This window comes from uncultured Gilvimarinus sp. (genome assembly GCF_963972205.1).
Classification (GTDB): domain Bacteria; phylum Pseudomonadota; class Gammaproteobacteria; order Pseudomonadales; family Cellvibrionaceae; genus Gilvimarinus; species Gilvimarinus japonicus.
Genome location: NZ_CAXAUC010000014.1, coordinates 1 through 57,671 on the forward strand (window position 1 = coordinate 1; position 57,671 = coordinate 57,671).

The 57,671-nt window shown below is 52.9% G+C and carries 50 protein-coding genes (1 of these 50 running past the window's edge); 23 read left to right on the forward strand and 27 right to left on the reverse strand.

Features of this window, described 5'->3' with window-relative positions:
* Nucleotides 1–33: 33 nt before the first annotated feature.
* Both AACY82_RS15580 and AACY82_RS15585 read right to left on the reverse strand, forming a co-directional pair.
* Nucleotides 34–1,386: a multiheme c-type cytochrome gene (locus AACY82_RS15580; protein ID WP_339617764.1), complete on the reverse strand. Its 1,353-nt coding sequence runs from the start codon at nt 1,384–1,386 to the stop codon at nt 34–36.
* Nucleotides 1,387–1,720: 334 nt separating this feature from the next.
* Nucleotides 1,721–4,303 (reverse strand): EAL domain-containing protein, encoded by a 2,583-nt coding sequence (locus AACY82_RS15585; protein ID WP_339617765.1) that lies wholly within the window; start codon nt 4,301–4,303, stop codon nt 1,721–1,723.
* Nucleotides 4,304–4,590: 287 nt separating this feature from the next.
* Here AACY82_RS15585 and AACY82_RS15590 point away from each other — a divergent pair, with 287 nt between their 5' ends.
* A complete protein-coding gene (locus tag AACY82_RS15590; protein WP_339617766.1) occupies nt 4,591–7,215 on the forward strand; it encodes a CHASE domain-containing protein in 2,625 nt (874 codons plus the stop codon).
* 9 nt (nt 7,216–7,224) lie between these two features.
* Here the strand turns inward: AACY82_RS15590 and AACY82_RS15595 are convergent, their stop codons facing one another.
* Both AACY82_RS15595 and AACY82_RS15600 read right to left on the reverse strand, forming a co-directional pair.
* Nucleotides 7,225–8,160: a prolyl oligopeptidase family serine peptidase gene (locus tag AACY82_RS15595; protein ID WP_339617767.1), complete on the reverse strand. Its 936-nt coding sequence runs from the start codon at nt 8,158–8,160 to the stop codon at nt 7,225–7,227.
* 33 nt (nt 8,161–8,193) lie between these two features.
* Nucleotides 8,194–8,673 (reverse strand): Lrp/AsnC family transcriptional regulator, encoded by a 480-nt coding sequence (locus AACY82_RS15600; protein WP_339617768.1) that lies wholly within the window; start codon nt 8,671–8,673, stop codon nt 8,194–8,196.
* Nucleotides 8,674–8,941: 268 nt separating this feature from the next.
* Here AACY82_RS15600 and leuA point away from each other — a divergent pair, with 268 nt between their 5' ends.
* The 3 genes from leuA (at nt 8,942) to AACY82_RS15615 (ending at nt 13,323) form a co-directional block, all read left to right on the forward strand.
* A complete protein-coding gene (gene leuA / locus AACY82_RS15605; protein ID WP_339617769.1) occupies nt 8,942–10,636 on the forward strand; it encodes a 2-isopropylmalate synthase in 1,695 nt (564 codons plus the stop codon).
* 156 nt (nt 10,637–10,792) lie between these two features.
* The gene (locus AACY82_RS15610) at nt 10,793–12,112 is read left to right on the forward strand and encodes a GGDEF domain-containing protein (protein WP_339617770.1); all 1,320 of its coding nucleotides are present in this window, start codon (nt 10,793–10,795) and stop codon (nt 12,110–12,112) included.
* Nucleotides 12,113–12,201: 89 nt separating this feature from the next.
* The gene (locus AACY82_RS15615; protein ID WP_339617771.1) at nt 12,202–13,323 is read left to right on the forward strand and encodes a pectate lyase; all 1,122 of its coding nucleotides are present in this window, start codon (nt 12,202–12,204) and stop codon (nt 13,321–13,323) included.
* Here the strand turns inward: AACY82_RS15615 and AACY82_RS15620 are convergent.
* From AACY82_RS15620 to glyQ, 4 genes are read right to left on the reverse strand one after another with little or no spacing between them, the layout of a single operon-like run.
* A complete protein-coding gene (locus tag AACY82_RS15620) occupies nt 13,295–14,083 on the reverse strand; it encodes a lysophospholipid acyltransferase family protein (protein WP_339617772.1) in 789 nt (262 codons plus the stop codon). The two genes, AACY82_RS15615 and AACY82_RS15620, sit on opposite strands and share 29 nt — an antisense overlap.
* Nucleotides 14,083–14,658: a D-glycero-beta-D-manno-heptose 1,7-bisphosphate 7-phosphatase gene (gene gmhB, locus AACY82_RS15625; protein ID WP_339617773.1), complete on the reverse strand. Its 576-nt coding sequence runs from the start codon at nt 14,656–14,658 to the stop codon at nt 14,083–14,085. Before gmhB ends, AACY82_RS15620 begins: the two co-directional genes overlap by 1 nt.
* Before the next feature lie 5 nt (nt 14,659–14,663).
* Nucleotides 14,664–16,742: a glycine--tRNA ligase subunit beta gene (gene glyS / locus AACY82_RS15630; RefSeq protein ID WP_339617774.1), complete on the reverse strand. Its 2,079-nt coding sequence runs from the start codon at nt 16,740–16,742 to the stop codon at nt 14,664–14,666.
* A gap of 1 nt (nt 16,743) precedes the next feature.
* Complete coding sequence (glyQ, locus tag AACY82_RS15635; protein WP_339617775.1) at nt 16,744–17,691, reverse strand: glycine--tRNA ligase subunit alpha; 948 nt, start codon at nt 17,689–17,691, stop codon at nt 16,744–16,746.
* A 278-nt stretch (nt 17,692–17,969) separates the two neighbouring features.
* Here glyQ and AACY82_RS15640 point away from each other — a divergent pair, with 278 nt between their 5' ends.
* The 4 genes from AACY82_RS15640 (at nt 17,970) to AACY82_RS15655 (ending at nt 22,140) form a co-directional block, all read left to right on the forward strand.
* A complete protein-coding gene (locus tag AACY82_RS15640; protein ID WP_339617777.1) occupies nt 17,970–18,839 on the forward strand; it encodes a lysophospholipid acyltransferase family protein in 870 nt (289 codons plus the stop codon).
* Between the two features lie 78 nt (nt 18,840–18,917).
* Complete coding sequence (locus AACY82_RS15645) at nt 18,918–19,664, forward strand: RimK/LysX family protein (protein ID WP_339617778.1); 747 nt, start codon at nt 18,918–18,920, stop codon at nt 19,662–19,664.
* Entirely contained in the window at nt 19,661–21,184 is a 1,524-nt protein-coding gene (locus AACY82_RS15650) for a UUP1 family membrane protein (protein WP_339617779.1), read from the forward strand. The genes AACY82_RS15645 and AACY82_RS15650 overlap by 4 nt, the downstream gene beginning before the upstream one ends.
* The gene (locus AACY82_RS15655; RefSeq protein WP_339617780.1) at nt 21,184–22,140 is read left to right on the forward strand and encodes an alpha-L-glutamate ligase-like protein; all 957 of its coding nucleotides are present in this window, start codon (nt 21,184–21,186) and stop codon (nt 22,138–22,140) included. Before AACY82_RS15650 ends, AACY82_RS15655 begins: the two co-directional genes overlap by 1 nt.
* A 19-nt stretch (nt 22,141–22,159) precedes the next feature.
* Here the strand turns inward: AACY82_RS15655 and AACY82_RS15660 are convergent, their stop codons facing one another.
* From AACY82_RS15660 to def, 12 genes are all read right to left on the reverse strand, one after another.
* Nucleotides 22,160–23,284 (reverse strand): DUF748 domain-containing protein, encoded by a 1,125-nt coding sequence (locus AACY82_RS15660; RefSeq protein ID WP_339617781.1) that lies wholly within the window; start codon nt 23,282–23,284, stop codon nt 22,160–22,162.
* A 105-nt stretch (nt 23,285–23,389) separates the two neighbouring features.
* Nucleotides 23,390–23,776: a DUF3465 domain-containing protein gene (locus AACY82_RS15665; protein ID WP_339617832.1), complete on the reverse strand. Its 387-nt coding sequence runs from the start codon at nt 23,774–23,776 to the stop codon at nt 23,390–23,392.
* A 35-nt stretch (nt 23,777–23,811) separates the two neighbouring features.
* Nucleotides 23,812–24,165 (reverse strand): VOC family protein, encoded by a 354-nt coding sequence (locus AACY82_RS15670; protein WP_339617782.1) that lies wholly within the window; start codon nt 24,163–24,165, stop codon nt 23,812–23,814.
* 112 nt (nt 24,166–24,277) lie between these two features.
* Complete coding sequence (locus AACY82_RS15675; RefSeq protein WP_339617783.1) at nt 24,278–24,838, reverse strand: LPXTG cell wall anchor domain-containing protein; 561 nt, start codon at nt 24,836–24,838, stop codon at nt 24,278–24,280.
* Nucleotides 24,839–24,848: 10 nt separating this feature from the next.
* Nucleotides 24,849–25,586: a class D sortase gene (locus AACY82_RS15680; protein WP_339617784.1), complete on the reverse strand. Its 738-nt coding sequence runs from the start codon at nt 25,584–25,586 to the stop codon at nt 24,849–24,851.
* A 240-nt stretch (nt 25,587–25,826) separates the two neighbouring features.
* Nucleotides 25,827–27,422 (reverse strand): alkyl hydroperoxide reductase subunit F, encoded by a 1,596-nt coding sequence (gene ahpF / locus AACY82_RS15685; protein ID WP_339617785.1) that lies wholly within the window; start codon nt 27,420–27,422, stop codon nt 25,827–25,829.
* An 85-nt stretch (nt 27,423–27,507) separates the two neighbouring features.
* Entirely contained in the window at nt 27,508–28,074 is a 567-nt protein-coding gene (ahpC, locus tag AACY82_RS15690) for an alkyl hydroperoxide reductase subunit C (RefSeq protein ID WP_339617786.1), read from the reverse strand.
* A gap of 224 nt (nt 28,075–28,298) precedes the next feature.
* Nucleotides 28,299–29,744, reverse strand: coding sequence for a TrkH family potassium uptake protein (locus tag AACY82_RS15695; protein ID WP_339617787.1), 1,446 nt, complete (start codon nt 29,742–29,744; stop codon nt 28,299–28,301).
* Between the two features lie 57 nt (nt 29,745–29,801).
* On the reverse strand, nt 29,802–31,187 hold the full coding sequence (gene trkA, locus AACY82_RS15700; protein ID WP_339617788.1) for a Trk system potassium transporter TrkA: 1,386 nt from the start codon (nt 31,185–31,187) through the stop codon (nt 29,802–29,804).
* Between the two features lie 81 nt (nt 31,188–31,268).
* Nucleotides 31,269–32,573, reverse strand: coding sequence for a 16S rRNA (cytosine(967)-C(5))-methyltransferase RsmB (gene rsmB, locus AACY82_RS15705; protein ID WP_339617789.1), 1,305 nt, complete (start codon nt 32,571–32,573; stop codon nt 31,269–31,271).
* Entirely contained in the window at nt 32,570–33,541 is a 972-nt protein-coding gene (gene fmt, locus AACY82_RS15710; protein WP_339617790.1) for a methionyl-tRNA formyltransferase, read from the reverse strand. The genes rsmB and fmt overlap by 4 nt, the downstream gene beginning before the upstream one ends.
* Nucleotides 33,542–33,595: 54 nt before the next feature.
* Nucleotides 33,596–34,102 (reverse strand): peptide deformylase, encoded by a 507-nt coding sequence (gene def / locus AACY82_RS15715; protein ID WP_339617791.1) that lies wholly within the window; start codon nt 34,100–34,102, stop codon nt 33,596–33,598.
* Between the two features lie 168 nt (nt 34,103–34,270).
* Between def and AACY82_RS15720 the strand changes: the two genes are divergently transcribed.
* The 6 genes from AACY82_RS15720 to aroE all read left to right on the forward strand — a co-directional run bounded on the left by AACY82_RS15720 (nt 34,271) and on the right by aroE (nt 39,635).
* Nucleotides 34,271–35,314: a LysM domain-containing protein gene (locus tag AACY82_RS15720; RefSeq protein ID WP_339617792.1), complete on the forward strand. Its 1,044-nt coding sequence runs from the start codon at nt 34,271–34,273 to the stop codon at nt 35,312–35,314.
* A gap of 70 nt (nt 35,315–35,384) precedes the next feature.
* The gene (gene dprA, locus AACY82_RS15725; protein WP_339617793.1) at nt 35,385–36,506 is read left to right on the forward strand and encodes a DNA-processing protein DprA; all 1,122 of its coding nucleotides are present in this window, start codon (nt 35,385–35,387) and stop codon (nt 36,504–36,506) included.
* Between the two features lie 151 nt (nt 36,507–36,657).
* A complete protein-coding gene (purE, locus tag AACY82_RS15730) occupies nt 36,658–37,164 on the forward strand; it encodes a 5-(carboxyamino)imidazole ribonucleotide mutase (RefSeq protein ID WP_339617794.1) in 507 nt (168 codons plus the stop codon).
* Nucleotides 37,165–37,168: 4 nt separating this feature from the next.
* Nucleotides 37,169–37,738 (forward strand): Sua5/YciO/YrdC/YwlC family protein, encoded by a 570-nt coding sequence (locus AACY82_RS15735; RefSeq protein ID WP_339617795.1) that lies wholly within the window; start codon nt 37,169–37,171, stop codon nt 37,736–37,738.
* A 65-nt stretch (nt 37,739–37,803) separates the two neighbouring features.
* On the forward strand, nt 37,804–38,724 hold the full coding sequence (hemF, locus tag AACY82_RS15740) for an oxygen-dependent coproporphyrinogen oxidase (protein ID WP_339617796.1): 921 nt from the start codon (nt 37,804–37,806) through the stop codon (nt 38,722–38,724).
* A 74-nt stretch (nt 38,725–38,798) separates the two neighbouring features.
* A complete protein-coding gene (gene aroE, locus AACY82_RS15745; RefSeq protein ID WP_339617797.1) occupies nt 38,799–39,635 on the forward strand; it encodes a shikimate dehydrogenase in 837 nt (278 codons plus the stop codon).
* A gap of 52 nt (nt 39,636–39,687) precedes the next feature.
* Here aroE and AACY82_RS15750 read toward each other — a convergent pair whose 3' ends face one another.
* The gene (locus AACY82_RS15750; protein WP_339617798.1) at nt 39,688–40,824 is read right to left on the reverse strand and encodes a glycoside hydrolase family 19 protein; all 1,137 of its coding nucleotides are present in this window, start codon (nt 40,822–40,824) and stop codon (nt 39,688–39,690) included.
* Between the two features lie 673 nt (nt 40,825–41,497).
* On the opposite strand from AACY82_RS15750, the gene AACY82_RS15755 reads away from it, so the two are divergent.
* Nucleotides 41,498–42,142, forward strand: coding sequence for a DUF2959 domain-containing protein (locus AACY82_RS15755; RefSeq protein WP_339617799.1), 645 nt, complete (start codon nt 41,498–41,500; stop codon nt 42,140–42,142).
* 71 nt (nt 42,143–42,213) lie between these two features.
* On the opposite strand, the gene AACY82_RS15760 is transcribed toward AACY82_RS15755, so the two are convergent.
* The 3 genes from AACY82_RS15760 to raiA all read right to left on the reverse strand — a co-directional run bounded on the left by AACY82_RS15760 (nt 42,214) and on the right by raiA (nt 46,329).
* A complete protein-coding gene (locus AACY82_RS15760; protein ID WP_339617800.1) occupies nt 42,214–43,836 on the reverse strand; it encodes a hypothetical protein in 1,623 nt (540 codons plus the stop codon).
* 80 nt (nt 43,837–43,916) lie between these two features.
* Nucleotides 43,917–45,821, reverse strand: coding sequence for an alkaline phosphatase PhoX (locus tag AACY82_RS15765; RefSeq protein ID WP_339617801.1), 1,905 nt, complete (start codon nt 45,819–45,821; stop codon nt 43,917–43,919).
* Between the two features lie 169 nt (nt 45,822–45,990).
* A complete protein-coding gene (gene raiA, locus AACY82_RS15770) occupies nt 45,991–46,329 on the reverse strand; it encodes a ribosome-associated translation inhibitor RaiA (RefSeq protein WP_339617802.1) in 339 nt (112 codons plus the stop codon).
* A 175-nt stretch (nt 46,330–46,504) separates the two neighbouring features.
* Between raiA and AACY82_RS15775 the strand changes: the two genes are divergently transcribed.
* The 5 genes from AACY82_RS15775 to AACY82_RS15795 all read left to right on the forward strand — a co-directional run bounded on the left by AACY82_RS15775 (nt 46,505) and on the right by AACY82_RS15795 (nt 52,183).
* Nucleotides 46,505–46,927, forward strand: a complete 423-nt coding sequence (locus AACY82_RS15775) for a secondary thiamine-phosphate synthase enzyme YjbQ (protein WP_339617803.1) — start codon at nt 46,505–46,507, stop codon at nt 46,925–46,927.
* 114 nt (nt 46,928–47,041) lie between these two features.
* On the forward strand, nt 47,042–47,785 hold the full coding sequence (locus AACY82_RS15780) for a FadR/GntR family transcriptional regulator (protein ID WP_339617804.1): 744 nt from the start codon (nt 47,042–47,044) through the stop codon (nt 47,783–47,785).
* Nucleotides 47,786–47,927: 142 nt separating this feature from the next.
* Nucleotides 47,928–48,704, forward strand: a complete 777-nt coding sequence (locus AACY82_RS15785; protein WP_339617805.1) for an SDR family NAD(P)-dependent oxidoreductase — start codon at nt 47,928–47,930, stop codon at nt 48,702–48,704.
* Between the two features lie 91 nt (nt 48,705–48,795).
* Nucleotides 48,796–49,671, forward strand: a complete 876-nt coding sequence (locus tag AACY82_RS15790; RefSeq protein ID WP_339617806.1) for an SMP-30/gluconolactonase/LRE family protein — start codon at nt 48,796–48,798, stop codon at nt 49,669–49,671.
* A 106-nt stretch (nt 49,672–49,777) separates the two neighbouring features.
* Nucleotides 49,778–52,183: an EAL domain-containing protein gene (locus AACY82_RS15795; RefSeq protein ID WP_339617807.1), complete on the forward strand. Its 2,406-nt coding sequence runs from the start codon at nt 49,778–49,780 to the stop codon at nt 52,181–52,183.
* 10 nt (nt 52,184–52,193) lie between these two features.
* On the opposite strand, the gene AACY82_RS15800 is transcribed toward AACY82_RS15795, so the two are convergent.
* Entirely contained in the window at nt 52,194–52,868 is a 675-nt protein-coding gene (locus AACY82_RS15800) for a fumarylacetoacetate hydrolase family protein (RefSeq protein WP_339617808.1), read from the reverse strand.
* Nucleotides 52,861–53,454: a gamma carbonic anhydrase family protein gene (locus AACY82_RS15805; protein ID WP_339617809.1), complete on the reverse strand. Its 594-nt coding sequence runs from the start codon at nt 53,452–53,454 to the stop codon at nt 52,861–52,863. Before AACY82_RS15805 ends, AACY82_RS15800 begins: the two co-directional genes overlap by 8 nt.
* Before the next feature lie 105 nt (nt 53,455–53,559).
* Between AACY82_RS15805 and prlC the strand changes: the two genes are divergently transcribed.
* From prlC to AACY82_RS15820, 3 genes are read left to right on the forward strand one after another with little or no spacing between them, the layout of a single operon-like run.
* Nucleotides 53,560–55,650, forward strand: coding sequence for an oligopeptidase A (prlC, locus tag AACY82_RS15810; RefSeq protein WP_339617810.1), 2,091 nt, complete (start codon nt 53,560–53,562; stop codon nt 55,648–55,650).
* Entirely contained in the window at nt 55,647–55,901 is a 255-nt protein-coding gene (locus tag AACY82_RS15815; RefSeq protein ID WP_339617811.1) for a YheV family putative zinc ribbon protein, read from the forward strand. The genes prlC and AACY82_RS15815 overlap by 4 nt, the downstream gene beginning before the upstream one ends.
* Nucleotides 55,902–56,702 (forward strand): transporter substrate-binding domain-containing protein, encoded by an 801-nt coding sequence (locus AACY82_RS15820; RefSeq protein WP_339617812.1) that lies wholly within the window; start codon nt 55,902–55,904, stop codon nt 56,700–56,702. It begins immediately after the preceding gene.
* Here AACY82_RS15820 and AACY82_RS15825 read toward each other — a convergent pair.
* On the reverse strand, nt 56,675–57,671 hold the 3' portion of the coding sequence (locus tag AACY82_RS15825; protein WP_339617814.1) for a sensor domain-containing phosphodiesterase. Its footprint extends 848 nt past the window's final position; 997 of the gene's 1,845 nt are visible here — the last part of the coding sequence; its start codon lies beyond the right edge, outside the window — the gene reads right to left on this strand; the stop codon is at nt 56,675–56,677. The two genes, AACY82_RS15820 and AACY82_RS15825, sit on opposite strands and share 28 nt — an antisense overlap.

The window sequence follows — 57,671 nt, forward strand, 5'->3', positions numbered from 1 at the left end:
GTTTGAGCAAGAAGCCCTCGCTAAATTGAGTGTCTAGTTTTGATGGTAGGGATCACTTACGATGGTTTCAACTTTTACTGTGAGTTTATTTTTCCCTAATAAGTTGTCGACAAATGCTTGAGAGAAAGGCCAGTAATTGACGCTAGCGTTCACCGCCACGGGCCCTTGTACGTCTGCGGGAATATCAATGGCGTAATCAACCAAAGCGTGTCCTTTGGGCAGAATACGGTTATCTGACATAATGTGAGTAACACGCCAGACTTCCACCTCTACCTTTTTACCGTTCTTATCGCCAAGCTTTACCATAAAATTCTTTGTGTTTGGCTCGGTCTTGCCATTTTTAATTGCGCCCGAGCGATAGAACACCTTGCCGTTAGCATCGCTTAGTTTTATGTCCACCCAAACTTCACGCCCTTCGGGGAAGCCGGTGGGGAGTTTGTGTCCGGCCCCTGTATTGGTGATTTTAAGGCTTAGGGTAGTGCGTTGACCGGCCGTGAGGGAGGTGGGCGGATCAATAAGCTCGATGGTTGCACTTGATTGCAGTAAGGCACGAGCGCGCTTGGCGTTTTCTTGGTGGCCAAAATGCTCAAGCAAGGTAGTGTTACCGCCGGCAAACCAGTGGGTTGCTCGATCGGCGCGCTCAGGCCCCATGATGGCACTCTTTCCTTGGACCGGTTTCATGTGGCAATCCTGGCAGCCGATACCTGCAGTGCGGTAGGGGCTTTCAAACCACTCGTCGTAGGTTCGCTCTATCGGTACGCCGTTCAGTGGGTGAGTAACGTTATGGCAGGTAGCGCACATGGCCGACTCTGTGTGCAGCGGCGAGAACGCTGTCTCGTGATAGGGCGATTGTGCGTTTTGGCGCGGCCCGTACTTCACCCGCTTTTCCCCCGCATCGTTCATAACGTAAGAGCCATTATCAATGCCACTAATGGCGCTGATATTGTGGCAGCTCTCGCAGTCGACACCGGGTAAATCGGTTTCAGGGTTGTTGACCGCGGGAGGGCTCTGATTGTCGGTGCGGGTAACTTGACCGGTCATTAAACCGGTTGGCGTGTGGCAGCCAGTACAGAAATTATCGAGCGCACCATCGCTGGCTTTACTAGCCCGACTGAGCAAGGCGCGATAAATCGGATCGTCCCAGCTATGGGACATCATTGATGAACGCCATTCGCGATAGATATTGCTATGGCAGCCACTGCATACTTTGGCATCGTCAAAGCGGTGTTCAGGAAGCACTTTACCAGTAGAGGTGGCGGCCCGGTGTGGGCTATAAAGAGGCGTTAGTGCCTCGTCAATAATTCGTTGTTCGACAGCTGTGCCGGCAAACACAGAAAGGCTGAGAGTCAATAAGACTCCAACCACAGTGGTATGAATCAGGTGCATGCATAACTCCATTATTATTGTCGTCATCGACGTTAGGGCGGTATGCATCTATCAGAGCTAGTTTTATTCTTTTGGGGTAGGTTATATTAAGTAACAAAAAATACAATATTTATTGGTACTTAGTATAATAATTGTGAGTTAAAGCACGCTCCACTCGGATAAAGCGAGCGTCACTTAAAGTTACTTTGACTACCTTGTAATGGTGGTTGATTAAAATGTTTGCCGTGGTGAAACCAGCTAAAAATGGGTGTTTATGATTTATAAATAACTATTTGCAGCTCGGTGTTGGCCAGTTTTTTGGATATTTAATGGCCTTCCCGGTGTTGCGGGAGCTTTAAGTGTAGCGGTGACGCTGTTCTTGCTCGATCAGTTGAATAAATGATGCGGTGGGTAAGGGTTTATTAAAATAATAACCTTGGCCATAGTCGCACTGCCAGTGGCGCAAATAATTGAGTTGTTCTAGGGTTTCAATGCCCTCGGCAACAACTTCTAAATTAAGTTTGTGAGATAAATCAATCATTGTCTCGGTTAACGCCTCGGGTATCTTTTCTTGTCCGAGTTTTTTTATAAAAGACTGATCTATTTTAATAATATCGATGGGGAATTTTGTAAGATAACTCAGTGATGAATAACCGGTACCAAAATCATCAATAGCAATGGTAATACCAAGAGATTTAAGTTTGGTGAGAACCCACATTATCCGATCAGACTCTTCGATTAATAATCGTTCGGTTATTTCGACGGTAATATCAAGCTGTTCAGAAGCTTTTGTGATCAGTGCTAACCACCGGTCTAGTGAGTCATCTTTACTGGAAAAAACTCTGGGTGAAACATTAATAGATAAGCTGATTGGGTAGTTTAATCGCTGCGATAATGCGATTAACTGTTCACTGGCGGTAGCCAGTACAAAACGATCAATCTCGTTGATGCGGCCTGTCTCTTCTGCCAGGGTAATAAATTCATCGGTTGGTATTTGCTTGCCTGCGCGAAACCAGCGAACCAAAGCCTCGCACTTGCTGACCCTGTTATCGGTTAGATCAACGATAGGTTGGTAGTAAACACTAAACTCTTGCTTGTCGATCGCGGTGACCAGCTGGGTACTGAGTAAGTGACGTTTCTCTGAGTCGATTTGCATGTTCTTGGTGAAAAATTGCCAACCATTCCGGCCGGATCGTTTCACGCCATACATTGCTTGATCGGCTTTTGAGACTAATGACTCAACATTATCACCATCATCCGGGTACATAGAAATTCCTACGCTTGCACCGCAAAAAACATGGTTACTGTCGATATTATAAACTTGGCTGATGGCTTTGATTATGTGCTCGGCAACCGAGACGGCGATTTTGGCGTCGTAGACATCGTGTAAAATTACAATAAACTCATCGCCACTGTAGCGGGCAACGGTATCGGTGGCGCGAACGCAGGCTTTTATTCTCGTGCCAACACTTTGCAGGAGTCGATCTCCGGCTGAGTGTCCAAGGTTGTCGTTAACCGGTTTAAAATTATCCAGGTCGATGAAGAGTATGGCGAGTTTATTGTGGTCGCGTTGCGATTTAGCAATGGCTTTACTCAGTCGGTTTTGAAACAACAAACGATTGGGTAAACCGGTGAGTTGATCATAGATCGCTTGTTGTTGAATTTTTTCTGTAAAGCGCTTTCGCTCTGTAATGTCTTGCATAGAGCCGAGTACAGAATAGGGCGGATTCGTATCTTCCAGGGGCTTGCCAATAATGCGGACCCAACACTTGCCTAGTTTTTCACAAAAAAAGTTAAGCTCTATATCAAATGGCACACCAAGGCTGGCATCGATAATAGCCGACTTAAGGGTTTTGGCTTGCGTGGCATCAAACCGTGCCAGTATTTGGTTTAACGTGGGGGAGGGCGTTTGGTATTCCATGCCTAAAACTTTAGCGGTTTGTTCGCCCCAAAGTGTGACGACAAGTTCGTCTTTTTGCGGGCTAAGTTGCCAGCCACCGACTAGAGCTAACTTGCCGACCTCGCGCAACAGCGCTTCGCTTTTTTGCAGGGTTTTCTGGTAGCGCAAGTCGCGGCGCATTTGCTGGTAGCGAGAGGCAATAGCCATTAATAACATCAAGGCGATAACCAAAAAGGCTCCGCGTAGCACCCAAATGACATTGCTTTCGTCTTCCCAACCATGCGGCGGGCGGCCTGCCATTTGCCAGCTTCCGCGGCCAACGCTAAAAGTGGTGATAATGCTTCGCTGATCAGCGAAGAGCGCACTGTCACCTAAAAAGACCTCGCCATTTTGCCCCAGGCCATCTCTTCCGCGAATGGCAATATCGATCGGGAGGTCGTCTTTTAGTAGCCCAGCGGTTTGGTACAAATCTTTTGTCATCATTGGGGCCGAAACAATACCCCAAAAAGAGTCGTTTCGTGTAAACACAGCCACCCGGCCTATAACCGCTTCGCCCCCTTGTACTAACGTAAGGGGACCGGCGAGGTTTAGCTCACCGCGGCGGTTAAGCGTGTTGATGACGGCCATTTGTTTGGGTAATTGGCGGTAATCGACGCCCAGAGCTGCCTCATTACCTGCCATTGGATGGATATAGCGAATAATTAAATTGGGGGCGGCGGCTAAGTTCTTTAGCAGTGGTTCTTGACGGAACACAGTAGAGGCATAATCTTCGAATTCGGCTTGGGAAATATCGGGAAATAACCCGATATGTGCCGCCAAACCGCTAATCAGTGACAAGTTGTTGTTAATGGCACCTGACAGCTCCGCGGCGTAGGCGCTGAGTTGCTGGGTAACCTGTTGTTGCTTGTCGTGTAGCGCGGACTCGCGAAAATGGCGTTCCAACATAACTTCAGTCGCCGCTGCCGCTAATAGCAGAGCAACAAACATAGAGAGCGCCCACTTGGCCGCTGGGTTGCGCTTAAGGTTATCCAGCTTCATATCGACTTAGGCGAATCAGTGAGCAAGAGAGTGAGGTCTGCCAAATCATAGCCCCAATATAGCGTTTTTTGCGAAGTTTTACAGGGGTTATCGTTGGCTGTTTTTAATCTATCGGACTTACGGCGTCAGGGAGCTTGGCTCAGGCTTGCTTTAGGCCCTGTTCGCCTTTCCCACTGTGGCTGCGGTAGTGGAGGCTAAACCTGGCTTTAAGGTAAACGAGCCCTACGGACTGATGTGCTAAAGTTGGCTTACTGTCCGTACTTTCTAGTAAACAGGAGCTGATCTCTTTGTATACCCTCTTGCGCATACTTTTATTAGCCATCGTTTACTGGGTGGTGGGGCGTATGGCGCTGCTGATGGCTATACCCCCAGGGTTTGCCGGTGCGGCATTTCCGCCGGTGGGTATTGCCTTGGGCATGCTCTTGTTGTTTGGTGTTCGGCATTGGCCTGGTGTTTTTTTCGGCTCACTTGGCCTCAACTTATCGGTTGCCTATGGTATCAGTGGGCAGTTGTCCGCTGCGGGCCTAGGAGTTGCTATAGGTATCGCGGTGGGTAGCACGCTTGCGGTGGTTTGTGGTGAGCGGCTTATTGCTCGTTTTTGCTCGCGTGGTCAGGCGCTATCGAGTGAGCGTAATATTGCGCTAAGTTACTTTCTGGGTGGGCCTTTAAGTTGCTGCGTGAGTGCATCGATGGCAAGTGTCTGCTTATTTATAAGCGGTACCACCGCTCGTCAAGACGTGCCTTACACTTGGTGGACGTGGTGGCTGGGTGACTCAATCGGGGTTTTGGTCGCGCTCCCGATCATGTATATGTTGTTCGCCACCCCACGCGCGCTATGGCGCGCTCGTCTGTTAAGTGTCGGTGCCCCGTTGGCGATTGCTTGCGCGTTGATGATAGCTATTTTTATCAGAGTGAATGACGCCGAGCTGGACAAAATCCGACAGTCATTCCTGCAGCAGGCTTTACCGTTTAGCACCAATATAAAGGCGCGACTTGAGAGTCAGCTGAGCGTATTGAAAAGCATCGATAGTTTGTTTCACGCCTCTAATTATATTAGTGCGAAGGATTTTGATCATTTTGTTGCCAACCCCTTGAGCGATAACCCAGAGATTTACGCACTGTCGTGGAACGAGTATGTTCGTCACAAAGATCGTCCTCGCGCTGAGCGGGAGTTAAGCCTGCGAGATCTCTCCGCCCAGACTATTACTGAGGTAGACCCGCAAGGCAATTTAATCGTTGCGCGGCAGCGATTAGATTACGTGTATGTTAAATACGTTGTTCCTTTAGCGGGTAATGAAAAAGCACAAAGCTTTAATGTGGCCTCGATTCCTAATCGACGTGAGGTGTTAGAGCGCTCGGTCTCGAATCGTAGTGCGCAAATGACGGCGCCTATAAAACTGGTACAGGACAACCTCACCCAGAAAGCAATGCTGCTTTTTTACCCGGTTTATCAACACCTGGCGCCGCATAAGCAAAATGATTGGTCGCAGATTCAGGGGTTTGCTACCGCCGTGGTGTTTATGGATCGTATCGTCGATAAAGCGCTTGCCGGCTATGGTAAGAGCCCCACCATATCGGTCACTTTAGAGTACGTCGAGGGCGGTACGGCAGAGGTATTACATGCTGGAAAAAACAGGTCCGAATCGGTATTAGCCAACTATTTATTTCGGCAAGATACTTTCGAATTTGCCGGCCAAACGTTTCGCGTGACTCTTAGCCCCACGGATGCTTTTATCGCTCAACATCGCAGTCCCTTGAATTGGGCTGTGCTTGCGTTGGGTTTTTTGTTTTGCGCATTACTAGGCGGTTTCTTGTTATCACTTAGTACCCGTGCATCTATGATTCGACAACAGGTATTTGATCGGACACTTGAGTTATCGCTAATTTTGGAGCACGCCAGCGAAGCGATTTTAACCATAAATTGCAATGGCCGTATTACCAAAATAAATACCGCAGCGGCGCGTTTGATGGGGAGTGACCCTAAGTATTTAGAAAACACCAGCATTACGCCCTATTTACCCAAGCTGAGCTTAGCAGATACCGCGATTGACGAAAATTTCTTGGATAGTGCCAGTGGCACGATTGAAACAAGTCTGAGAACAGCGAGTGATGAATACTTAGCCGTTGAGGTTGGTAGCAGCACGATTGAGCTGGAGGGCGAGTGGTACCGAATATTAATTCTACACGATCTAACCGAGCGGAAAAAAGCGGAGCGGTTAAAAAGTGAGTTTATTAGTACTGTGAGCCACGAGTTGAGAACACCGCTCACGTCAATCAATGGTGCGCTTAAGTTGGTAAGCGCGGGTGTCGTTGGTGAGATTGACGATAAAGTAAAAAATATGGTGGATATCGCCCGCAATAATACAGAGCGTTTAGAGCAGCTGGTAAACGATATTCTGGATGTCGAGAAACTAGATTTTGATCAGATTAAGTTTGATTTTCAATCTTTAATATTGGTTGATGTTGTGAACCAAGCTGTCGAGGGAATCGCGAATTATGCAGAAGGATTTCGTGTTAGCGTTGTAAAGCGTGAAGAGTTTAATGTCTTCGATACGATTACTGTAACCGCCGATAAAAACCGTTTAATTCAGGTGCTGATTAATTTATTGTCAAATGCGATTAAGTACTCAGAGCCGGGCGGAAGAGTCGATATTGGTTTAAGTGTCAGTGAAAATGAGATTACCTTATCGATTAAAGATGAGGGCCGGGGTATGCCCGAGTATTTTAAAAAATATATATTTCAGAGATTTTCTCAGGCTGACTCCACTGACAGTCGTGAAAAAAGTGGTACCGGTTTAGGCTTGTATATTACTAAAACCTTAGTCGAGAGAATGTCGGGATCGATCCACTATGAATCCGAGTTGGGTCGGGGTACTGAGTTTTTTGTGACGCTTCCCCGAACCCAACGATAGCGTAAGTTGTTAGCGGCGTTGCTCTAACAACCACTGATAAAAATCATCGCTCTTATAAACTCGGCGCCAAGCGTCGTGGCCCATATCCTCGTGGGTGGTAAAGCGCACGTGGGCGTGACCCAGCTGTTCTAGACGGTTGAGGCCGGGGTAAAAATACTGAATAGGCACGGTGTGATCGCGGCCACCGGCAAATTGCCAGAGGGGAATCTGGTGCTTGGCTATGGGTGCGATATAAGAGGGGTGGCCCCAGCCAACTACAGGGGCAATGGCGGCAAACAGGGTTGGGTGTTGACTGGCCAACCACCAAGTGCCAAACCCACCGTAGCTCATTCCTGTGAGATAAAGCCGGCTTTTATCGGCACGAAAATCATGTTGCACCGCGTTAACAATGTGCATTAAATCGCCGTCGACTTTGTCCCAACCGCCGGGTAATAACGGTGGAATTAAACTCATATCGATATGAGAGGGTACACCCGTCATAGGCTTTGGTGTGGCAAAGTAGGGTGAGCGGGGAGGGGTGCCCTCATCAAGTCGCTCGGGTATTTGCGTACGAGAGCGGTTATCAATATAGCTAATGCCGCGCTTGTCCATGCCAAACATATGCAACTGCGGTGAAATGATAATAAAAGGCAGATCTTTTTTCTGAATCCAAGCTTCGTAAAGTGGGCCGTGAATTAATACGTAATCGAGATCTTCTTTACCGTTACCGCGCTCGCCGTTGCCATGTAAAAATAGAATAACAGGCCACTTTTTTTCGGGCTCGGTTTTATAGTTGCGCGGTAGATAGACAAAAAAATCACGCTCTTTGTTATCGACTTTGCTGACGTAGCTGATGCGCTCAAGGGAGGGCTCACTGGAGACCGGTTCGGCTGGTTGCGTTTCAGCAAAACTGCGCGCTCCACTTAACAGCAAACCAAGAGCGATCAGTCGGGTAAAGCGGTTCATAATCAGCCTCAATTATTATCGGTGTATGGTGATTTACGCTTTGTGCGAAATAGGCAGTGCCGTCGTGCGGATCGGCGACTTGAGTACAAAAGACGATTGTACTCCGGTAACACCGTCAATTCGCGTTAGCTTATTAAGCAGAAACTGCTGAAAGGCGTCCATATCTTCAACAATCACTTTAATTTGATAGTCCGCCGATTGCCCGGTAATCAGGTGACACTCTAACACTTCGGGGTAAGCGGCGATGGTGGTTTCAAAGTTCTCAAAGCGCTCGGGGGTATGCCGGTCCATACTTATTTGGATTAGTGCGGTGAGGTTGAGCCCTAACTTACGGGCGTTGATAAGGGCGACATAACCGTCAATTAAGCCGTCTTCTTCCAGCTGCCGCACGCGGCGTAGGCAGGGGGACGGTGACAGACTAATCGCGTCCGCCAGCTCTTGGTTGGAAATTCGTCCGTCCCGTTGCAGGCGCTCAAGAATCATTCCGTCATATCGGTCGAGTTGCGTGGCCACAAACACATTCCTATTAAAATTCTCAGAGAGGCAACTATAGCGCAACAATATGCTAATAAATGTAAATATAACGTTATTTTGGCAATCATCTGCCGCTTGCGGGTATCTATACTGTGTTTACGGGTGGACGAGGCGCAACCGACCACAAGTCAGGTGCGCTATTTGTCGCAAAGGGCCATAAGCTCTGGTGAGTAGCAAAAGTGGGAGACCCCTACTTGGAGTGATCGCCGCCCACCCCGAAAACCTTATAACGCCGTCGGAGAAGACCATGTTAAAGCAGCCACACACTAAATATCGCGCCTTTGCTCCGGTCGTTTTACGCGATCGCCAGTGGCCGAATAACACCATTACCCAGCCCCCGGTATGGATGAGCACTGACCTGCGCGACGGCAACCAGGCGCTGATTGATCCTATGTCGGTGGCGACCAAGCTGAAGTTTTTCCAGGCGCTGGTAGCGATGGGCTTTAAGGAAATAGAGGTGGGCTTTCCCTCGGCGTCGCAAGCCGATTTTGACTTGGTGAGACTGCTAATTGAGGATAACCACATACCCGATGACGTGACGATTGAGGTGTTAACGCAAGCGCGGCAGGAGTTAATCGACCGAACGGTGGAGTCGTTGGCAGGCGCGCGGCGAGCAATTGTGCATATGTATAACCCCACGGCGCCGGATTTTCGCGAGATCGTTTACCGCACCGATCAGGCCGGTGTTAAAGCCATTGCCGAGCAGGGCACCCGCTGGGTGCAACAGGCGACCGCACGTTACCCCGATACCGAGTGGGTCTACCAGTACTCACCCGAGGTTTTTTCGGGTACTGAGCTGGCGTTTGCCAAAGAGGTGGTTGATGCCGTGTCTGCTATTTGGCAGCCAAGCCCCGGCCACAAAATGATTGTTAACCTGCCAGCAACAGTGGAGATGGCAACGCCCAATACTTACGCCGATCAAATTGAGTGGATGCACCGCAACCTCGAACGACGCGATAGCATTGTCTTAAGCGTGCATCCGCATAATGACCGCGGCACTGCGGTAGCGGCGGCCGAGTTGGCCGTTATGGCCGGCGCTGATCGCGTAGAGGGCTGCTTGTTTGGCAACGGCGAGCGCACCGGCAACGTGGATTTGGTGACCTTAGCACTCAATTTATACACCCAAGGCGTCGATCCAGGTCTCGATTTTGGTCAGATCGATCAGGTCCGTCAATTGGTCGAGCATTGTAACCAGCTGCCGGTGCACCCGCGTCACCCCTATGCGGGCGAATTAGTTTTCACGGCGTTTTCGGGCTCACACCAAGACGCCATTAAAAAAGGTTTTGCCCAGCGCCAAGAGGGGGACGTTTGGCGAGTACCTTACTTGCCGGTAGATCCGGCCGACCTCGGCCGCTCTTACGAGTCAGTCGTGCGGGTCAATAGCCAATCGGGTAAGGGTGGTATTAGTTTTCTTTTGCTGCAAGAGTTTGGGTTAGATATACCCCGGCGCCTACAAATTGAATTTAGCCGTATCGTTCAGGCGCACACCGATAAAACCGGCAAAGAGGTGACTAGTGCGGATATCTTTGCCCTGTTTGAACGGGAGTACTTACAGCTGAGCGAGCCAGTTAGCTACCACCATAACGAGCAGCATAGCCGTGATGATGAAGTATCCATGGCGCTGGAGGTAAGCATTGCCGGAAAAGCACAGCGCCTTAAGGGACAGGGCAGTGGTCCGGTCGCGGCGGCGGTAGCTGCTTTACAGCCTTTGGTTGATGAGCCGATGGTCGTCATCGATTATCACGAGCACGCGATTAGTGGTGGTGGCGCTAAGGGTGATGCGGTGAGCTATATTGAATTGCGCTTCGGCTCAAATGACCCAGTGTTTGGTGTGGGGCGCGATGGCAGTATTGTGGCGGCGGCGATTAAAGCCTTAATTAATGGTGTCAATCGCTCGGTAGCGAGCGCAGCCCCGGGCTCGCAAGTGGCATTGTCTGCTTAAATGGGCTAAATATAAAGCACAATACGGTTTCCTGTCGGGCCGTGTTGTGTTTTTTTATTGATAATAAGCAGAGTCTGTCACGCTAGCGCAGGTTCTAAAAAACCAAATGTTGCGGTAAGCTGCCTTACTATCGACGACACAACGGATACGCTGTTTGTGAGTACACAACGTTTACCTGAAACGTTTCCCCGGTGGTTGTTGTTTGCCGCTTTACTACTGACACTGCTTGCAGTGGTTGGCCATCAGTTTATACCTCCACGTGTGCACACCCTCCTGCCTGATACCAATGCGACGCGTTTTATTTACGGTGACTCAGATACCGGCGGCGGTACACGGGTAGAGTGGTTAGACTATGAAAAAAACGCTTTTCGCTGCAGCCGGGTAGCCGATAAACCATCGCATTATTGCGGCTTTAATTTGGCGCTAAGCGAGGATTATATCAGCGGAATTGATATCGCAGCGTTTGACGAGCTGCGCCTGGTGATGAAGGTAAACTCCACTAAGCCGCGCCTGTCCATTTTTATGCGAAACTACAACCCCGCTTACAGTACTCCCGATAATGGCGACAGTGCGCAGTACATTGTTTTTAATGTTCGCACCGAAGATATTGACCCCGAGTTGGTGATTGGTTTAGATGAATTCCGTGTGGCCGATTGGTGGTTGGAATCCCACGATATTCCCCGGCAATATATTAAGCCTGAATTTACCAACATTACCTTAATAGGCGCTAACTTTGGCAGTAACCTGCCGGTGGGCGCGCACGATTTGGAAATTGTCAGGATGCAACTGCAGGGCCCCTGGGTTGCGGCAGAGCTTTGGTACCGGTGGGTGATCGGAGTGTGGCTTGTGGGTGGTTTTGGCTTTTTGCTTATCCAGTCGGTTTACTACGCTCGGCGCGCCAAGGGTAGCGAGCGTCGCTATCGCTGGTTGCAGTCGCGCCATAAACAACTGCGAGATCAAGCGGATAACCTACGGGATATGGCGCAGCGCGATAAGCTTACCGGGCTACTCAACCGCTATGGTCTGGAGCTGTCGCTCGATACGCTGACTCGTCACAGAGATATGCCGGTCGCATTGCTCTTGCTCGATATCGATCATTTTAAGCGAATCAACGACCGCCGTGGTCACAACCAGGGCGATAAGGTATTAATTCATATCGCGAATATTTTGAATGATAATACCCGCGCTGGAGACTTAGTGGCCCGCTGGGGCGGAGAGGAGTTTTTAATAGTCGCCTGTGATATCGATGCCAGCGAAATTTACACCTTGGCCGATAAAATCCGCACGCGAATTTTCTCGGAGGAATGTTTTAGTGCCGAACAGCCGCTATCGGTCAGTGCCAGTGTGGGTGCAGTACAGTGGCGGCCGGATGAGACCTTTGAGCAAAGCTTACACCGTGCCGATGAGCTGCTCTATCAAGCTAAAGGCATTGGACGTAACTGCGCGGTAACAGATCAGCCTGCCACTCACGGATAATCGTGCATCGTGTGTCCCGAGGCGCCGCTGTTGAGTTACAATATCGCGCAACTTATATTCTCGCTATGCCAACCTTATTGAGCGCAGCTTTGATTCATACCCGTATCACTTGTCTTATTTTGCTTCTGACGCTGGGCGCCTGTAGCCATCAGCCCCCGGTGTATCGCCCGGTGGCGACGGATGGCTTCGCCCGAGTACTTGAGTTTTGGCAACGAACTCATAGTGACGAGAAGGTCGACCTTTACAGTCAAGACCAAATTCTGGCGATAGCTGACAACCTGTTGTTAATGCAGCGCAACAACGGCGGCTGGCCAGCGAATATTAACCCTTTCCGCAAGCTTACCGGCGATCAGCGCTTACAGTTTCTAAAAGACCAAAATGCGCGCGATGCTAGTTTTGCTAACGCCAATATTATTCCGCAAATTTTTTATCTATCTCATGTCTATTTGCAAACGGGCGATGTGCGCTACCGCGATAGCGCTAAAAAAGCGTTTCGGTTGGTCATGAGCGCTCAGTTGTACAACGGCGGTTGGAGCCAACAAGCCCAGTCAGCGATAGATGAGATGGCGACCATTGATACCCGCGCCACCGTTACTGCCCTTAGATTTTTACGGCGTGTGGCAGGAGGAGAGATGCCTTATGGTTATGTCCCGTTTGATATGCGTCGCGAGGCAGCCGACAGCGTGCGTAAAGGCGATCAGTTATTACTGCGCCTGCAGCAAGCACACGACAGTCGCGCCAGTATTTGGGCCGGCGCTTACGATTTAAAAACATCGCAACCTACAGCCGCAAGCGCCGAGGTAGTCGCCGCGTTAGACCCTGAGGTAAGCGTACGGATTACCCGTTATTTTATGCAAATTGAGCGGCCCCCCGCTGAGGTAGTGCGTGCGGTAACCGGCGCTGCCGATTGGTTTAGCCGCAACACCTTGCAACAGGCGCAGTTACGCTCTGGCGCTAAACGGCCGGGCTGGTTGCCTGCGTATTCGCGGGTTGCGCTACCGCGTAAAGCGGTTTGGGCACGGGAATATACCATTGCGACCAGTAAACCGTTGGTGGGCGCTGCAAATGGTCGCACTGTAAAGCCTTACGAGGTCAATGCTCTGGCGGCCGATCACGACTGGTACGGTAGTTGGGCGCGCGAGTTACTGCAGACAGAGTACCCTCGCTGGCGGCGCCGCGTGATTATTCCGTCGGGGAGTCCGACGCTTTAGGGGTGTTTTTTTGCTGTTGCCACGGGGCGTATCTACCGTCGTCGCGGGCGATCGGCAATTGTTCGATTTGCTGCTCTATCCAATTTTTTAACTCTTCAGTCAGTGTTTTGCGATCGCGCCCCTCGGTGGGAATCGCATCGCCAATCACAATAGAAATCTCACCCGGGTATTTTAAAAAATGCTTATGCGGCCAGCACTCGGCGGCATTGTGCGCGACGGGAATAATCGGTGTACCGGTACTGCAGGCGATATCGGCACCGCTGCGCGCGTAGTTGCCGATTTTGCCTAAACCAATGCGTGTGCCCTCGGGAAACACCAATACACTGATCCCTTGTTTTAAGCGCTCGATGCTTTTAATTTTTACATCTTTAAGCGCTTGCATACGGTTGCTGCGATCAATCGCAATGGGCCGCATTGATGCCAAGCCCCACCCAAAAAAAGGGATTCGCAATAGCTCTTTCTTTAAAATAATACTCACTGGGGCTAAGTGATACTGTAAAAACAGTGTTTCCCAAGTGCTTTGATGTTTGGCCATAATCACCACTGGGTGATTTTTATATTGGCGCTGGTCGATTACTTTTATGCGGATATTGCAGGTAACTTTTAGCCACCACATTACAAACCGGTTCCACAAGGTCACTGCGCGCCAACGCAGCGGGTAAGGCAAAAAGGGCCACAGCAGTAGGCTAACTGTGCCGCCAATAATCCCCGAGCTGTAATAACCGGTGTTAAACAATAAAGTGCGCAGGTACAGCAACATCAGACGTCCTGTTCAATAATTAACTCAGCGGCTGCGGCTAAATCGGCCACAATAGTCACCGCGTGCCCGCCAAGGCTAAATTCGGCCTCAGCACCGGGCGAGTGTTCCAGTTGTGTGCGGGTGGTAGCGCCGTTGCCGGTTTCTACCAACATTAACCGGCAGCCTTTGGCGAGCCCGGTTTGCAAGTCGCGCAAACTATCGCCGACAAACGTACAGCCCTCGGCGCTGGTATTGAACACCGCCTCGATGGCATCCACCAAGCCGGGCAAAGGTTTGCGACATTTACAGCTATCGTCGGGGCCGTGCGGGCAGTAAAAAATCGCACCCAGCTCGGCCTCTTGCGCCTCGACTAACTGAGTGAGTTTGGCGTGCATTGCCTCGAGGTCGTCGAGATCGAAATAGCCCCTCGCTAACCCCGACTGATTGGTTGCCACCACCACAGTAAAGCCCGCCTTATACAGGCGGGCGATTGCCTCAATACTGCCGGGTAGTGGTTGCCATTGCTCCGCGCTGCGGACGTAATCACCGGTGTCTTGATTGATAACGCCGTCGCGATCGAGAATCACCAGTTTCATTGCTATTACCCTTTTGTCGGTGCCAGCGCTGAAATGTCGGCCACCTGTAAAAATAAACCGCGCAACTGCGCGAGCAGAGCGAGACGGTTATTTTTTAAGGCCTCGTCGTCGGCCATGACCATGACGTCATCAAAAAAGGTGTCCACGGCGGCGCGCAAGGTGGCCAGTTCAGCCAGGGCATCGGCATAGCGACGCTCGGTAAACAGTGGCTCGATTCGCTGAGCTTTGTCGGCTACAGCCTCTGCCAATTGTTGCTCGGCAGGCTCTTTAAGTAGCTCGGGTTTTACTTCGGTGGCCGGAGCGCTATCGAGCTTGCTTAATATATTGGATACGCGCTTATTGGCCGCCGCTAACGCTTGCGCTTCAGGCAGTTGCGCAAAAGCGTCTACCGCTAGTACCCGAGTGTTTATATCTACCGGGTGGCTCAGTTTTTTAGCGGCTACCGCTAAGTAAACCTCGGTGGCAATTTGATCTTCTTCATACCAGGCGCGAAAGCGATCCAGCATGTAAGCCAACGATTCTTCTACCGCATTTTCGGCGTCTTTAATGCTGTCGCCGTGATTGCGGGCGGCGCGGGTTAACAGCTCGCGTAAATCTAAATTGATGTCTTTTTCGACCATCAAGCGCAAAGCCCCTAAACTTGCACGGCGCAGTGCGAAAGGATCTTTGGAGCCGGTAGGCTTTTGCCCGATACCAAAGATACCGACGATGGTGTCGAGGCGGTCGGCCAATGCTATCAGCGTACCTGTGACGGTGTGAGGTAGTTCATCGCCGGCGTATTTTGGCAGGTACTGCTCTTTAAGCGCGCTGGCGACCTCTGGGTCTTCGCCGTCGTTTAAGGCGTAATAGTAGCCGGCAATCCCCTGCATTTTATCGAACTCCAGCACCATCTCGGTAACCAGGTCAACTTTTGATAACTCGCCAGCGCGTTTGGCTTTAGTTGCATCGGCGCCAATGTCGCTGGCAATGCTGGCCGCGAGCGCGGCGATGCGGTCGGTTTTATCTAAAATGCTGCCGAGCTTAGCTTGAAACACAATGGAGCCTAAACGTTGGCGTTGCGATTCTAAGCTGTGTTTTTTATCGGTCTCAAAAAAGAAGGCAGCGTCAGAAAGGCGCGGGCGAATCACGCGCTCGTTGCCATCGATGACTTGCGCGGGATCTTTCGACTCGATATTGGCTACGGTAATAAAGTAGGGCTTAAGCTGGCCGTCGTGGTCGACCACGTGAAAGTATTTTTGGTGCTCAGCCATCGAAGAGATCAACGCCTCGGCGGGAACCTCCAAAAAGCGCTCTTCAAAACGGCCGGTTAAGGCGACGGGCCACTCAACCAAAGCGGTGACTTCGTCCAGCAGCTCTTCGCTGATAACCGCAGTGCCGTCGATGGCGGCGGCTTCGCGATTGACTTGCTCTATAATTAACGCTCGGCGCGCCGCCATATCGACTTGCACGTAAGCGTTAAGCATGGTGGTCACATAGTCGGCAGCAGAGTTAATGCTCACCGCTTGGTTGTGATGGAAGCGATGGCCGCGGCTTTCGCGCCCGGCGTTTAGGCCGAGCACTTGGGCGTCTATCACATCGCTGCCGTAGAGCATAACCAACCAGTGTGCCGGGCGAACAAACTCAGTACGTTTTGCCCCCCAGCGCATCCGTTTAGGGATGGGTAACTTGGCTAAAGAGTCGTTAACAATGCCTGCTAAGAGCTCGACGGCGGGTTCGCCACCGGCTTGTTGATGGGCCACAAGTTTGTCGGCCTTGCCGTCGTTTTCGGTTTTGAGCTGATCGATCTCTAGGGCGTTTTTCTTGGCAAAGGCTTCGGCGGCGCGCGTCGGCTTGCCGTCGGCAGCAAATGCCACTTGAGCCGGCGGCCCCCAGTTCGTCACCTGGCGTACCGGGGTGGCCTCGGCCAGTTGCCCTACCACTAACGCTAAACGGCGCGGCGAGGCGTAGCTATTGATGTTGCTGTAGGCCAATCCGGCCTCATCCAGCCCAGCTTTAACGCCGTTGGCGAGTGCGGCCAAGAGGTTTTTCAGGGCTGTGGGGGGCAGCTCTTCGGTGCCCAGCTCTAATAAAAAATCACGAGACATCTTATTTCTCCTCCCCGGCTAATAACTCCGCGCGCAAATCGTCCGCTGCAAGCGGAAAGCCCAGGGCTTTACGGGCATCAAAATAGGCTTGGGCCACCGCGCGCGCCAAGGTGCGGACCCGCAGAATAAAGCGCTGGCGCTCGGTGACCGAAATGGCGTGGCGGGCATCCAGTAGGTTAAACGCGTGTGAGGCTTTCATAACCATTTCATAGGCGGGCAGAGCGAGGCCGGCGTCTACCAGGCGTTGGCTCTCGCGCTCGCAAACGTCAAAGGTCTGAAACAGAAACTCGACATCGGCGTGTTCAAAGTTGTAGGTCGACATCTCGACTTCGTTTTGGTGAAACACATCGCCGTAGGAGACTTTTTTGCCGTCGGGGCTGATGGTCCAGGTTAGATCAAAGATTGAGTCGACACCCTGCAAGTACATGGCGATGCGCTCAAGGCCGTACGTGATCTCGCCCGTCACTGGGTAGCATTCAATGCCGCCCACCTGCTGGAAGTAGGTGAACTGAGTCACCTCCATACCGTTGAGCCACACCTCCCAACCAAGGCCCCAGGCGCCCAATGTGGGGGATTCCCAGTTGTCTTCAACAAAGCGGACGTCGTGCACGTTAGTGTCTATGCCCAGCTCGCGCAGCGACTCTAGGTAGAGGTCTTGAATGTTGTCGGGCGATGGCTTGAGTACTACCTGAAACTGGTAATAATGCTGCAACCGGTTGGGGTTTTCGCCGTAGCGGCCATCTGTGGGGCGGCGGCAAGGCTGAACGTAGGCGCTGTGCCAGGTTTCGGGGCCGATGGCGCGCAGGAAGGTTGCCGGGTGAAAGGTTCCCGCCCCCACTTCCATATCCAGCGGTTGCAGAATAACGCAGCCCTGGCGGGCCCAATATTCTTGCAGGGCGAGGATGAGCCCTTGAAACGTACTAACATCAGCTTTTGGTCGTTCGGACACGGTGTTTTGCCTCCGGGCAAGTGCATGTGGCTCGCGTGATTAGGATGAGAATCTTAAGACAATAAAGCCATTGAGACTGTCTGGACCACGCAAAGGGGCGAATTATAGCGTCAGTACTGGCCTATTGGTATGGTGCAACCGCAAAGTGCGGGCTATTGGGGGCAAATTAGCCGGTAAAGTGACGCGATTATGCACTTAAGTGGGTGTAAGCGCTTTTCGTTTTTGCGCAATTTCCGGTAAGCTTCACCACGATTTTTACTGCTGTGGGGTTGCGGCACTTGAAAGACACCGTGATATTGATGCTACTTAAAGTGGTGGGGAGCTTGCCGCTGTGGATGGCCCGCGCTTTGGGCGCGGGCGTCGGTGGGCTAATGTGGTACACGGGTTCGCGTGCCGCCCGGGTGACAGAGACCAACCTAGCGCTCTGTTATAGCGAGCTGAGCGACCGCGAGCGCCGTAAACTGGCGCGTCAGAGCCTGCTGGAGGCCGGTCGGACCGGCGCTGAGATCCCAGTCGTTTGGCGCCGCTCGGACGCCTGGATCCGCCACCGGGTAAAGGCCTTTCACGGCAGTGACTTGCTTCGCGAAGCCTTGGCCAAAAAACGCGGAGTGATCGTTTTGACGCCTCACTTGGGCAACTGGGAAGTGTTGCCCGCCATACTGACCCTGTATGAACAGGTGGCTATGTTGTATCAGCCGCCCAAGGGTGAGGCCCTGCATCAATATTTGCAACGTGTTCGGCATCGCCCGGGCACTACCTTAGCCCCCACCACCGGACGGGGGGTGGCGGCGTTGACAAAAGCCCTGCGGGCGGGTCAATTGGCTGCTATCCTGCCCGACCAAGTACCCGATGTGGGTAAAGGCGGTATTGAGGTGCCGTTTATGGGTGAGCAAGCGTTAACCATGACGTTGTTACACAGCATGTTGCAACGCAGTGAGTGCGACGTTTTATTGATTTACGTACTGCGGGTCAGGGGCGGATTCGAGGTGGTGGCAACGCGCTGTGACGAGGCTGTTTACAGCAGCGATGTCCATGAGTCAGTGGCGGCCATGAATCGCACGGTCGCCGGCGCTGTCGCTAGCGCACCGGCGCAGTATCAGTGGGAGTACAAAAGGTTTAAAGGACGCGAACAAGGGGAGCCTTACTAGGGGCACCCTAAAGGTAACTAAGGTTAGACCTTAAATAACAATGAGCTGAGCTCGTTTTAAATTATGCAGGTTATAAAGATGTATCGACGTTATCCAGTTGTATTGCTGAGTTTAGTGGCCTTGCTTGCCGTTGGTTGTGCCAGTAATTACCGCGTAGTCAAAACCGCGCAACTGGACACCGTGAGCCAGTGTGCGGCTATGGCTGATCAAAACCATCAGCAGTTACTGGTTCAACAACAGCAGCTGTCCTTGCGTGTTGATGAAGTTTTGCAGCAACTGAACGCGACTCAAACTCAGGCGCCACAAACTGAGCCGCTCAACTGCCCTGAAGTGACTTATATTGCTGAGCCACCGGCTACATCGTCGCCGCGCGAGGGTCGGGATGCCGCCTCGAAGCAGTTAGTGGGCGCGGTTGAGCAGGTTCGTTTTGATGGCTTGGGCATGACCCTCGACGCGCGGATCGATACCGGCATTGCGACAGCCGTGCTTGATGCTCGGGATGTTCAGCCGTTTGAGCGCAACAGCGAAGACTGGGTGCGTTTTGTGGTGCAGTCCAAGGGGGGTGAACCACAAGAGATCGAGCGCAAGTTAACACGCATGGCGAGTTTGCCCGCCGGCAATGGCGAGGGCAAAAAACGCCCGGTCATCAGCATGCGGTTTACGCTCGGTCGTGTGTCCCAACAAGGCGAGTTTATTTTGGCTGATCGCAGTACGAACGAATATCCGGTACTACTGGGCCGGCTTGCGCTGCGCGATGTGATGATTGTCGATGTAGGTCGTAATAATTTGGCGCCGGTACCGGCAGAGCAAGGTGAGACGCCATGAAGATGCAGCGTTTGCCGTTTTACTTATTGATATTGGCACTGTTAGTGGCAGGCTTTGGTACGGCGTGGTTACGTCATATAGAAACCGATGTTCCGCTAATGCCTGGCGAGCAAAAACCGGTATGGCTCATTGAGGCGCGTATCGATTTTTTTGCCCAAGGTGGCGAAACCACGGTGCGACTGGATCTGCCGGATGAAACTCCGGGGTTTCGGTTAATTCGCGAGCAAGCGGCGTCCTCGGGTTATGGTTTTGCGGTACTTAACGACAACAACAATCGCCGTGCCGAGTGGACCCGCCGCAGTGCCGGAGGCTACCAAACCCTGTACTACAACGCCCAGTATTTGCCGGTAACACGCAATGCCAGCGATCTAGCGTTGGGCGACGACTTAGCCCCCAAAGTCAGCGAAGTTTTTTGGGATGAACCACAAGCGACGGCCGCCCGCGAGCTATTGCGCGGTGCCCGTTCACGCTCGACGACACCAGCCAGTACGGCCCGCGAAATATTAAAGCTGCTGAACAGCTCACCCGATCAAAATGCTGAGTTGTTACTCGCCGCCGAGCCGGATCGTGCCGATCTGCTGGTTAACTTGCTTAACCAATCGGGTGTGGCGGCGCGCACCGTAATGGGGTTGTACCTTGAGGACGCCCGGCGCCGACAAAGCTTAACCCCCATGGTCGAAGTGTTTACCGATAATGGCTGGGTGGTGATTAATGCCAATACTGGGGAGCAGGGCTTGCCCGAAAACCTACTGCTGTGGTCGCGGGGTGAAGCCGCCCAGCTAGATGTTATTGGTGGTGAGAACTCGCGGTTAAGTTTTTCCATGATTCGGCAAACCGTGCCGGCTATGGCGCTGTCAAAAACTCAGTTTAGCGATAACGTCTTTAGCTTACTTGGCGTTTACAGTTTGCCAATTGAAGAGCAGGGCATGTTTAAGCTGCTGTTTTTGTTGCCCCTTGGCGCGTTTGTTGTGGTATTTATGCGCGTGGTAGTGGGCTTACAAACCGCTGGCACCTTTATGCCCATTTTGATTTCGTTGGCCTTTTTGCAGACCTCGCTTGTGCCCGGATTAATCAGTTTTGTGTTGATTGTGGGTTTAGGTTTACTGCTGCGTAGCTATCTATCTTATTTGAATTTGCTGTTGGTGGCCCGTATTGCGGCCCTGATTGTGTTGGTGATCTTCCTGATTAGTGTGTTGTCGCTGGTCGGTTACCGACTCGGTTTTAATGCCGGCATTACGATTACTTTCTTCCCCATGATTATTATTGCCTGGACGATTGAGCGCATGAGCATTCTGTGGGAAGAAGAGGGTGTGCGCGAAGTACTTACCCAGGGCGGCGGTAGTTTGTTAGTCGCGATACTGGCGTACTTGCTAATGAGCGTTGAGGTCATTAACCACTTGAGCTTTAATTTCCCCGAGTTGAACTTAGTGATTCTGGCGTTAATTTTGGTGATGGGGCAGTACACTGGCTACAAGCTATCCGAGTTGTATCGCTTTCAATCTATGCGGGCCGATGACTGATGTTAATTAGCCCGGGTAAACTAAAGCGCTTAGGTATGTTGGGCATGAACTGCCGCAACCGAGATTTTATTGGCCGCTACAATGACCGCCGTTTGTATCCATTGGTCGACAACAAATTAAAAACTAAATTGTTGGCCGAAGAGTATCAACTGGCGACGCCGCAGTTGCGTTTTACTATTCGCGAGCAACACCAGATTTCTCATGTTGGCAATCTGCTAAAAAACCTGAATGGTTTTGCCATCAAGCCGGCTAAAGGCTCGGGTGGTAAAGGTATATGGGTAATCACCGGCCGCGATGGTGACGATTTTGTTAAGTCCTCTGGCGCGGTGATTACGTTGGCGGATATTCGTCGTCACCTAAGTAATACCTTGGCTGGGCTTTATTCGCTGGGTGGCTCAAGCGACGAAGTGTTGATCGAAGATTTGATTGAGTTTGACACTTGCTTTGATGGCTTTTCATTTGAAGGCGTGCCCGATATACGCATAGTTGTGTTTCGCGGGTTTCCTGTTATGGCGATGTTGCGCTTGGCCACCCACGCCTCAGATGGCAAGGCAAATTTGCACCAAGGTGCGGTGGGCGTGGGTTTGGATTTGGCCACCGGACGCAGTTTAAACGCCGTACAGTTTGGCCGGCCTATCTATGAACACCCGGATACCAAGCGCGCCCTGAGCGATATTAACATTGCTGACTGGCACGGTATGTTGTTGTTGGCCGCACGCTGTTACGAGATGACCGGGCTTGGTTATGTTGGTGCTGATTTGGTGCTGGATGCCAACCGAGGCCCAGAGCTGTTGGAGTTAAATGCTCGCCCAGGCTTGGCGATTCAGGTGGCCAATGGCCGGGGTTTATTGCCGCGCTTGCGTCATATCGAAACCTTAAAAGAAAAGCAGTTTCCCGATGCCCTAAGTCGAGTTAATTACGTTAAAGAGCACTTTGCCGCCGAGACGCTGCTATAAAAAGTGTATGGTCGCCGCTTTATGTATCGTCGGCATCGGTTTTTTCAGCGTCGTCGGGCGTGTCATCGGTCAAAGGTGTTATTTTGTCGTAGCGCGAATGCAGTGCATCGATAAATGCGTTGTGCAGTACTCCCAGTACAGCCTGCCAAGAACTAATATCAGTGTCTTCCAGTGAGCCTTTTATATCGATTTGCGTGGCGACTTTATCGCTTTCGATATTGGTAATAAGCGCACTGATTAACCCCCATCCGGCTTCCCACAATAACTGCAAAGGATTGTCGCCCTGCTGTTCCACATCCTGTTGCCAGCTGGCGATATTAATGTCTTCAAACAGCGGTTTAATGTAGCCGTTTAATTCGCGGTCGCGGGCACTGATCTCGGCAAATATCTGCCCGTGGCCGGATTTAAAATCGATATTGGCATAAGCTCTGGCAAAATCATTTAAGCGGTTTATCCGAACATTTTTGGCGTCGGCGGCAAACTCAAAATCATTAAAATCAAAGGGATCAAAGTCAGCTTTGGCCGTTAGTGGACTATCACCAAACAGTTGGCCGGTGAGTGTGGCACTGGCCACTCGTCGGCCGTCGGCGTCTTTAACGTTGGTGAGATTGGTCAGTTCGGCGTCAATCTCTTCAACCGCAATATTAACAGTAGGGGTGGTGTCGAGGTTTTGAAAACGAATAATGCCATTGTGAATCACCAATTTGTGCAAGGTGACCGGTAAAATCTCTTCAAATACGCTTAACCAGTTAGTCCCTTCACCGGTTTGTTGGTCCTCTTTTTTGTTGGCATCGAGAAAAGTCAGCTCGGGTTTTGTCAATTTTACACGGGTGAGAATCTCACCGTGGCGCAGACCCTCCCAGCTAAGGGCAATGGCGAAGGTTTCCACGGTAAAGAAGTCCACCGGGTTTTTTTCGGTATCACGTTTTATTACCAGGTCTTTTAATAAGTATTCGCCATCGATAATACCCAAATCTACATCTTCAACATGGCCGCTATAAGAGCCCATATCGTTCAATACCCGGAAGTTAAGGTAATGTTTGATAATAAAAGGGGCCAGTATGTACAAGATGACCAAAAGCGCAGCGAGCGTTAGCCCAAGCCATTTAAGAGAAGGTTTTAAGCGAGGAGCGTGTAAGTGCATGGTTGGCCATCGTCAGTTAAAGGCGCGGTTATCAAAAGTGATAACCGCTAAATGCCATAAACAGTACAACAATTGTGCCAAGCCATTAGGGAGGGGTTTGCATTGCTACCAATACTGCTGGCCGTGGTGGCGAAGCCAGCCATTTGGGTGGCGGCCCTGAGGATCTTTATGTGTCCAGTGGACAACGCCGCCTTGCGTATTCCACTCGTATTCGCCATTAAACTCCACGGTATCGCCCTTGCGCAGATTGGCTAAACGCGGTGCCAGATCAATATTGTGGGCAATCAGCAGAGTTTGCTGTCCACTAATTTTTAGAATAAATCGTTGATGTCGCGAGCCTTTGTTATCGTCAGACAGCACTCGCGTAACGATACCGCTGCCACTGACTTGAATATTACTGCGCTGCTGTTGCCAAGCTTGATACAGAGCGTCAACGCCGGTTGACCCAGTCGCTGTGTGGTTAGCTTCTCCGCAACCGCTAAGCCATAGCATCAGGCTTAGGGTGATAAACGCTAATGTGTTAAGGCTCATACTTCGGACCAAACCGCAAATTCGCTCCCGCCCGGTTCGATAAAATGAAACCGGCGGCCCCCGGGAAAAGCAAAAATATCCTGTGATATCTGCCCGCGGGCTTGTGTTACATCGGCCAGTGATTGCTCTAGATTTTTACTAAAAAATACGATCAAGGCCGCCCCCGACTTGGTGCGGCTTGGTGTACTGGAGCGATAAAAGCCGCCAGCTATGGAGTCGTTATGAAAAGCGGTATATTCATCGCCATAGTCGGTGAATTGCCAATGAAAAACGGTTTCAAAAAAGGCTTTGCTTGCAGATAAATTTTCTGAGGGGATTTCGAGATAATTAATACTGTGGTGTAAAGGCATTGTGATGCTGAGCTCGTTGTTGCTGATAAGTGTCGGTAACCAGACCGACAGTAAGAGAGCGACTGAACATAAAAGCTGGGCGGTTATTAGTGTAACCGCCCCTGTTGCGCGGTTACTGCTTAGCTGAACGGCGACGACGCATGGCTGTCAGCGCGAGCCCCAAGGAGCAAGCAAGACTGCCGAGCAATGCGATCAGTGGCAAGCTAGAGCCGGTTGAAGGCAGCTCGGTGTAGCTGGTGCTTGCCATGGCGGCACGATCTAGCTCGTCGCTGTCATCTAAGTCGGCGACTAATGCGAAGCGATCGGTCGGGATAAACACTTGCATCGTCGAGTCGCGATTTAAATCGTGAATACTGCGCTCGCGTCCCTCGAGATCTATTTTAAAATCTTTTGGCAAGTTTTTGGTTTGAAAGGTCTCACCGTAGTCACCGTCTTGATGCTCAAACTTAATACGCACTTGGTCGCCCACTGAGCGTACAAACTTAGCGTGTAGTTCAACGTACTCTTTGCCGTTGCGCTCGTGAATACCCTGACACGCCTCGGCAATTTGTGGGTAGGCTGAAAGTACTCCAGGCTTCCAGCTGACTTCTGAGCACTCTTTTGCCATCGCCGAGGAGCTAGCGGCAATAGCAACGCCTAGAACGGTAGTTTTGATCAGTGTAGATGTCTTCATAGTATTTTCCTTAATGTAGTTGCGCCAAAGAGTCTTCCGTGGCCGTAACAATAAATCGCTGCGGCGCACTTCCAACAAAGTAAAAGGGGTAGCAGGTGATCAATGTAATTTGAGCGTGCTCAGTAGGCGCCAGCACCTCTACATGAGACGGATCGACAATTTGTAGGTTACTGACGGTATAGTCGCGCGGGCCGTCAGAGGTGGTGACTTTTATTTTGTCGCCCACAGCAATATCTTTTAAACCGCGAAAAAAACTATCGCGATGACCGGCCAAGGCCGCGTTACCTTGGCTGCCGAGAGGTGCGGTTTTATTTAGCCACGATATACCGCGGTTGAGGTTGTGGTGGCTGGCGCCTACGTACACTGGTGCCGAGATGTTTAGTTTGTCAATTTGTAATACGGCGATAGCGGCGTCGCCATCGTTTTTAACCTCTTGGTATTGTTCAATGCGCGTCTTGCTCCACAAGCTGGTATCCACATTATTTGGCAGAGCCATACTGTTGTTAATGTTGCCTTGGGCAGCGGGGGTTGATTGTTGCGCGGGGCTACTCGCCAAAAGGTTTGCTTCTTGGTTGTTTTTAGCGGATGCAAAAAATTGCGCCACATCACGATCGGCCGCGTAGCTGCGACCAGTCACTGACAGCAAGCTGTAGCTAAGCAGCAATAACCCGACACTCCACAATAGAGCTTCACAGGCTTTGTACCGCACAGGTGTTAACCTAGCGGCGTGGTTGGGATCGTTATCCATAAAGTGGTCATTACCGGACGTTCTCGCTATACGCGAGAGTACAGTTAACGTAGCACAGCTTAGTAACTGGCTAAGACGTTTGTATGAATATAGACCGAAATTGTGAGAGTAAAAGTCGAGGCAGTATTTTATGGCGCGATAATCTGCAAAAAAGCGATTTAACGCGAAAAACCTGGGCGCAGTATCACGCTTTAGTCGTGCCTCTGATTAGATGGCCGGGTTTTCCCGGCCTTAAACCCCTTAACCGTTAGCGACTTGTGCCAGTGCAGGCCCTGTGTCTTCTTCCACCGATTCGCGAATTAAGTGGTCAAAGGCACTTAGCGCTGCGGTTGCACCGGCTCCCATCGAGATAATAATTTGCTTGTAAGGCACAGTCGTTACATCGCCGGCGGCGAATACGCCTGCCATTGAGGTCGCGCCGTTGGCGTCTATCTCAATTTCGCCCTGACGATTGCGCGCGATATCGCTCTCTTGCAGCCACTCGGTATTAGGCACGAGCCCGATTTGCACAAACACTCCCGCAACCTCTAGGGTTTGCGATGCTTTACGGCTTAAATGGCGATCGATATACCTAATCCCTGTGACCTTTTTACCATCACCCGTAATTTCAGTCGTCTGAGCATTGGTGATAATGCTGATATTGGGCATGGAGCGCGCTTTGCGTTGCAGCACCTCATCGGCGCGCAGCGCGTCGCCAAATTCCAACACGGTTACTTTGGTTACAATACCGGCTAAATCGATAGCGGCCTCAATACCGGAGTTGCCGCCGCCGATAACCGCCACGTGCTTACCTTTAAAGAATGGCCCGTCGCAGTGGGGGCAGTAAGCCACGCCGCGAGTGCGGTATTCTTGCTCGCCGGGTACCCCCAGTTCGCGCCAGCGCGCGCCGGTGGCCAATATTACGCAGCGGCTGGTTAAGCTCGCACCGCTTTGCAGTTGCAGCTCGACTTGTTCGCGCCGTTGGATGCCGGTGGCGCGTTGCTCGGTAATAATATCGACGCCGTATTCTTTAACGTGCTGTTCTAAGCTTGCCGCCAGCTTTGGGCCTTCGGTGTAAGGCACGGAAATAAAATTTTCGATCCCGACTGTGTCCATTACTTGTCCGCCAAAACGCTCGGCCACTAAGCCGGTGCGTATGCCTTTACGGGCAGCGTAAATAGCGGCTGCGGCGCCGGCTGGACCGCCGCCTACGACCAGTAAGTCGTAAGGGTCTTTGTGGGCGAGCGCCGTGGCTTTTTGGTCGGCGCTACTGGTGTCGAGCTTTTGCACAATTTCGGCCAGGCTCATCCGCCCTTGGCCGAATGATTCGCCATTTAGATACACGGCGGGCATGGCCATGATCTGCCGCTGCTCCACTTCGTCCTGAAACAGGGCGCCGTCGATCATCACGTGGCTAATGTTGGGGTTGAGGTTCGCCATCAGGTTTAGTGCTTGCACCACGTCGGGACAGTTTTGGCACGACAGTGAAATGTAAGTCTCGAAGTGGTAATCACCCTCGAGTTCGCGAATTTGTTGCAGTAATTCAGGGTCCGCCTTTGATGGATGACCACCAGCTTGCAGTAAGGCCAAGACGAGCGAGGTGAACTCGTGGCCCATTGGTATGCCGGCAAACGCGACCCGCGCTGCTTGATTGGCGGGGCCGATCGCTAGGCTGGGGCTGCGCTCGGCGTTTTGTTCGGTGACGTGAATATTGTCAGAGAGCTCGGCAATTTCGTGCGCGAGTGTGTTGAGTTCTTGTGCTTTGTTTGAGTTATCACTGGAGACACTAAGTGCAATCGGTTTGATGATTTTCTGTAAGTAGCTATCCAGTTGTTGTTTTACATTGGCGTCTAACATCGGAGTGTCCTGTAATAAGTCGGGTGCTGTTTTGTCGTTCAGAGTTAAACCGGCCAGCTGGCCGGTTTAATCTTTGGCCGCCGATTTAGATTTTGCCGATTAAATCCAGCGATGGTGTCAGGGTTTCGGCGCCTTCTTTCCACTTGGCGGGGCAGACTTCGCCGGGGTTGGCGGCGATGTATTGCGCGGCTTTGATCTTGCGCAGCAGTTCGTTGGCGTCGCGGCCAATACCGCCGGCGGTAATCTCGACGATTTGCACCCGGCCTTCTGGGTCGACCACAAACGTGCCGCGATCGGCGATGCCTTCCTCCTCAATCATTACCCCAAAGTTGCGGGTCAGGGTGCCGGTTGGGTCGCCAAGCATGGGGTATTGAATCGTACCAATCGCCTCTGATGAGTCGTGCCAGGCTTTGTGGGTAAAGTGCGTATCGGTGGAAACCGAGTAAACCTCGACGCCCAACTGCTTAAACACGTCGTAGTGATCCGCCAAGTCGCTCAGCTCAGTGGGGCAAACAAAGGTAAAGTCGGCGGGATAGAAGAAAAACACACTCCACTTACCCAGAACGTCTTTATCGCTAATATCGATAAATTCGCCATTTTGGTAAGCCTTGGCGTTAAAGGGTTTAAGTTGGCTGTCGATGTAACGGCTCATAGTATCTCCTCGGTAAAAGTGTCAGCTAAAGTTGCTGGGTACGAGGAATATACTATTGAGTTTTATTTTTTTATTGAAATTAGCTATGGTTATGGGTTTGATAGTATTTTGTTATTGTTATCTTTTTATTAATAGTCTTTGGGCGCGAGGCATGTGAATGGCCTCGCTTGTTGCCAGTAGCTTGGGCGAGTCATTCAGTGCAGTGAACAGCAAAGGGAAACGTTTTAGCGGCGCCAGAACGCGGGCGTCAGTAATACTAGTAAGGTAAAGACTTCTAACCGCCCCAGCAGCATGGCAAAGCACAGTACCCATTTGGCGGGACTGTTAATGTCGCCATAGTGCGCGGCGACTTCGCCCATGCCTGGGCCTAAATTGGTGATACAGGCACCCACGGCTGAGAAAGCCGTGCGCAAATCTAATCCGGTGGCCATTAGCACCATAAACATCGCGGCAAATGACACCACATACATGGCAAAAAAGCCCCAAACGGCCTCGATAACTCGATCCGGTACGGTGATTTTGCCAACTTTAACCGAGATAACGGCATTGGGGTGGATTAGCCGGTGAATCTCTCGCATGCCCTGTTTGTACAGCAACAGGACCCGGATGTTTTTCATGCCACCGCCGGTGGAGCCAGCGCAACCCCCTAAAAAGGCGAATAAAAACAGCAAATAGGGCAAAAAGCTGGGAAAGCTGGAGTAGTTGCTAGCAAAGCCGGCGGTGGTCATGGTGGAGACAAAGTTAAAGATGCCGAGATAAAAGCTGTCGTGCAACGAGAAGGTTTTAGAGCTGGCTAAATAGGCGACGGTAATCACCGAGCCGATCACAATCCAGGTTAAATAAAACTTCAGCTCCGCATCGGCGACATAATGGGTGATGGATTTTTCCCGCCAAACAAAAAAGTGTAGGGCAAAGTTAACCCCGGCGATCAGCATAAACACCGTGCAAATCATCATAATGGCGGGGGATTCATAGTGCAGGATACTGGCATCGTGGGTTGAGAAGCCGCCGTTGGCAATGGTAGAAAATGCGTGGCAAATCGCTTCAAACCAGTTCATGCCGGCAATTTTGTAGGCCAGTGCGCAACTAAAAGTAAACACTAAATACATGGTAAACAGCGCTTTGGCGGTTTCGGTAATGCGCGGGGTAAGCTTATTGTCTTTAACCGGGCCGGGTGCCTCGGCGCGGTACAGCTGCATGCCGCCGATGCCGAGCATAGGTAAAATGGCGACGGCGATTACAATAATACCGATACCACCAAACCATTGCAGTTGCTGGCGGTAGAATAGAATTGACGGCGGAAGAGTGTCGAGCCCGGTAATCACCGTGGCCCCGGTGGTGGTTAAACCCGAGACCGACTCAAAAAAAGCATCGGTGACGGAGAGGTCTAAACCGTTGGAGAAAAATAGGGGTACCGCCCCGAAAGTAGCCAGTACTAACCAAAAGAGCGCGGTAATCAAAAAGCCATCGCGGGTGCGTAAATCGGCCTTAGAGCGATACACCGGCAGCCAGATTGCCACACCGGCGCTAAAGGCCACGGCAAAGCCCCACAGAAACGTCATGTAGTTGTGGTCGTTAAACCACAAGCTCACCACGATGGGCAGCAGCAGCGTCATACTAAAAATCATCAACAGCACGCCTAGCACGCGCGCAATTACCGCAAAATGCATGCTTGCTCCGCGAGTGTTGTAGCGTACTGTTGAGTCTGGATCATGTGTCTGCGCCGGTTAGAAGAAGGTAAAGCCCACTTGAAAGAGCTTTTCGATATCGCGAATATGCTTTTTGTTGAGTAGAAACACAATCACGTGATCGCCCGATTTAACCACCACGTCGTCGTGGGCAATAATAACTTCGCTGCCAGAGTCGGTATCGCGCACAATGGCACCGATGTTGGCACCTTGGGGAAGGTCGATATCCTCGAGGGCACGACCGACCACTTTGGATGAATTTTTGTCGCCGTGGGCAATAAGTTCGATGGCCTCCGCAGCACCGCGCCTTAGTGAGTACACACTTACCATGTCGCCTCGGCGCACGTGGGTAAGCAGGCTACCAATGGTGGTGGTTTGCGGTGAGATGGCAATATCGATATCGCCCCCTTGTACTAAGTCTACATAGGCGGGGTTGTTGATTAGCGCCATGACTTTGCGGGCGCCCAGCCGCTTTGCCAACATGGACGACATAATATTGGCTTCATCGTCGTTGGTTAGCGCTAAAAATACATCGGTGTCTTCGATGTTCTCGTCGCGTAACAGCTCTTGGTCGGAAGCGCTGCCCTCCAACACAATGGCGCGCTCTAAATGTTCGGATAAATGCGCCGCCCGTTTTTTGTTGTGCTCGATCACCCGGACGTTGTAACGGCCCTCGAGTTTGCGTGCCAAACGCATCCCGATATTGCCGCCGCCGGCAATCATGATGCGCTTGTAGGCGGTTTCCATGCGGCGCAACTCGCTGATAACAGCGCGAATATCGTTTTTGCCCGCGAGAAAGAAAACCTCGTCATCAGCTTCGATTACCGTCGAACCGGTAGGCATAATGGCCCGTCCTCGGCGATAAATCGCCGCGACCCGGGTGTCCACTGAGGGCATATGCTCGCGCAAAAAGCGCAGTTCTTGGCCAATCAACGGGCCGCCGTGGTAGGCCTTAACCGCCACCAACTGCACCTTACCTTCGGCAAAATCCAGCACCTGCAGGGCACCGGGGGTTTCGATTAGGCGGAATATGTAATCGGACACCAACTGCTCGGGGCTGATTAACACATCGATGGGAATGGCATCGTTGCAGAACAGCTTGTTGTTGGTGAGGTAGGCGGTGGCGCGAACGCGGGCGATTTTGGTGGGGGTGCGAAACAAACTGTGCGCGACCTGGCAGGAGATCATGTTGGTTTCGTCGTTGTTGGTAACCGCCACCAGCATATCGGCGTCTTCGACGCCAGCCTGGACTAAGATGTCCGGGTGAGAGCCAGAGCCGGTGACTACACCGATGTCTAGCCTGTCACGCAACTCGCGCAGGCGGGCACCGTTGTTGTCGATGATGGTGATGTCGTTTGACTCGCTGGCGAGGTTTTCCGCCAAGCTTGCACCCACTTGCCCCGCACCGAGAATAATAATTTTCATAAACCTGCCAGGTTTCTTTGTGACGATTGCTGCGGGTCAGCTGCCGCAGCGCAAACTTTACCGCTTTTGAGCGCCACTTGGCTACGCCGGGCCGCTTTTTATCAGTCGGGCGTAGTAAAACCCATCGTGACCATCTTGTTGTGGCAGCAGCTGCCGTCCGTTGCTTTGGGGATGTCCCCAAACGGCCTCGATTGGATCTTCGCTGGCGCTGGTGGTGCGCGCTAAAAAGGCACTGATAACATCGCGGTTTTCGGCCGGCAGGGCCGAGCAAGTGGCGTACAGTAAAAGGCCGCCCACCGCCAGTGTGGGCCATAACGCATCCAGTAGCTCACCTTGCAATGCGGCTAAACGCGCAATGTCATCCGGCGTGCGCAGCAGCTTGATATCGCTGTGGCGTCGCACAATGCCGCTCGCTGAGCAGGGGGCATCCAGCAAGATCCGGTCAAAGACTTGGCCGTCCCACCAATCTTGGGGGCGCGTGCCGTCGCCCGCGATGGTTGTGGCGTTAACCTGCATTCGGGTTAGGTTTTCGGCGACGCGGGTGAGGCGCCGCTCTTCCAGATCGAGCGCGACGACCTCGCTTAGTCCCGGCTGGCTTTGCAGTATATGGCCAGTCTTGCCGCCGGGTGCCGCGCAGGCGTCCAGTACTCGCAGACCGGGCGATAACCGCAACAATGGCGCGGCCAGTTGTGCCGCCTCATCTTGTACGCTTAAAAGGCCGGCATTAAAGCCCGGCAAGCCGGTGGGGTTGCAGGCCTCATCCAGAGTGATGCCTGCGTCGCTGTACTGGCAAGGCCGGGCCGCGACCGCTTCGGCCTTGAGTTGTGTAAGGTAATCGTCGCGCGAGCACTGGTTTAGGTCGAGCCTTAAGGTAAACGGTGGATGGGCGTTGTTGGCCGTGACGATCTGGTCGATAGCGTCAGGCCACGCCTTAGTGTAGGCGTCCAGTAGCCAGCGCGGGTGCGAGGTATTAAATTCCGCGTCATTGGCCAGAGCCTCGCGCAAGGTGTCGGCGCCGCGCTGAAACCGCCGCAGTACGCCGTTCACCAGTTTGGTGGCCCACGGCTTTTTTAACACCCGAGCCACGGCAACCGTTTCGCCAGTGGCGGCATGATCGGGAATGCGGGTGTATTCCAGCTGGTACAAACCCAGTAACAATAACGCGGTTATATCGCTGTCTTTACTGCGCAGGGGTTTATCGAGCAGTTGCCCAAGGTAGGCGTTCAGCTTGGGGTAGTAGCGCATAGTGCCATAGCAAAGCTGTTGCACCAGTGCCCGGTCGGCTTCAGCCACTTTACTTTGCCAGACGGGAAGTGCACTCGAGAGCGAGCCCTTGCCGCGCAGTAGCTCGGCTAGGGCGCGGGCGGCGGCGACCCGCGGTTTCAAAGGTCTACCTCAGGCTGCGCAAAACGCTCGCCGATGCGGAATAAGTGGGCGTTGCCGCGCAGTATCTCGGCCACCGCCAGTGCGCGTTTACCCGGCAGTTGCAGGTGGGTTAACTGCAGTGAACCTGTGCCGCAGGCGACACGAATGCAATCGTTCGCGATGTCGGTAATAGTGCCGGCCGGGGCGTTAGTGGCCGGGCCCAGGCTGGCTTGCCACACCCGAATACGGGTGTCTGGGGTGTTTTCGGGGCGACAAAATGCGATTGGGAACGGGTTAAAAGCGCGCACTTTGCGCTCGAGCTCTGCAGCGCTTTGGCGCCAATCGAGCTCAGCCTCGGCTTTGGTGATTTTGGGGGCGTAATTGCTGTGCGCGTCGTCTTGAGCCTCTGGCTGTGCGGTGCCACTGGCCAGTTGCGCCAAAGTGTCGGTAAGCGCCGGGCTGCCCAGTGCGAGCAGCTTATCGTGCAGACTGCTGCCGGTGTCGTCTGCGCTTAGGGGACAACTGACTTTTGTCAGCATGGCACCGGTATCAAGCCCCACATCCATTTGCATAATGGTGACCCCGGATTCGGTGTCACCGGCCTCGATCGCGCGCTGAATGGGTGCAGCGCCGCGCCAGCGCGGCAGTAAAGACGCGTGGACATTGATGCAGCCAAGTCGCGGTGTGTCGAGCACCGCTTTGGGCAACAGCAAGCCATAGGCCACGACGACCATAACATCGGCATGGTACTCGGCCAGCAGGGCTTGTTCGTCGGCGCCTTTTAAACTCAGCGGTTGGTGTACGGGCAGCTCGGCGGCTAAGGCGCGCTCTTTAACTGGGCTGGGCTTGAGTTTTTTGCCGCGCCCGGCAGGGCGGTCGGGCTGTGTGTAGCAGGCCACTACTGTGTGGGGGCCTGCCAGTAAAGTGTCGAGGTGAGCGGCGGCAAATTCGGGTGTGCCGGCAAATATGAGGCGCAGCGGAGCGGTCATGAAAGTCCTTAATGTATCGCAGCGCCGGCAGCCTTATGACTGCCAGCGAGTGCTCTAGGCACGGGCGCGATGTTGTTTTTCGAGCTTTTTGCGGATGCGCTGACGTTTGATCTGAGAAATATAATCGACAAACAGTTTGCCGTTTAAATGATCCAGCTCGTGCTGGATACACACGGCGAGCAGGCCATCGGGGATCAGCTCGAAGGGTTTGCCGTCGCGATCGAGTGCGTTCACTCTAACCTCAGTGGGCCGGTCGACGCTTTCGTAAAAGCCAGGTACCGATAAGCAGCCCTCGTCGTAGGGGGCTTGGTCTTCCCCAAGGACGGTAACCTCGGGGTTGATCAGAACCAGCGGTTGGTCCTGATTTTCCGATATATCGATAACCACAATCCGCCGGTGGACGTTAACCTGGGTGGCAGCAAGGCCGATACCCGGACAGGCGTACATAGTCTCGAACATGTTGTCGATTAACTCGCGTACGCTGTCGTCAACGGTTTCGACCGGTTTGGCGATGGTGCGCAGACGAGGGTCTGGAAACTCAAGAATTTCTAATAGTGCCATAAGCTTTGTGACAAACTTCTAGTAAAAGGGTAATAACCGCTGCTAACATGATGATCGCACAGGAATTACCCTGAGATTTGATGCGCCTAGCAGTTCGCTTCGCTAGGTGCAGTAAGCTATTATAACGACTAAACCGCTCAGGGCCGAACAAAAACAGGATCGGTTTCTATGAAAAAAATGATTTTTGCTGTTCTGGCGCTGTCGTTGTCGGTCGCCAGTCTCTATTCTTGGGCTGAATCTGCGCCCTTCAAGTCTGACTCGCCCGATGAGTATGTCGTGGTTAAAGGCGATACGCTATGGGGGATTTCCGATAAGTTCTTGGAGTCGCCTTGGATGTGGCCCGAGATATGGCACGCCAACCCTGATATTGATAACCCACATTTGATCTTTCCTGGCGACGTAGTGCGCTTGGTGTATATAGATGGCCAGCCACGTTTAACCGTCGATCGCACTGTGCGTATGGCGCCCGGGGGCGACGCCAAGCTCAAGCCAACTATTCGTGTTATGCCTGAAGAAGAGGCGATTCCGGCGGTTCCGCTGGATAAAATCGCAACTTACTTGTCGCGCTCACGCATTGTGATGCCGGATGAAATCGAAAACTCGCCCTATATGCTGGCAGGTCCGGAGCGCCGTCTCATTGTCGGTGAGGGCGATATTGCCTACGCCCGCGGCAACTTTGATGATGATATCGACAACTACAATATCTTCCGTGAAGGGGAAACCTTTATTGACGAAGAAACCGACGAGCTGCTCGGGATTCACGCGTTGGGAGTAGGTGGCGCTCGGGTCGTTAAAGTCGATGGTGAGGTGGGCCGTTTGATGATTACCCGCTCATACGAAGAGATCCGTGTCGCCGATGTCTTGTTGCCAGCGCGTGAGCGCTCGGTAGATTCTATTTTTTATCCCAGCGCTCCCGACTTTCCTATCGAAGCGGAAATCCTGGCGGTAGAGGGTGGTGTAAGCAAAATCGGTAAAATGGACATTGTGATCATCAATAAAGGCGATCGCGATGGTCTGCAGGTCGGGAATGTTTTTGAGGTGTTTGTGCGCGGTGAGCTGGTTGACGACCGCGTCGCCGGCGAGCGTATTCAACTGCCCGATGAGCGCGCCGGTTTAATAATGGTTTTTAGCACCTTCGATAAGCTCAGCTTTGGTATTGTGATGGAGGCGACTCGCCCCATGACAATCGGCGATGCGCTGCGCAACCCTTAAGCTTTATCTTTTAACCCCGGTGTTTCTGAGGCATTGAAGCACCGGCTACCATAGCAAGGATGCTGTGCTTATGAACGACCCCTCCGACTGCCTTGTCTCACTGCTTACGCTGCTGCGTCTTCCCGGCCTAGGCGCCTCTACTTACGCTGATCTGCACCAACACTTTGGCTCCGCGGCGGCGATTTATAGCGCCGGCGCGGCTCAGTTGCGACCGTGGCTTGAGCCGTCAAGTCTGCAGTTGCTGCAAACACTGCGGGACGATCCGCAACACGAGTGGCACAGCGCGGTGGCCGCCGAGATGGAATGGTTGGCAGCGCACCCCGACGTTAGCGTCGTGGCCTGGGGCTCGGACGACTATCCACACCTGTTAGCACAAGTGGCCTCTGCGCCCGCACTGTTGTACGTGCGGGGCGCGCTGGCCGCCCTAGAGCTGCCCCAGCTAGCGATTGTCGGTAGTCGCAACCCCAGCGCAGGCGGCCGCAACAACGCCCACGAATTTGCTCGCTATTTGGCCGGTGGTGGTTTTGCCATTACCAGTGGCTTGGCGCTGGGGGTGGATGCCTGTGCCCACCGTGGGGCGCTGGATGCCGGGGGTGTCACCGTCGGGGTGCTGGGTACGGGCATTGATCGGGTGTACCCCGCGCGGCACCGGGATTTAGCGGCTGAGATTTTAGATAACGGCGGAGCACTGGTGTCAGAGTTTCCGCTGGGTACCGGCTCAGTGGCCAGCAATTTCCCGCGTCGCAATCGCATTATAAGCGGCCTCAGTCTGGGCACTTTAGTGGCCGAGGCGGCCGTCAAGAGCGGCTCATTGATTACCGCGCGTTATGCACTAGAGCAAGAGCGCGAAGTCTTTGCGATTCCCGGGTCAATTCACAACCCCATGGCCAAGGGTTGCCATGCATTGATTAAACGTGGCGCCAAGCTGGTAGAGTCGGCCAGCGATATTGTCGAAGAGCTAGGCGGGGCGCTGGCTTTTAAGTCGCAACAAATAACACCCTCGAGCCCGGCAAAAACGCTGAACGCCGGCGATCAGCGGTTGTTGGACCTTATGGGCTATGACCCGGTGAGCCTGGATACCTTGTGCCAACGCAGTGGTATTGATGCCGGTACTCTGGCGGCACAGCTAATGGATCTCGAACTCGACGGTTGTATTACCCAAAATGGCAGTTATTTTTGCCGAGCCCAGTAACGGTAAGTGGTTGCGGTCCTATTGGTTAGTCGTTGGTGAGCTTGGTTTTTACAAAAAGCGGACGAAATATGTACAATAGATGCGCAAAATTCTTGTCAGCGGTAAGCTCTTGCTGTAAATTTGCCGGCTTTTTCCAACTGGGGTAATTATCATGAGCAAACCATTTGTTGCGATTCTGATGGGGTCGGATTCTGATTTGCCGATCATGGAAGCATCTTTTGCCGTACTTAAGAGCTTGGATGTGCCTTTTGAAGCGAAAGTAAGTTCCGCTCACCGCACGCCAGAGGCGACCCACGCCTACGTACAAGACGCCGACAAGCGCGGTTGCGCGGCGTTCATCTGCGCCGCTGGTATGGCCGCCCACTTGGCCGGTGCTGTTTCAGCCAATACTCTTAAGCCAGTAATCGGTGTACCTATTAACTCATCACTGGACGGTTTAGACGCTTTGCTGTCTACCGTGCAAATGCCCGGCGGGGTTCCGGTTGCCACTGTTGCCATCGGCAAAGCCGGCGCTAAAAATGCCGCTTATCTGGCCGCGCAAATCATTGGCACGTCGGATGCCGAATTGCATCAGCGTTTAATCGCCGAGCGCAAAGCGAATGCGGATGCGGTAATCGCCAAAGACCAAGCGCTGCAGGAAAAGCTCGCGGGTCAGTAAACCTGTGACGGTTCCTGTTGACCTGAGTGGGGTCGAGCGAGCAGCGCGAGCGGCTAAAGCCGGTGGCGTGATTGCTTACCCCACCGAGGCCGTGTGGGGGCTCGGGGTCGATCCCGACAACGAGTCCGCCATTCGCCGCTTGCTGGAGCTTAAAAGCCGGCCCAGAGCCAAAGGGCTTATTTTAATCGCTGCCAGTGCGGCGCAACTCGAGCCGTGGCTCGCGCCGCTGGCGCAGAGTGATCGGGACCAGCTGTTAAACACTTGGCCGGGCCCGGTAACATGGTTGGTGCCAAACAATGGGCACGCTTCTCACTGGGTTACCGGCGACTTCGATACGGTTGCTCTGCGCGTGACCGACCACCCCCTCGCACAAGCGTTGTGTTTGGCGTTTGGCGGCCCCTTGATCAGCACCTCGGCTAACCCTCAGGGCCTAGAGCCTGCGCGCACGTCCGTGCAAGTCCAACACTATTTTGGCGATCAAATTCAGGCGCTCGCGCCCGGTCAAGTTGGCGCGCGCACTCAGCCGTCCGAGATTCGCGACCTGCAAACCGGTAGAATACATCGGCCCGGCTAAACAGCTAGCTGCCTAAAAGGCCTTGCACAGGCCGACCCGTAATTGCCAATTGATGGAGAGATGGCATGAGCCAAGATTCAGCCGCACCCGATAAGCACGCCGTGAAGCGCTATTTACTGCAGCTGCAAGAGACTATCTGTGCCGGCTTATCTGCCATTGATGGCGGCCAATTTGTCGAGGATGAATGGACTCGTACTGAGGGCGGCGGCGGTCGTTCGCGGGTACTAGTTGATGGCTCGGTTATCGAAAAGGGCGGTGTCAATTTCTCTCACGTTCACGGCACCCAAATGCCGGCCTCAGCCACGGCCCATCGACCCGAGCTTGCGGGCCGCTCGTTTGAGGCGATGGGCGTGTCTTTGGTGATTCACCCCAACAACCCCTACGCTCCCACCAGCCACGCCAATGTGCGCTTTTTTATCGCGGAAAAATCCGGCGAAGAGCCCGTGTGGTGGTTTGGTGGTGGTTACGACTTAACGCCTTATTATGGGTTTGTCGACGACTGCCAACACTGGCATCAAACAGCCTACGATGCCTGTGCCCCCTTTGGCGAGGAGATTTATCCTCGCTTTAAAGCCTGGTGCGACGAGTATTTTTACTTAAAACACCGCGATGAAGCACGCGGTGTGGGCGGCTTGTTTTTTGACGACCTTAATGCCAAAGGCTTTACCGAAAGCTTTGCGTTAATGCAGGCGGTGGGAGACAGTTATTTACCCGCTTACGCACCGATTTTAACGCGCCGTAAAGACACACCGTTTGGCGAGCGTGAGCGACAATTTCAGCTGTACCGTCGCGGCCGCTACGTCGAGTTTAATTTAGTGTACGATCGCGGCACTTTATTTGGCTTGCAAACCGGTGGTCGCACCGAGTCGATTTTAATGTCCCTACCACCGTTGGTGCGTTGGGAGTACGATTGGCAACCCGAGCCACATTCAGCCGAAGCGCGCCTGAGCGAAGATTTTTTGCCACCGCGCGACTGGCTTAAATAACAATAAATGCAAAGCGTAAACGTTCGGTAAACATTGTCTGATAGGTTTGCCGCTCGTTGACCAATAGGTAACCCATGAGTGATACATACGCCGTATTCGGCAACCCCATAGTGCAAAGTAAATCCCCTGTGATTCACCGCCAGTTCTGCGAGCAAACCGGTGAAGACATGACCTACACCAAACAACTTGTGGCCGAGGGCGAGTTTGCCAGTGCGGCCAAAGCATTTTTTACCGGAGGCGGCCATGGCTTAAATATTACGGCCCCTTTTAAGCAAGATGCGTTTGCCTATGCCAATACACTAACCGAGCGCGCGCAGCGCGCCGGTGCCGTAAACCTACTTACCCAGCAAATCGACGGATCGGTGACCGGCGATACCACCGATGGCATCGGTATGATCAACGATATGCTCAACCTCGGCTGGGAACTATCGGCTAAACGTATTTTGGTGTTGGGTGCCGGCGGGGCAGTGCGCGGTGTGTTGGAGCCCTTACTAGGGCAAAACCCCTCTGAGTTGTGCATTGCCAATCGCACCGCAAGCAAGGCAGAGGATCTTGCGCGAGACTTTCACGACCTGGGTACGGTAAGCGGCGTGAGCTTAGAGGATTTAACCGGTAAACAATTTGATATTGTCATTAACGGTACCTCGGCCAGTTTGCACGGCGCGCTACCACCGCTACCCGAACATTTACTGGGCCCAGACGCGGCGTGTTACGACATGATGTACGCCGCTGAACCAACCATTTTTATGCGCTGGGCCACTGAGCACGGCGCGACGAAAGTGGCCGATGGCTTAGGTATGTTAGTGGGACAAGCGGCCGAGTCGTTTTACGCGTGGCGCCATATCCGGCCGGAGGTCGTACCCGTCATTACCCAGCTGCGACGTAAAATGAGTGAAGGGAAGAGTAAATAACACTTTGCACCGGTTAAGCGCCACCCGCGCAAGCGGCGGGTGGCTTTAAGGTTTAACAGTCTAAGTTATTGCCGGGCGTCGTACCCAATATCTGGGTGAAGTCGAGGTAGGTATTAATGCGACTTTGCACCTGCCCCGGGTTGCCGCCGTTACACTCCAACGATCCGTTAATCGTCCGAATGGTCTCACCAAAACCATTACCGTTAACCATTGAGTCGTGCGCCGGACGGTAACCCGCACCGCTTTGCGTCATCCAAAACCATAGTGCCGTGCGCCACGCGGTTGTTGGGTTCTGCGCGACTTGATCGGGGTTAGACCACAAATCCAGCCCCAGTGCCTGACCTGCGGTACAGTAGTTGTAGTTCCAACTTAACTGAATCGGGCCGCGACCGTAATACTTTTTGCCCGCCGCGCAAACGCCACAGGCGGTAGCGGTGCCCGAGCAGTAAGTGCCTTGGGCAATCTCATTGATGTAATACAATCCACTGGTTTCATGCGAGAAGTTAGCCAGCGCCGCTGCCGCTTCACGTTTTTGCGTGGTGAGGTTACCTCTGGTGCTAAAGGCCGGAAAAGTAGCCGCCGCATTCACCAAACCTGCATAGGTATAAAACGTATTGCGGTTAGGGAACATCTGATTAAATTGCGCTTCGCTGACAATCGCTGAAAACCCATTGCCGCTCGGTGTCGATGAAGAGCTGCCGCCGCCATTGCCTCCGGGGCAAGACGATGTTGGATCCCAGAACCAGGTACTGATGGTCGGGTCGTAACCGGGATTATCGTGCTCGGCGATATAATAAGAGCCGCCGTACACCACCACATCACCCGTGTAATAAACAGCCGACGATGACCACTGCGGGCACGAACCATTGTTGTTTGACGACGAACTGGACGAGCTAACAGACGAACTGCTGGAGCTGGAAGAGTTTCCGCCGCCGGTGCCGTTGCAGGCGCCTAAACTATTCCAGGCGTTGCTCCAGGCCCAGCCATCACCTGGCGCATAGGGCCCACCAACAGAACACCAGCCACCGACCGTACACTGGTAAGCACTGTTGTTGTTTTTGACAATAGCGCCGTTACTGTACGAGCTGCCGTCCGAGTACTGCGCTGTGCCCGAGCAATTGTAGGCAAACGCTTGCTGCGCGCCCAGCAGTGCAAAAACACACACCGCTATATTTTTTATAAATTTCATAATGAAATCCTTTCTGTGCATGGGGTTAGTTGTAATACCGCTCTACCTCAGCGGGGCTTCACCACACAGCTACTACGCGTTTCCCAACAGCAGTTTAAGGGCGGCGGGCAGGCGCCTAAACAAAGGATTGTGCGCTGACTCTTTTCAGCTAGGTTTACCGTTATCGTCATGTATAGCCGTTATGGGTTAACGGTCGCGCGAGTTTAGTTATTGTCAGGTGGACTACGCGCGGCACTCATTGGGCGAGTGCTGGCTAAACCATAGGCCCGAAGGACAACGTTGTCAATTTTGTTTGTTAACAGTGAGATAAAAGTCCGAAATCGACGAGTGGCGCTAATAGTTGGCTTAGTTTTTTTCATCTATCGCGAGAAGCTGGAAGGACTACTTTTGTTGAAAACCTAGCAAAATTCTTCGAAGGTTTGACTTGGCGGGAGCCTCAGGGTAATTTCAATTCAAATTCAACACAGGACAGGCTCTTTATTCTCGGAATCTCTTTGGGGGGCCTGTTAAAATGTTATGCCTAAATAGGCACTTCTCTGGCTTTCTTCCACGGGATACCCACTTTCTTACTATTAGCAATTGTTCTCGTATGAGAACTACTCGGCAACGCAGACATCATTTGTGCGGCGTTGGAACGGGGCTTTCTAACCAATTCAGTTAAAGGTAAAGATGTATGTCAATCAGTCGTTGGTTTCTCAGTTCTTTTTTGGTCGTTGTTCTGGCGGGTTGTCAGTCGATGTATTACGGCGCGATGGAGAAGGCGGGTTTTCACAAGCGAGATATCATGATTGATCGAGTGGAGTCGGCTCAAGAGGCACAAACCGATGCCAAAGAGCAGTTCGAATCCGCTTTAGAGCAATACCAATCGATCATCAAGATTCAAGATCAGGACCTAGCGGAGCGCTACGACAAACTTAACGGCGAATATGAAGACAGTAAAGCCGCCGCTGAGTTGGTGTCCGAGCGAATTAATTCGGTCGAGGATGTATCGGATGCTTTATTCGATGAGTGGGAGGATGAAATTGAACTCTACAGCAATGCCAACCTTAAACGACAAAGTGAAGCCAAATTAAGCCAGACCAAAAAACAATACCAAAAACTCATTAAAGCCATGCGTAGCGCAGAGGCGCGCATGGAACCGGTATTACAAGTTTTTCAGGATCAAGTTTTGTTTTTGAAGCATAATCTGAATGCGCGAGCCATTGACTCGCTACAAGGTGAGCTGAGTAATATAAATACGGAAGTCGCTCAGCTGATCAAAGAAATGGAAAAATCCATTGCTGAATCAGAGGCGTTTATTAGCAGCCTTAAGAATTAGTAAAGCACTTCTGCTAGTTCTGCGCTCTAAATTTATGGAGGCTACTTACGAGCCTCCATAAATTTTACTTTTTACTCCCAATCCAGCCTTATATCCCAGCTATAGCGGTGCTCACTATCCAGCGGTTCTATTGCGGTATCAATCGTTTGATAGACGTTGTCTGCTGGAGTTAGCACCGCGTCGCGACCGAACAAAAAGCTTTGCTCATGGACGATACGGTAATAAGCTTTGTTTAAATCTAAAGCTCGCTCGGGCGATGGGGTAATTAAGTCGTACAGAGTTTCTTGTGCGGCGACTTTTTCGCGCTTAACCATTCCTTTGCTGTCAAACCAGCGCTCTAACATTTCGGCGTTTTGGCGGAATTCATCGCCGCCGCCTACGCGCTCTAGGTAGGTTAAATACTCGCCTTGGGTTTCGCCTATGTTAGGTGCATCGGTAAGGGATTTTAAATCGATATAACCCCAGCCGCTGGCGCCCGGTTTTTTGCGGGCAAAGGCGAAGGTTTGATCAATAGTCGTACCAATGGTTTTGTGGCAGCCCATGCAAAAGAATTGCTCCTGATCATTTTGCTTGCGCATTTTTCCGTCGGCGTTTTCGATAAACCCCCACAGCAACCAGCCCATGCTATTGCTCATGCCGCGATCATCGTGGTTAACCACCGCCGGTAAATTGCCAAAGTGCTTTTCTTTGGCTTCGCGATAGTAGCTGTTGGTTAATCGCTCTTTGGGCATAAAGGTGTCTTTGCGCATGTAGCGCACTTCTTTCATGCGACGGGCGTTGGTGATGCTGCCATCTTCTTTAATACCTACGTAGCGGACGGTGTGTAGAAACTCGGTGCCTTGGGGGTAGAGCATATGGGTAACGGGAAACTTTTTCGCATCGCCAAAGTAATGCGTAGTACGATTTACGCTGGTAACGCCCGAGTCGAGCTGGCCGTCGCCGTTAAAGTCGATACCGCTTGCGCCTTCGTCGAGGGCGATGCTGGGTAAACTGGATTTATCGACGATGGCCATTTCGAGTAGGCTTAAATTGGCAAAGTAAAGGTCGCGTGAGTATTGGCCGTCGATTTCACTAAAGGCATCGGGCAGCCGAATCATAACGTCATCGGTGGAGCCGTTGGTGGGCCAGAAAGTGCTGGGTACGGGTTTGTAATTAAATGCTACCCAGCGGCTGCCGTCGAGTGCCAAACCGTCTTGGTCAAAAGCGCCGGCGCCATCGGCAAGATTGGCAATAACGGGAGCGCGGCCACGCCATGCATCGGATTGAAACCACGCGGCCAATGCCGAATAGTTATCTTGGTTGATATAATTGCGCATAAAGTCGTCATCGATGTTGTCGATCTCAGCGCTGCGGTTTTTAAATAAATTGCTCCAGCGGTTGGTGTTACCGATGTCGGAGAAGTCGTAGCTGCCCTGCAAAAATCCATCGTTCATCATGTTGGGGCGCGCACGATCGCCGGTGTAGCTTTGGTGGCAAATGTAACAGGGGTTATTTTTGCCTTCGGTTTTGGTGTAGCACTGCGGTGGAATAACCGCTTCGGGATTATAGGTTTCGTTGTGGGTTATATAATCTTGCGGTGCATGCACGGGTTCGGCACTGGCTATTTCGGTTAAGTTTTGTGGCGACTGATCGCAGCCGCTGAGTATAATCGCGGCGATAAAGAGTAAGCTGTTGCGTAATCGGTTGTGGTTCATGGTGTTGCCTGTGGGGGTCGTCTAAACGAAAAAAGGAGCCGCAGTGCGGCTCCTGAAACAGTTACGTATTATTAGTTATGTCATTGATCATTGACGCTTGGGTCGTACATCCACAAAGTGTTGTTTTCTTGGAAACCGTCTTCACCGATAATCAGGCGGCCGTCGTCCAAGACAATGACGTTGTCAGGTTGTGATAAGGCGTTGACGTCGCAGCGCAGGGCACCATCCAGAGTAGAGCGGTAGGTAGAGCCCATAACAACCGGTTCGATACGGTTGGTACTGTAAGCGTCGGCACCGCTAAGAAGAGGCATGCGATATACGCCGCCGCAATCTTTTACGCGAGCTGACAGTTGAATATCGCCTTCGCCGTCAATCATGCCGTTGTCCATATCGGCAATGGCAAAGTAAACGTAGGCTTGCGATACGTCTTCACCGGCTACTAAGTCGGTACCTTCAACGGCTTCTTGCGCGCGCTTTTGGTTAGTGTAGATACCTTCAAACTTGCGCCACTCGGCGGTGGCGCCTTTGGCGCGAGCGGCTTTGCGTGATTCCAAAAACGCGATGCGATCGTCCATCGCCATGCCGGCGGTGGTGCTGCCGCCGCCGTTGGCAACGCTTGGGAAGTTGGCATCCCCGGCGGCCCAGGCCTCGGCATCGGCGTCGGTTAGGTAGTTACTTTGGCCTTCCACAAAATCGGCGGTGGTGATGCCGTCAAAGTCGGCAATCCAGCCGTCGATGGTGGCGTTGTCGCCGTGAGCCAGCTCCACCCACTGCACGTCAAAGCCTGTGGTGAGCGGCTCAAAGCTGCCGGAGTCTTGGGTGAGCTTGGCGCCGTATAACGTGCCCGAGGAGAGATCCGCAGCCGTGTCGGCAACAAATTTAAACAACACACCGTTGGTGTCATCTTGTGACAGATACACGGTTTTTTGATCGGGCATCACGATGGAGTTTTCGTGTTCAAAACGACCCAAGGTGTAATGCTTAACAGGCTTGGGCTCAGCACTGGTGGGCTCGGTAATTTCCACGATGTAGTGATAGCGATACGTATTGGGGAAGCTTGAGGCGCTATCGGCATCGGTGGCGGTAGGGTCGATGTACATGGCCAGCGCGTCGCGGCTGGTTTGCAGGGAAGGGTCGTTCCACTCTTCGGTGCTGTCGCCTTGGTTGCCCCACTCCTCGGAGGTGAGCGGCGTACCCCAGGGTGAAACCGAGCCAAAACAGTTAGCGATGGTGCCGTAAATGCCAAAATCCAGCATCTGTACGTCGTTGCTGTCCACTGACCAGTAGCCGCTGCTGGCGTTTTTGTTGAGCTTTAAGCGGCTCATGCCGCCGGGGATCGATTCCCAGTTGGTAAACAAATAGCCTTGGTTTTCGCCGGTGGGCACAAAGCCGTTAAAGTCGGGGTCGTCGATAGAGGCGACTACGGTTGACTTGTCGGTGGCTAAAACCGTGCCTAAGCCCTCTGGCATGGCGCCGCCAAAGGTGTCCATGGTTTGCGCGATTACTTGGTATTCGCCGTAGGCCACCTGAACGGTCTGACGCTCTTGCTCGGTATCGGGCACACCGACCGAAACTAAGTGTTTCGGCAGCTGGTTGATATTAACGCCAGCTAGTACGCCTACGGTGCCATGGTTAAAGCTTTTGCCGTCACTGTCGGTCGCGCTGTTGGCGCTGTCCGGGTGTTGTACGTTAAAAAACAGATCGCCGTCTTCGGTGGCAAAAGCACCGGTGACTTCGGCGCCAGCGGGCACGGTTGCTAGACGGGTTAGGCCGGGGGTCATCAGACTGGCGTTACCGCCGCCATTGCTGCCATTGCTGCCGTCTGAGCCATCAGCACCGGCGGGGCCCTCTGGGCCTTGTGGGCCGGCCGGACCTTGTGCGCCGGCGGCACCATCACTGCCATCGTCGCCGTCACAAGCGGCCAAAGCCATTACGCTAAGCATCGCCAGCGCGAGTTTTCCTTTACCGTTTAGCCGAAACGTCATTGTGTTCTCCTCGATCAATAGTTATTAGCACGGTTGAAGTGCCAACACGTTAGAGAGGAAAAATGACGTTAAATATCAGCTTTGATGACGTTTCTGTGAAACTTTTGTAACAGCTTTGCTTTTGGCGGGAGCTTCGCCGCCACAGCTGGGTGCTGTGGCGGTGGTCACATTAAGAGGCTTGATCGACAGGCTCTTCTTCCGTTAGTTGCGGTTTTTCGTGACGGTTAGATTTAACCGAGCCCTTGCGGTGGGCGAGGGCGGCCTCAAGCTTTTTGGCGGCTTGAGCGATGGCGGCATACATATCGTGGTTGGCGGCTTGTACCGCAACCGCCGCGCCTAAATACTGGGTGGTGGCCTCGACACTTTGGGAGGCGCGCTCGACCGTTAAGGTCACAGAGAGCGATTCTAGCTGGGGGAAATGCGAGTTAACTTTACCAAACTTGGTGTTTACTGCTTCACGAATAGCGTCGGTGATATCGACATGGTGACCGGAAAGTTGGATTTGCATACACTGGATTCCTTGTACCATTAAGAAAAGTACCACTAAAAAAGTACTACTTGATGGAGGCGAGACATTTTCGTCGGCCTCTTGTTAAACATGCGCCTGAAAACGGTAAAATTCAAGCGCGAATCGCATAAAATTTTCATCAACACCAAACAGCACACAAGGCGGGATTAACGTTATGTGGCAACAAACTAAATTTAGTCTTACCCCGCGCACACGAGGGTTTCATTTGATCACCGACGAGGTCGAACGCCAGTTGCCGGATATTAGCCAGTTAAAGTGCGGTTTGCTGCACCTGTTTATTCAGCATACCTCGGCCAGCCTAAGCATTAATGAAAACGCCGACCCGACGGTGCGCATTGACCTTGAAAGCCACTTTAATGAGTTTGTACCCGAGCGCGCGCCCTATTATCGCCACGACTATGAAGGTGATGATGATATGCCGGCGCACATTAAAAGCAGTATTTTAGGGGTGAGTGTCAGCGTGCCGATTAGCGATGGCCGCTTGAATCTGGGGGTGTGGCAGGGGATTTATCTGTGTGAGCACCGCAACCGCGCCGGTGCGCGTCAGCTGGTCGCGACCGTACAGGGAAGTGAGTAATCACTATTGCTCTGACAGCCAAAATGCAGCAGCTTTTTACCCATGACTGCGGTAACATTGGCGCGGGTTGGCGACCTTTGTTGTCAGCCGCGATAATAACAACGTGGATGGTCTATGAATAATTTTGATGGCAACCGCAACCTGACGCATCAAGTGGCTTATGAGTTGGGTACTGCGATCGTGCAAGGTAAGTATCGGGTTGGGGATGCATTCCCGACCGAGGCTGAAATGTGCACCCAGTACGACATTAGCCGCAGCGTGATCCGCGAGGCGGTGAAGATGCTGACGGCTAAGGGGCTAATCTCGTCGCGCCCGCGTCAGGGGATTCGCGTGTTGCCGTCCACCCAGTGGAATATTTTTGATACCGACGTCTTGAGCTGGACTTTGAGTGGCCGGCCCTCGCTGGGTTTGTTGCTCGAGTTTACCGAATTGCGCAGCGGTATAGAGCCCGAGGCCTCGGCGTTGGCGGCCCGCCGCCAAAATCGCGAGGCGATTGCGGGTATCGAAGAGGCGTTGGCTCGCTTAAAGCTCGCCGACATTGGGGAAGACGATCCGCTAGAGGCCGATATCGCCTTTCACACGGCCATTTTAATGGCCAGTAACAATCGTTTTTACATTCAACTCAGAAGTTTTATTCAAGCGGCTTTACGTGTCAGTATTGCCTGTACCAACCAAATTAAAGGCGTCAAAGCGGGCAGCTATGATGACCACAAGCGGGTTTACGATGCCATTGATCGCGGTGACGCGCCGGCGGCTCAGGCGCATATGAGCGCCTTGTTGGGCGAGGCGTTAGAGCTGATTCAGGCATCCATCGGGGCGCGCACGAGCACCGATGGTCAGTTGCCATCGCTGGGTTGATGCTGCGCTGCGAGCAGCGGCCGGCTGTTTGCACAGAGGTACCGACCGTGAGTTCAATCGCGCAGGCGCAGCATTTTGGGGCGCAAAACGATATACTTTGCACCGTTTCGGATAAATCCGCACAAGGTGTTCGAGGTAGACCATGACACAACCCACTGAGCGAACGCTCTATCCCAGCCTGCGCGGTAAGCGGGTATTTATTACCGGCGGGGCTACAGGCATTGGCGCCTGTATGGTTGAGGCGTTCTTGTATCAGGGCGCTAAGGTGGGGTTTGTGGATATTGCCGCCGATGAGGGCGCTAAGCTGTGCGATGAGCTAGCGGCCACTTACGCGGACGCTTTGAGTTTTATCGCTTGCGATGTCACCGATGTTGCGGCGCTGCGCGCCAGCATCGCCGAGCTGAGCCAGCAGCTGGGCAGCTTTAATGTGCTGATCAACAATGTCGCCAATGACAAACGCTGTGATCCTCGCTCGCTGGAAGACGCTAGTTGGCATAGCTCACTGGCTGTTAACCTGGATGCTGCGTTTTTTACCACGCGCGCGATTGCCCCCGCAATGGCCGAGACGGGCGGTGGCTCGATTATTAACTTCAGCTCTATTAACGCACTTTATGGCCCCGCCGAGATGCCCAGTTATGTAACGGCCAAAGCCGGGCTGCTGGGGTTAACGCGCGCGCTGGCGTCAGATTTTGCCCGCGATAATATCCGCGTTAATGCGTTGGTGCCGGGCTGGGTGGTGACCGATAAACAACTGGAAAAATGGCTCACACCCGAGGTGGAGGCAAAGTGGATGGAAAACGTTCGCTTGCAACGCCGCTTAAAGCCGGCGGACGTCGCCAATATGGCGTTGTTTTTAGCCTCAGACGATGCCTCTATGATTACCGGGCAGCAGTTTGTCGTCGACGGCGGCCGCCTGTAACGTCAATCAGCGATGCTACATACGGCGAGGCCATCAACGACTTACCCGATTATGCCCCCAGCGCAGGGGTTAACCTTTAGGGCGGCACGCTATGCGCCTGGTTGACGAGCTGCACGTTGGCTGCGAGCTGGGCGAGGGGGTGCTTTGGCATCCCGGGCAGCAAAGCATCTGGTGGACGGATATCTTAGGCTGCAGGCTTTACTGCTACACCCCTGAGCGCAATAGCCTGCGCGAATTTACCCCGCCGGAGCGCTTGAGCGCATTTGGCTTTACCTCAGACCCCAACCGTTTGATTGTTAGCTTTGCCTCGGGCATTGCCGATTACTGGCCCGCGCAGGGGCGTGTCGGCTGGCTGGCGAGGCCCGAGCTTGGGCTGCCGGGGCAGCGTTTTAACGATGGGCGGGTCGATCCGGCAGGCCGCTTTTGGGGCGGTACGATGAACGAGCAGCAACCGCAGACACCCAGCTCGGCGCTGTATAGTTACCGCGATGGTTGCTGCACGGCGCTGACCGGTTTGTGTATATCGAACGGTTTGTGTTGGAGCCCCGATGGCCGCACGGCCTATCACGCCGACTCGCCCACTCGGCGTATCACAGCCTACGATTTTTCGGCCGATGGTAATTTGCGCAATCCGCGACTGTTTACCCAAACCCCCGAAGGCGCTTACCCAGATGGCGCTTGTACGGATGCCGCGGGCAACCTTTGGAGCGCTCACTGGGGGGCGGGCCAGGTCGTGTGTTACAGCCCCCAAGGCGATCGGCTGCAAACGCTTGAGCTGCCGGTATCGCAACCGACGTGCGTGGCGTTTGGCGGGCCTGATTACCGCGATTTATACGTAACCAGCGCTTGGGAGGGGATGACGGAGGCCCAGCGTGGGGCTGAGCCGCGCGCCGGCAACCTGTTTGTCTATCGCGGCTTGGGGCAGGGCAGAGCTTGCGACTTTTACCGGCCAAACCTGTTGCCTTGACGACATATCTCTTGTGTCATAACCCGGACTCTGTCATTGTTTTGGGCCCGATTGTCGGGCGTGGGACAAGGATTGTCGATTTGATAAAAACAAAACAATACAATCTATGACCATCGACCTATTTCAACGTCTGTCTTATAAGTTGGCGCGCACCAGTTTTGTTGTGGTCGTGGTGCTAGGCGTATTAGTGGCAAGCTTGCAGGTTTATCTCGATTTTCGCAGTCATTACCAAGAAATTCGTGAAGGTGTTGAGGAGATCAGCCGGGTAAGTCGCTCAGCGGCGCAACGGGCGGTATTTTTACTGGATGAACGCCTCGCCGAGCAGGTGGTGGACGGCCTTAGCGAATATCGGTTTCTTAATCATATTGCGATTTTTGACGATCAGGATCAGCTGATGGCGGAGTATCGCCAGCCGGTTAAGGTCAGTCAAACCCTGTGGCTAACAAAGCTGTTGGTGGGTGAGTCGGAAGCGTTTGAGTATATGTTGCAGTCTAGCCCCGATGCGCCAACGGGCACTCTGCGCTTAGAGCTGAATAAAGATAGAGCCTTAAGCCCGTTTTATCAGCGAGCCTGGCGAGTGTTACTTACCGGCACCGCGCGCAATATCGGCATTGCTCTGGTGTTGGTGTTGGTTTATCACTTCTTGTTAACCCGGCCGCTGGTGAATTTGGCATCGCGCTTTGCCGCACTCGACCACAGTAAAGTCCCCGTCAATGCTATTCCCCATTTGCGCCAGCACGAGCAAGACGAGCTCGGTTACATTGTTAACTCAGCCAATCGATTGCTGAAAAACTTTAACCAAAAACATATCGAGTTACAGCACCAAAAGCAGCAGTTAAGTTTGATTTTAGATGCCAGCCCCAACCAGGTGTTTGCGGTTAATGGCGATGGCGAATTGCTGTTTTATAACCAAGCCTTTAAGCGTTACTTTAGCGATAATACAACAAACAATTACTTCGCCATGCTGACCAAAATGGGAATCAAAGAGTCCGGTCAGTTAAAGTCTCTCATTGTGCGTGTGTGTCGCAAACAGTCGCCGCTGTTTAATCGGCAGCAACATTTCTCGGGAATACGCAACGAAAGCCACACCATGCAAATGTCATTGGTGCCGTTTGTTTCCGATCATATTATTTATGTCATTGTGGTGCTGGCCGATATCACGGAGCTGGTAGAGGCTGAGCAGCGCGTCGAATACCTCGCGTATCGCGATACGTTAACCGGGCTGGCAAATCGCAACAAAATCTTAGAGCAACTGCAAGAAGACCTACACAAATGCAAAGCAGGCAATCGCTACGGTGCGGTATTGTTAATTGATTTAAATGATTTTAAACGCATTAACGATACGATGGGTCACTCTCTGGGTGATGAGCTGCTGCTGCATTTGTCTCAGCGTATGGCGATGCGCGTACATGAGCCGGAAACACTCGCGCGACTTGGTGGCGATGAATTTATTCTAAGTATGCCCGATATCTCCGACGACCTTGAAGAGACGCGAGCGCGAGCGGAATATGTCGCTAGCCGGTTTTTAGAAACCATCAGCCAGCCGGTTACCCTGGGTAATCAAGATTTTTCGGTGAATGCCACCGTTGGCATTGCGCTTTATCCACTCGATGGTGTGTCGGTCGAGTTGTTGTTATCTCAGGCCGATACCGCACTAAATGAAGCCAAGCGCAGCGCTGTTAATAACTGCCAGGTGTTTGAGCCGCAAATGGCCGAAGAGGTAAATCGCCTGCTGCAGTTAGAGTCGGATATCCGATCGTCATTTCAAGATCATCAATTTATATTTTACTTGCAACCACTGATCGATTTACACACCCGCTCTCTGGTGGGGGCAGAGGCCCTGATTCGCTGGGAGCACCCGTTGCGCGGCCAGGTACAGCCGGCGGAGTTTATTAGCTTTTTAGAAAACTCCGACATGATCAATCCGGTGGGTTTGCAGCTGTTGGATGATGTGTGCCAATTTATCCGTTATCACAAAGAGGCTGGCCGCTTCCCCGTGGAGCTTAGGGTGGCGGTGAATATCAGCGAGCGGCAACTTTATGATGCCGACTTTGTCGGTAAATGTTTGTCGGTACTGCGTAAATATAAATTGCCGGGCAGCTGTCTGGAGTTTGAAATTACCGAAGGTGCCGCGCTGCACAACCTCGATGAAGTCGTCGATAAAATGCGCAAGCTGCAAAACGAAGGTATTACGTTTGCTTTGGATGATTTTGGTACCGGTTATAGTTCGCTGAGTTATCTTAAACGTTTGCCGGTGAATAAAATCAAAATCGATAAATCCTTTATTGACGATATCACCATCGATCCGCAAGATGCGGCGATGGTGGCCTCAATTATCGCTATTGCGCAAAATATGAATCTGATTATTGTTGCCGAAGGCGTCGAGACGGATGCTCAGGCTCAGTGGCTGAGCCAATACGACGGCATACTGATTCAAGGCTATTTGTTTGATCGCCCACTATCGCCCGATATATTTGCCCAAAACTATTTACCTGAGCTGCCCGGTTTTTAAGTATCAGTTTTTACGTGCTCAACTGCTCTGCCACGGTCACTGAGAGTTCGCAAAAATCATCCAGTGTGGCCACTAGCTGATCACCGGGTTGTACCGGCCCCACGCCGGCCGGTGTGCCGGTAAACAGCAGGTCGCCCGGTGCGAGTGTGATGTAGCGCGATAGCTCAGAGATTAACTCGGGCACGGACCAAATCATGTCGCGCCAGCTGCCCTGTTGTACGATAGTCCCGTTGCGCGTTAGGGTGAGGCGGTCGGTCGCCTCTAAATCGCGGTAGCGGCCCAGCTGCAAGGCTGAGCAAGGCGCCGAGCCGTCAAAGCCTTTGGCCAGCTCCCACGGTCGTCCCTCGGCTTTTGCCTCGCGCTGAATATCGCGGCAAGTCATATCCAGCCCCACGGCAAAACCGCTCACCGCCTCGCGCGCCTGTTGTTCGTTGGCGCCTTGCAGTGTTTGATCGATAGCGATCACCAGCTCTAACTCGTGGTGAACCTCTTTGCTAAACCACGGGCAGGTAAATACCTCGCCGTGGGCTAACAGGGCCGTGGCCGGTTTAAAAAAGAAAAACGGTGTCGCGCGCTCAGGGTTGTGGCCCATTTCGCGAGCGTGCTCGCGATAGTTGCGACCGATGCAAATAATGCGGGTAACCGGCCAAGGTGTGTCGCGATCGGCGATGGCTAGCTCAGTCATGGCTCGCCCCTTTATCGGCAGCAGCAGAGGGAGTGTTGTCTAAGTAGTGATTTTTAAGCGCGACATAGTTGCCCGCCGAGTAGCGAAAAAACTCTCGTTCTTTATCTTTTAACGGGCGTATTTGCTTGCACGGCGAGCCCATATATAAAAACCCGGATTCGAGCCGTTTGCCCGGCGGTACCAGTGTTCCCGCCCCGATCACCACTTCGTCCTCCACCACAGCGCCATCGAGCACAGTGGAGCCAATGCCCACTAACACCCGGTTGCCAATGGTGCAGCCGTGCAGGCAGACATTGTGGCCCACGGTGACGTCATCACCGATGGTCAGAGGAAAGCCCTCGGTGTTAAAAGGTCCGGCGTGGGTAATGTGTAGCACCGAGCCGTCTTGAATACTGCTGCGTTCGCCTATAAATATACGATGCATATCGCCGCGGATAACCGCGAAGGGCCACACAGATGTGTCGGCTCCTAGGCTCACGTCGCCAATTACTAAGGCACAGGGGTCGATGTAAACCGTTGCGTCAAAAGTCGGCGTATGATGAAGGTAGCGGCGAATATGAGCGCCGCCCGAATGTTTATTGGCCATAATGAATCCCGCATAAGAGCCCCGCCCGCCGCGAATGACGGGCCGATTGGGTGTATCATACCGATTCTTATGCCGAGACAAAAACTGATCCGACCCGGAGGATAAATGAGTCAAGCCAGCGATAATCCTTTACTGCGCTCCAGCACCTTGCCGCCTTTTGCCGAGATTGAGCCCGAGCATGTGGTGCCTGCAGTACAGACCCTAATCGAAGAGGGGCGAGCCCACTTGCAGGCTTTGCTGGCAGGCCTGGAAACCCCGACTTGGGATACTTTAGTCGCGCCGCTTGAAGCCGAGGATGACCGGCTGGAGCAGGCGTTTGCACCAGTGAGCCATTTGAATGCAGTGGCTAATACCCCGGAGCTGCGCGATGCCTACACCGCCAGCATTGCGCTGCTGACCGAGTACAGCACCGAGGTGTCACAAAACCGCGAGCTGTACCAGGCCTATCAAGCCTTGGCCGATGGCGATGAATACAAGCAATTGACGAGCACCCAGCAAACCGTAATTGACAACGCACTGCGAGACTTCCGGCTCGGTGGGGTTAGCCTTGAGGGCGACGATAAAGCCCGCTACGGGGTGATTGCACAGCGCTTGTCCGAGTTGTCGACCTCCTTTTCTAATAATGTGCTCGATGCGACGGGCGCTTGGTACCTACACTTTGACAATGCCGAGGCTTTGGCCGGGCTGCCCGAGTCAGCCCTGGCGCAAGCCAAACAAGCCGGTGAGCTGAAAAAGCACGATAATGGCGAGCCGCTTGGCGGCTACGTGGTGACCTTAGATTTTCCCTCATTTTTAGCGGTAATGATGTATGCGGACGACCGCACTTTGCGTGAGAAAATGTATCGCGCGTTTGTCACGCGCGCCTCCGCTGACGGGGTAAAAGCCGATGGCAGCAGCGCCGCCGAGTGGGACAATACAGGCATTATTGCCGAGACCCTCGCACTGCGTCACGAGCAATCGCGCTTGTTGGGTTTTGATAACTTTGCCGAGCGCTCACTGGCAAGCAAAATGGCCTCAAGCCCTGAGCAAGTGTTGGAGTTTTTGCGTGAGCTTGGCGAAAAATCCCGCCCCCGGGCAGAGGCCGATTACGCTGAGTTAGCGGCCTTTGCCCGCGAGCAAGGTTGTGATGACCTGCAGGCATGGGATGTGACTTACTATGGCGAGCAGCTGCGTCAGCATCAGTACGCGATTTCGCAAGAGCAGTTGCGGCCGTATTTTCCTGCCGAAAAAGTCATTAGCGGTATGTTTGATGTGGTCGCTCGGCTGTTTGATATTAATATTTTACCGGTGGCCAGTTTTGACAGCTGGCACCCAGATGTGCGCTTTTATCACATCTTTAAAGATGGCGAGCAAATCGCCAGCTTTTACCTGGATATTTTCGCCCGCGAACACAAACGCGGCGGTGCCTGGATGGCCGATTGCCGGGTGCGTCGTAAGTTGGCCGATGGCAGCTATCAGCAGCCAGTGGCGTTTTTAACGTGTAATTTTACCCCGCCGGTTGGCGATACGCCGTCGCTATTGACTCACGATGAAGTCACCACTTTATTTCACGAGTTTGGCCACGGTTTGCATCACATGTTGACGACCATCGATATTGCCGCCGTCAGTGGTATTAACGGCGTGGCGTGGGACGCCGTCGAGCTGCCCAGCCAGTTTTTAGAAAACTGGTGTTGGCAAGAAGAGGTCATCGGTATGATCTCGTGCCACTATGAAACCGGCGAACCATTGCCGAAAGCGCTATTAGATAAAATGTTGGCGGCTAAGAACTTTCAGTCTGGTATGCAGATGATGCGGCAGCTGGAGTTTTCATTGTTTGATTTTCGATTGCACGCCGAATACAACCCAGAAAACCCAGTCGCCGCCGCCGTGTTATTGGACGAGGTGCGCCAGCAAGTTGCGGTTATTACACCGCCCGCCTATAACCACTTTGAAAACAGCTTTAGTCATATTTTTGCCGGTGGTTATGCGGCGGGCTACTATAGTTACAAGTGGGCCGAGGTCTTATCGGCCGATGCTTTTTCGGCGTTTGAGGAGGAGGGGATTTTTAATCAAACAACCGGCAAGCGCTTTTTACAAGAGATTTTGCAGCGCGGCGGCTCGCGCGAGCCAATGCATTTATTTGTTAGCTTTCGCGGCCGTGAGCCGAGTATTGAGGCACTATTGCGTCACGGTGGCCTGTTGGAGCGCGCCTCGTGAGTAATTACAGCACTGTTAAGCGGTTTCTGGCCGGGGCGGTTTGCCCACGCTGCGAGGCGGGTGATGCTATTGTGGTTTATTCTCGTGACGAGCGGGATTTTCGCGAGTGTGTTGAGTGTGGTTTTCTTGATGAGATGCACTTTGCTCCGCAGGCCCGTGAACTCGATACCCGTGTCAGTGAAGCCGAGGCCGACAGCAGCGATGAGCAAGTGGTTAAAATTATGCCCTTCCCGACAGATCGCTCGCGTTAAATGACGTGGCGAGCCCGACATAAAGCTCAAGGCTTAGGGGCGTTGTTGCTGAGCGTAACGTTTAGCTGCGCTGCACAGACGCAACTGCCGGATACATTGCATTTAGCCGCGACCGACTGGTGCCCGTACTCGTGTGCCGAGCACGCCGGCCAGCCGGGTATTGTGGCTGAGTATCTCACCGAGATTTTGGCGCGCGAGCAGATTGACCTGACATTGAGTTTTTTACCATGGGGCCGCGCGGTGGTAGAGGCCGAGCGCGGCGCCCTAGATGGTTTACTGACTGCCGTGGTCGATGAGGCGCCAACACTCGCGTTTCCCCGCCATCCTGTGGGGCAGTATCAAGACTGCCTATACACTCGACCCGATAGTGAGTGGGCCTATCAGGGGGTAGATTCGCTGACCCATAAGCAATTGGGCGTTGTCCAGGGTTATGGCTATACAGAGCAGATTAACCGTTATATCGACAGTGCCACTGACGCGCAAGTAACGGCGTTACGCGGAGTAAACAGCACGGCACGGCTTTGGGATATGTTGTTGTTAGAGCGCTTTGACGTATTTATTGAAGAGCAATTGGTGGTTCAGTGGCAAGCGCAAAGGCAGCAACGCAACCTCGATAGTTTGCGTGTGGCTACATGTCTTGCACCGCAGCCGTTTTACCTCGCGCTGTACCCCGGGCGGAAGTATACCGATGAGTTGCTAAAGCGCCTGGACCGGGCGTTTTCGGCGCAACGCAACGTTGCGCTTTGGCAGAAAATTCAAGCGCGCTATCTGCCTCAGGCCGAGACCGCGGCACTTAAATAATTACTGCGTAATTCATCGAGACTAATGGGCCGGCTAAATTTAAACCCCTGCAGATAATCGACACCGCGCTCGGCCAACCAGCGTGCCTGGGCGTCAGTCTCGACGCCTTCCGCGACAATCTTCATATTTAACCCCCGCGCCAAACCAATTATTGACTGGACAATGGCGCCACTGTCTTTATCGCCAGGTAAATCCTGAATAAATGAGCGATCAATTTTTAATTTGCTAAAAGGTAAGTGTTTAAGGCGCGACAGTGATGAGTAACCGGTACCAAAATCGTCGATAGATAAGCCGGGACCGAGTTGCACAAGCGCTTGCAGGGAGTGTTGCAGCTCGGCGGAATCGTGGGCAATAACATCTTCGGTGACTTCAAACTCCAGCTGATGGCCTGCAATATTAAAGTGGGTTAATAGCGCCGCAATATTGCGTGGTAGGTGGGGGTGTAAAACTTGCTCGGCACCTAGATTAATGGCAACTTGTCCCAACTGAATACCGCTACAGCCTAGTGTGTAAATATCTTCGCACACCCGGCTGATAACAGCTTTGTCTATGTCATACATCATGCCGGCCGCTTTGGCTAACGGTAAAAATTCAGCCGGGCTGAGCAAGCCGTGTTCTGGGTGTTGCCAGCGCACTAACGCTTCGGCACTGACAATGCGGCGGCTGTCAGCCGCGACAATGGGCTGATACAGCACGCTTAAGCTGCCGTTTTCGGTCGCCTTGCGTAACTGGCGCTCTAGCGTAAAGCGGGCGCGGGCTTCACGAGATATTTGCGCGTTAAAAAAGCGGGCGGTGTTGTGGCCGCGCTCTTTGGCTTGATGCATGGCGGTTTCGGCGTGGCGTAGCAAGGTGTCGGCATCGGCGCCGTCGTCGGGGTAAAAGCACACGCCCGCGCTTAAGGTCACCTGAATTTTATGTTCGTAGATAGCCAAAGGTTTTAGCAGTTGATCGAGCAGCTCTTCGGTGGTG

Bases quoted from the DNA above. Each gene is read 5' to 3' on its own strand.
- AACY82_RS15580 (WP_339617764.1), bottom strand. From the start codon at position 1,386: ATGCACCTGATTCATACCACTGTGGTTGGAGTCTTATTGACTCTCAGC.
- AACY82_RS15585 (WP_339617765.1), bottom strand. From the start codon at position 4,303: ATGAAGCTGGATAACCTTAAGCGCAACCCAGCGGCCAAGTGGGCGCTC.
- AACY82_RS15595 (WP_339617767.1), bottom strand. From the start codon at position 8,160: ATGAACCGCTTTACCCGACTGATCGCTCTTGGTTTGCTGTTAAGTGGA.
- leuA (WP_339617769.1), top strand. From the start codon at position 8,942: ATGTTAAAGCAGCCACACACTAAATATCGCGCCTTTGCTCCGGTCGTT.
- AACY82_RS15620 (WP_339617772.1), bottom strand. From the start codon at position 14,083: ATGTTGCTGTACCTGCGCACTTTATTGTTTAACACCGGTTATTACAGC.
- gmhB (WP_339617773.1), bottom strand. From the start codon at position 14,658: ATGAAACTGGTGATTCTCGATCGCGACGGCGTTATCAATCAAGACACC.
- glyS (WP_339617774.1), bottom strand. From the start codon at position 16,742: ATGTCTCGTGATTTTTTATTAGAGCTGGGCACCGAAGAGCTGCCCCCC.
- AACY82_RS15645 (WP_339617778.1), top strand. From the start codon at position 18,918: ATGTATCGACGTTATCCAGTTGTATTGCTGAGTTTAGTGGCCTTGCTT.
- AACY82_RS15650 (WP_339617779.1), top strand. From the start codon at position 19,661: ATGAAGATGCAGCGTTTGCCGTTTTACTTATTGATATTGGCACTGTTA.
- AACY82_RS15655 (WP_339617780.1), top strand. From the start codon at position 21,184: ATGTTAATTAGCCCGGGTAAACTAAAGCGCTTAGGTATGTTGGGCATG.
- AACY82_RS15660 (WP_339617781.1), bottom strand. From the start codon at position 23,284: ATGCACTTACACGCTCCTCGCTTAAAACCTTCTCTTAAATGGCTTGGG.
- AACY82_RS15665 (WP_339617832.1), bottom strand. From the start codon at position 23,776: ATGCTATGGCTTAGCGGTTGCGGAGAAGCTAACCACACAGCGACTGGG.
- AACY82_RS15670 (WP_339617782.1), bottom strand. From the start codon at position 24,165: ATGCCTTTACACCACAGTATTAATTATCTCGAAATCCCCTCAGAAAAT.
- AACY82_RS15675 (WP_339617783.1), bottom strand. From the start codon at position 24,838: ATGAAGACATCTACACTGATCAAAACTACCGTTCTAGGCGTTGCTATT.
- AACY82_RS15680 (WP_339617784.1), bottom strand. From the start codon at position 25,586: ATGGATAACGATCCCAACCACGCCGCTAGGTTAACACCTGTGCGGTAC.
- ahpF (WP_339617785.1), bottom strand. From the start codon at position 27,422: ATGTTAGACGCCAATGTAAAACAACAACTGGATAGCTACTTACAGAAA.
- ahpC (WP_339617786.1), bottom strand. From the start codon at position 28,074: ATGAGCCGTTACATCGACAGCCAACTTAAACCCTTTAACGCCAAGGCT.
- AACY82_RS15695 (WP_339617787.1), bottom strand. From the start codon at position 29,744: ATGCATTTTGCGGTAATTGCGCGCGTGCTAGGCGTGCTGTTGATGATT.
- trkA (WP_339617788.1), bottom strand. From the start codon at position 31,187: ATGAAAATTATTATTCTCGGTGCGGGGCAAGTGGGTGCAAGCTTGGCG.
- fmt (WP_339617790.1), bottom strand. From the start codon at position 33,541: ATGACCGCTCCGCTGCGCCTCATATTTGCCGGCACACCCGAATTTGCC.
- def (WP_339617791.1), bottom strand. From the start codon at position 34,102: ATGGCACTATTAGAAATTCTTGAGTTTCCAGACCCTCGTCTGCGCACC.
- AACY82_RS15720 (WP_339617792.1), top strand. From the start codon at position 34,271: ATGAAAAAAATGATTTTTGCTGTTCTGGCGCTGTCGTTGTCGGTCGCC.
- dprA (WP_339617793.1), top strand. From the start codon at position 35,385: ATGAACGACCCCTCCGACTGCCTTGTCTCACTGCTTACGCTGCTGCGT.
- purE (WP_339617794.1), top strand. From the start codon at position 36,658: ATGAGCAAACCATTTGTTGCGATTCTGATGGGGTCGGATTCTGATTTG.
- hemF (WP_339617796.1), top strand. From the start codon at position 37,804: ATGAGCCAAGATTCAGCCGCACCCGATAAGCACGCCGTGAAGCGCTAT.
- aroE (WP_339617797.1), top strand. From the start codon at position 38,799: ATGAGTGATACATACGCCGTATTCGGCAACCCCATAGTGCAAAGTAAA.
- AACY82_RS15750 (WP_339617798.1), bottom strand. From the start codon at position 40,824: ATGAAATTTATAAAAAATATAGCGGTGTGTGTTTTTGCACTGCTGGGC.
- AACY82_RS15755 (WP_339617799.1), top strand. From the start codon at position 41,498: ATGTCAATCAGTCGTTGGTTTCTCAGTTCTTTTTTGGTCGTTGTTCTG.
- AACY82_RS15760 (WP_339617800.1), bottom strand. From the start codon at position 43,836: ATGAACCACAACCGATTACGCAACAGCTTACTCTTTATCGCCGCGATT.
- AACY82_RS15765 (WP_339617801.1), bottom strand. From the start codon at position 45,821: ATGACGTTTCGGCTAAACGGTAAAGGAAAACTCGCGCTGGCGATGCTT.
- raiA (WP_339617802.1), bottom strand. From the start codon at position 46,329: ATGCAAATCCAACTTTCCGGTCACCATGTCGATATCACCGACGCTATT.
- AACY82_RS15775 (WP_339617803.1), top strand. From the start codon at position 46,505: ATGTGGCAACAAACTAAATTTAGTCTTACCCCGCGCACACGAGGGTTT.
- AACY82_RS15780 (WP_339617804.1), top strand. From the start codon at position 47,042: ATGAATAATTTTGATGGCAACCGCAACCTGACGCATCAAGTGGCTTAT.
- AACY82_RS15785 (WP_339617805.1), top strand. From the start codon at position 47,928: ATGACACAACCCACTGAGCGAACGCTCTATCCCAGCCTGCGCGGTAAG.
- AACY82_RS15790 (WP_339617806.1), top strand. From the start codon at position 48,796: ATGCGCCTGGTTGACGAGCTGCACGTTGGCTGCGAGCTGGGCGAGGGG.
- AACY82_RS15795 (WP_339617807.1), top strand. From the start codon at position 49,778: ATGACCATCGACCTATTTCAACGTCTGTCTTATAAGTTGGCGCGCACC.
- AACY82_RS15800 (WP_339617808.1), bottom strand. From the start codon at position 52,868: ATGACTGAGCTAGCCATCGCCGATCGCGACACACCTTGGCCGGTTACC.
- AACY82_RS15805 (WP_339617809.1), bottom strand. From the start codon at position 53,454: ATGGCCAATAAACATTCGGGCGGCGCTCATATTCGCCGCTACCTTCAT.
- prlC (WP_339617810.1), top strand. From the start codon at position 53,560: ATGAGTCAAGCCAGCGATAATCCTTTACTGCGCTCCAGCACCTTGCCG.
- AACY82_RS15820 (WP_339617812.1), top strand. From the start codon at position 55,902: ATGACGTGGCGAGCCCGACATAAAGCTCAAGGCTTAGGGGCGTTGTTG.